Genomic DNA, 56,787 nt, shown 5'->3' on the forward strand with positions numbered 1-56,787 from the left:
GGCAAAGGACCGCCATCATTTCCGGTTCATAATCTCGCCGGAGCACGGCGACCGGATCGCCGACCTCAGGGACTCTGTCCGCGAGATAATGTCCAGGGTCGCCGACGACCTGGGAGAACCGGGACTGAACTGGATCGCAGTCTGCCATTTTGACACGGACCAGCCTCACGCCCATGTGCTCGTCCGGGGGCGGCGCGGCGACGACCGGGACCTGGTCATCCCCCGCGACTATATCGCCTACGGCTTCCGCGCCCGGGCCCAGGAAGTCGCGCAGGAACGCCTTGGGGATCTCAGCCGCCAGGACGCCGAACGACGGGTCTGGCGAGAGACGCAGGCGGACCGCTTCACCGCCTTTGACCGACGCCTGGTGGGCGCCGCCGATGCGAACGGTCTGGTCGAAGACGGGATCGGCGGCACGGATGCATGGACCGCCCTGACACGGGGACGCCTGCGTCACCTCGAAACCCTCGGCCTGGCCGTGCGGACCGGCCGGCGCTTCAGTCTGGCTTTCGACCTCGAGATGAAACTGCGCCGACTGCAGTTGTCGAAGGACGTCATCCGGACACTCAACCAGAGGCGCATGGACGGCGCCCGCTCAGCTGAACAGCTTGGCAAGCAGCCCGTGCGAGGCCGGGTAGTCAAGATCGGCTGTCATGACGAACTCGGCGGGGCGGCCTATGTCGTCGTTCGCTCTACGGACGGTCGGGAACACTATGGGCGGCTCGCCGTCGGCAGATCGCCGCCACAGCTCGGCAGGACCGTCACACTGTCGCTGGACGCGCGCGGCTTCGCCCAGGTCATCACCGGCGCCCAGCGAGATTCCGGCCTCGGCCGCAGCTAGGCGGCTGTGCGCCGCCAAGAGCGGCTTTGCCTTGCCGGTCTTAGAAGCGCCGGAAGCGGACATTCACCAGCGGCCGTAAACACGACATTCAAAGCCTCGAGAGCCGGCTTTAAGGGCAGTCCGCTTTGATCTTCGAATAGCGTTCGTCGATATTTACTGTAGGGGCCTAGAGCGAGGTCTGAGGCCGTGTAGAGTTGCGGTTCAGAGACGGAGTTCCAATGACTGAAGAAACTCAAACCGCCGACATCCTCGACATGACCGTTGGGATCGTCGCGAACTACCTTTCGAATAATCGCCTGGACCCAGATCAAGTGGGCGCGCTGATTACGGCCACTCACGCCGCACTCTCCAACGTTGGCCAGCCAGAACCGCTACTGGTCGAGACCTATGACCGGGTGTCCTCAGCCCAGGTTCGCAAGTCGATGACGGACGACGGTCTGGTCAGCTTCATCGACGGCAAAACATACAAGACCCTCAGGCGTCACCTGACCACGAACGGTCTGACGCCGGACGAATACCGTGATCGCTACGGCCTACCTTCAACGTATCCGATCGTTGCTCCGGCCTACTCGGCGGCACGTTCGGAGATGGCGAAAGCGATCGGTCTGGGCGCGAAAGGGCGGAAGTCCAAATCCGACGCAACGGCTCCAGCAAAGGCGCCGTCGTCCAAAAAATGAGCGAAGTGGAGCCGACCGAACCGGTCGCGGGCCCGGCGGCGATCAAGAATGAGGTTGTGGTCCTGGAGCCGCGCTCGACATGATCGGGGCGATGGTAAACCTGTCGATCTTTGGTGAAGTGATCACTTCCCGAGACACGAATCTCCATTTCAATCACCCTCCATCGGCGGCTCTCTTCAACACCCTTTTGGCGGACTTCCTATCGCAACCGGGCGGGTGGTTTTTCGAGGCCAAAACCAAGATGACGTTCAGCGGACATTTGCACCCAACAAGAAACTTGACGCTGGTGAACTGAATGTAACCACCTGGCTTGACTACACAGCCGCATCAATCCGGTTACAGTCATATGGGTGCGAGCCGGACAACGGCCCAAAGTCAAGCTTCCTTGGATGACGCTTAGGTGCAAAGCACCCTCTCCTCGCGTGACCGGGTAAGTCAGCAAAGCGCCACTTCCGGACATTCAGACGTCTTCGGATAGCTGACCTTCAGAGTTCCCTAGGCATGCTGATGCAGCCTCAGCCGTGCCACCCGCTGCCGGTGACGGTCCGTCAGGAACAGCCGCGACGCTTTGGCACTCCGGCCGATCATGATTCCGACTATTAACCTCGCTATCGATTCACGCCACCCTCGCGGTCATGACGGCTAGACCCCTCAGTAGCGAAGACCTGGGCGAGAAAGGTGAACATCGTTTCGCCGAGCTGTGCTCTGATCTTACCGTCAACCGCGTGACGCGCGACAGGGCCGGGTTCGACTACATCGTCGACTTCCGCCTGCCGACGGACGGCAAGAATCTCGACAGCCGGCCTGCTCCGATTTCGGCGCGAGTTCAGGTCAAAACCCATTGGGCGGACCGGGATGAAGTGCGCCTACGCCTATCGGCTGCGGAACAGCTGATCAAACACCCCGGTCCAAGCTTCATCTGTGCGCTCGCCGCCGAAGCCGACGCCGATGGGGATCATTCGTTCGTGCGCATGCACCTGATCCACTGCCAGGGCGAAATTGTCGAGCGAGTCCTGAAGCGGCTCCGCCAGGCCGAGGCCGACGGAAAAATGCCGAACGCGATCTGGCTGACCGTGAAAACGTCGGACTTCGGACCAGCGCTCGCCGTCCGATCCTCGGCGTTGAAGCGCGGCCTGCAGGAAGCCTGCGCCGCTGACGCACTCACCTATCTCACCGCCAAGGTCCGCGAGTTGAAGACGGTCGGGTTTGGACCGGAGTCCAAGCAGATTAAGGTCAGCTTCACGGGACGGGCAGACGATGTGATCGACGCCTTTCTGGGCCTGCGCCCCCTTGATGTCACGGACATCGTGGAAAACCAGACCCGCTTCGGCATTACCCTGCCGCTGGACACCTTCCCGCCCGGACCGGCCCAGATGCGGATCAGCCCGCAGGCGGAACGCTGGGACGTCGTCGCGACGACACGAGCCCGTCGCTACCGCTTTAAGGGCAAGGCCTTGCGGGTGCCTGCGTTGATTCCCGCCGCTCTCGGTCGCCAGAAGATCCTGGTGCGGGCCGGGCTGATGCAAATCACGCTGACGTTCGACAAGACCACCTTCAACGTCTCGTTCGCTCGGAACCAGGAAGTCGAACTCGAAGCCGTCCGCAAGATCGTCGACTGGCGCGACCTCTACGCGATCCTGGCCGCCATGACCCAAGACGGCGCGTCCTTTTCCCTCCGGCCGGTGAAGGTGACTGACCCCCTTCGCCTTGATGCCCACGACCCCGACGCGGACACCGGCCCGGAATGGCGGACCTTCGCCCGGCTCACAGCGGCGGCGGCTCGCGTTTTCGAAGTTGCCGGTCGGCCGAACGCCAAGGCTTCTTTACAGACCCTTTGGGCGGCGGGCGATGATCTGACGACCTTAGCTGCTCTCATCGATGCACCTGACACCGTCACCGGCCTCAGCTTCACCACAAGCACGACCATCGCCCTGCCCCGTGACAGGCCGATCGACATGCTTCTGGGCCAGGCCTTCGAGGTCGGCGACCGTGTGATCGGTGTGGGCGCAAGCCTGGTTGCCACCGCCGAGGATAAGGGAGACGAAATTGTCTGGAGCGCCCCTTCATTGAAAGTGCTGGGCGTCCAACAGGTTCGCTCCAAATCCGAGTTCGAGAGCTTTTTGGCCAGCCTGCCACGACAATCCTACACGGTGATCACCGGCCTGTATCAAACGCCAAACCCTTCGATCTTCGCGATCGGGGACGCCTGACTAGTCAGGTGGAGGCGACCCAGCCAATCTTTCACCCAGGCGACGAATCGCATCGCCAAAATGCTGAGGGAAGCTGAGGAGCCGTGGCCCAGATCGACGCCAAGATCCGTCTTAGACCGACGCGCATCGGATTCCTGCTCCGACCGAGCGACCGTGCAGCGCTGAGAAAGATCCTGCTGTCGGGTCCGTGCATCTGGGGCGGCGCGCTCAATCCGATTATACCCGTCAATCGAACGACGCCGAAGGCTTGGTCGCACGCACCGCGACCGGAGATTTCTGCGCTGGAGGTCGCGCGGGGCTATGTGGGCTTCTTCGAGCCTGACGTATTCGTACATGCGCAACCGAGCCTTCTCGCGCAGATCGCGCCAACAGAAGACGTAGGACAAACGCGCATACGCAACGCTTCTCCCATGCCGCTCCAAATCACTCCCACCACGCCATGTAGACGGAGTGCACCAGGGCAGACGGGTCAGCCACGGCGTGCCGTTCGGTCTCATCTATTTTTCGTCGGCTGGCCGTCGGTGGTGGGTTTCGGTGACGAAGTCGATGAAGGCGACGGCGGCACCGACCGCCAGACGCGCGTGTCGTGGCTCTAGGCCTCTGTGATGGCCTTCCCGTCCATGACCGCTACCGTAAAGCCCCCGGAGCTCCGCCAGATGGTGAGTGATGGAGGAGAGACTCCGGAGGATGTGTTTGACCGTATCGGAGCCACGGGCTTCGTCCGATATGCCTTCAGGCACAAGCTTCAGCTCCTTGGCTAGAAGTTTCGTAAGATCGGGAAGGCCGGCTGAATTCGTGAAGCCTACACCCCGCTTGGTAAGGATGGATTTGCAGCAGCTCTCGACCAGATCCTTTGCAGTTCCGATCGCGAGTGCTGGGTCGCGCTCGACCGAGTTCTCCAACCGCTCGATCTCCTTTTGCATCCAACCCGCATCGAGTGCGTCGGCAACCGTGCGCGCCCTAGACACGGCGCGGCCGCCCGACACGTCCAGAGCCATAGCGACGTATCGCGGGCGGCCGGCGATCCGCTCCTGCTCGACTAGCATCCATCCATCTTGCCGAAGTTGATCGTTGAAGTGCTGAACCAGTCGCAGCGCCTCATTCCGATCTGGACGGACGACCGGGTTAGCCATCTCGCAGAGAAAACGGAGAAAGGAGTCCGAGGACCCGGCCATAAGGTTGAAACGGTCGTCCGAGTATATCCAATCGTCGGCCCAATCCTCCGGATTGTTGACCCTGTGCTGCCAGATGTCGCCGGCGGCGTTGTCGAAACGGCTGTCGGTCGACGGCAAGCGCTGCAGATCGAAGATGCGCTCCAGAAACTCGACTTCCTCCAGGCCGCCCGCCCAAGCCACATCATCCAGCTTCAATCCGTCGATGATGTTTCGACGCACCGCTTGGGAGACGCTCCCTTTTGTCTCACGCCAATCGGGGCGTTGCGTGACCTTGGGCACAATCGAGACGCTGTACCAGTTGGTCGTGTGCGATTCGACCACGGCCTTCAGGCGTACACCAATCTGTTCCTCCAAAGCGGCGCGCCCTTCGCCGAGCTGTGCGTAGGTGGCCGGATCAACTTCCAGAAAGACGGTGTAGGTCGACGTCCCGCCGTTCCAGTTGTCGTAGCCAGTCTCTCCGGAGCGAAACGTCGCCGTCTTGAGGAGATCGGTCGCGACCATCATGTTTTCGGCAGCCATCATCTCCGCTACCGTCGCAAGAAAGGGTTCAATATCCTCGGCGGGCTCCGGCACTTTCGACGATCTCCTGGCTCTTGTCGGGCTGAGCCGCATAGGGCCTCAGCCGATTGGGACTGCCACGGCTTCCGCGTCAAGGCGTTCGTAGGGTTGGCCGCAAGGGCGGTAGGCACTCCGGGATCGAGTCGAGGTGTGCATCCGCGCAATCGGTCCCGATCGAGATCCTCAAGACGTGACGGCTTTGCGAACCGCCAAGTCGTCACAAGGCGGCTCCTAGGTCATCTTCGATTTCCTGGGCCGGAACTGGGCTAGCGTATCCACAAAGCGGACGGTCCCAAGGTCTCAGATGAGTCAGACCTGCGCATTCGGCAGTTGATCGGCACCATGCTCAGAAGCGGGCGTCGCCAAAGATCGAGACATGTCAGAACCAGCTGACTAGAGACCAAAAGCAAATCGCTCTTAGTCCTCATGTTGGCTCACACCTAACAGGTATTGAGCGAGCTCTATGTGGTCCCGACAACCGAATCGGCCCGCGCACTTCGGGGTGGCACGTTCATCCCGCCCCACCCCCGCAAGGCGGCTCCGCTTGTTGTGGTGGACTGGCGAGACCCCGCATCACTCCCCACGAACGGACGGCAAGGAACCGGTCGACACCAAGCGAAACGTGTCGGGTCGCGTCCCAGTTGTGTCCCAATTTTTCCGAAATCGGACAGCCAGCAGCTTAACCCATTGAAAACATGGCGACCCCGGCAGGACTCCAACCTGCGACCTCGGCTTTAGGAAAGCCTTGCTCTATGCAGCTGAGCTACGGGGCCGTGAGGATTGCACTAGCGGTTCAGGACGCGGGGGGGAAGATGCCCGGCGGCACTTCGTGCAAATCCGCAGGCGAGCGCGGCGACGCGGTGACGGCGGGGCGCCCTCTTGTGGTTAATCCACGTTAAGATACAATATCTTGCAGTGAACAAATCGCGAATCGAACGATGTCAGCGATTCGGTCCTGATTCGTTTCACCCCTGTTCCGCGCGAACGGCCAAGCTGTTAACCGACGCTGGGTTCGTCATCCGGGCTGAACGAGGATCGCCCCTAGAACAGTTCGACGTCGTCGCTGGCGGGCGCGCTTGCCGGGTTCAGACCGACCCCGGCGCCGAGGCGGACGGACAGATTCGCCAGGGGAACGGCCAACAGGGCCTGATCCGGCGCCTCGCCCTGCCCCAGACGTTGCAGCACGCCGGACAGGGCCTCGATCTCCTGCGCCAGGACATCCAGCGACTGGGCCTGGGTCAGGGCCGCCGAACGGTCTTCAGGCGCCGTCTGGCGGATCAGATCGCTGACCATGGCCTCGACCCCGTCGATGCGGCCGCGCGCCTGCAACAGCGCCTCGGCGACGGCGCGCAGCAGGGCGGCGTGATCGGCAGGCAGGCCCATCAGAACAGCTCCAGCGCGCCGGCGTCCGCGAACGGACGGGCGCGGACCGGGATGTCCAGCGCCTGGGTGTCGGTGACGCCGCGTTGGCGGGCGCGACCGGTGACGGGCCAGTAGTGCAGCCGCCGCCCGCCCTCGCCGCGCAGACTGCCGCCGACCACCGTAATCCCCTCGTCGCGCAGGAAGCGTTCGGCGAAGTCGGCGTTGGCGCGGCCCACGTCGCGCAATCCGTCGAACATGCGTCCGCCGCCGAACAGCTTGGCCTCCAGACGCTCGCGCCGCCCGCCCGCCTTGAGCACGTCGTTGATCAGAAGCTCCATCGCATAGGCGCCGTACCGGCGGCCCGCGTCCGTGCCCGCGCCGTCGCCTTCCGGCAGCAGGAAATGGTTCATGCCGCCGACGCCGACCACCGGATCGCGCAGGCACATGGCGACGCAGGAGCCCAGGATGGTGCTGAGCACGACCTCGGGATCAGACGTGACGAAATGCTCGCCCTGGCCGACGTGAATGCGCTTCTCTGCGCCGTCATTCCGGGCGGCGTGGATCATGTCAGGGGGCCGAACACCGCTTCCAGCTTGGCCTTGAGCTGGGCCACGGTGAAGGGCTTCACCAGATAGTTGTTCACGCCGTACTTCACGGCCTGCTGCACCAGTTCGCGGTCGGCGCGGCCCGTCAGCATGATGAAGGCGGTCTTGGCGGTGGGCGGGTGGACCCGCACGGCGCGCAGCAGGCCCAGCCCATCCAGGTTGGGCATGTTGTAGTCGGAGATGATCAGGTGGGCGGGCCGGGTGATGACCTCGCGCAGAGCGATCTCGCCGTCGGCGGCCTCACGGATTTCGCGCACGCCCAGCTGCTGCAGGCTGGTGCGGACCAGCGAGCGCATGGTCATCTGATCATCGACGACCAGGCAGTGGATATTGGCGGCGGCGGGCATGGATACGCTCCCGGAGGTCAAACAGGGGTTCGCGCGGCGGGGGCGGCGCAAAGGTCGAGAATGGCGGGCGACAGGCGGTGCAGCGGCAGCTGCCGCTCCACGGCGCCCAGTTCGTAGGCGGCGCGCGGCATGCCATAGACGACGCAGGTCGCCTCGTCCTGGCCCAGGGTGCGGGCGCCGGCCTGACGCATGGCCACAAGGCCGCGCGCGCCGTCCTTGCCCATGCCGGTCAGGATCACGCCGGTCATCGGCCGCTTCAGCCGGGCGACGGATTCGAACATGACATCGACCGAGGGACGGTGGCCGTTGACCGGATCGGTGGCGACCAGGCGGCAGCGCGGCGACGGACCGGACGACAGCTCCAGATGGGCCACGCCGCCGGGCGCCAGATAGATATGGCCGGGCTTCAGCAGATCGCCTTCCCGCGCCTCGCTGACGGTCGGGGCGCAGAGGCGGTCCAGGCGGGCGGCGAAACTGACGGTGAAGCTGGCGGGCATATGCTGGGTGATGACGGTCGCCGGACAGTCGGCCGGAAAGCCGGACAGCACCGTGACCAGAGCCTCCACGCCGCCGGTCGAGGCGCCGATGGCCAGGACGTGAGACGGATCGACGACATAGCCGCGCGGGGCGGCGGCGGCGGCGGGCGTGTCGCCGCGCGCGCGGACCCGCGACCGGGCGGCGGCCTTGACCTTGACGATCAGTTCGCCGAAGGCGTCGGCGCGGGCGACGGCGGGCTTGGCCACCGCATCCACGGCCCCGATCTCCAGCGCCGCCAGGGTCACGTCCGTGCCCGCCGCCGTCAGGGTCGAGACCATGACCACCGGCATCGGCCGCAGCCGCATGATCTTCTCCAGGAACTCCAGCCCGTTCATATTGGGCATCTCGACATCCAGCGTCAGGACATCGGGGTTCAGGGCCTTGATGGCGGCGCGCGCCTCGATCGGATCGGCGGCGGCGCCGACGACCTCGATGTCCGGATCCTGGCGCAGGGCCGCGGAAATCAGGTTCCGCATCGTCAGACTGTCGTCGACGACCAGCACGCGCACCGCGCTCACGCCCCTGCTCCCAGGCGATAGGTGGTCAGGCCCGAGGTCTGAAGCTGGCTGGCGGCGGGGCCGGTGACCCGTTCGGAATGGCCGATGTACAGGGTCGCGCCGGGCGTCATGACGGGGGTGAAGCGCGTCCACACGCGCTCCTGCGTCCTCTCGTCGAAATAGATGACCACGTTGCGGCAGAAGATGACGTCGAACCGGCCCTTCATGGGCCAGTGGCCGATCAGGTTCAGTTCGCGGAAGGCGACCAGACGCTTCAACTGGGCGCCCGCGCGCCAGCGCCCGCCCTCTGCCCGGTCGAAATAGCGCCGCCACAGGACGGCGGGCGCAGGCTCCAGCGCTTCTTCGGAATAGGCGCCGTCCGCCCCTTGCGCGACCATGTTGGGGTCGATGTCGGTCGCCAGTATCCGCACGTCCAGATCCGCCGCTTCCGGCAGGACCGACAGCACGGTCAGGGCCATCGAATAGGGCTCCTGTCCGTTCGAGCAGGCGGCGGACCACAGACGCACCCGCCCGCCCGCCCGCGCGCGCTCGGCCAGCGCCGGCATGACCCGGTCGCGCAGGTCGTCGAAATGGTGCGGCTCGCGGTAGAAACGGGTGACGTTCGTGGTCAGGGCCGCCGTCATCTTCTGACGCTCGTCCACCCCGTCCACGCCCTCGATCAGGGCGCAGTAGTCCCGGAAGCTGCGCAGGCCCAGCACCCGCAGCCGTTTGGCCAGGCGGGAATAGACCAGGGCGGCCTTGCCCTCGCTGAGGGCGATGCCTGCATGGGCGTGCAGCATCTGGGCGATCTGGCTGAAATCCTCGGCGGTGAAGACGAACTCGCCTTCGACCAGGGAACCTCGGCCGGCGACGGCGGTCATGCGGCTTGGGCCTCGCGTTCCGGCAGGACGTGATCCAGTTCGATCAGGCTGATCATCCGGCCGTCGATGGAGAAGATGCCCTTGACGAAGGACTTCACATGCTCGCTGGCGACGTCGGGCGTCGGCTGCACCGAGGCCTCTGTCATCTGCAGGATGTCGGACACGGCGTCGACCAGCAGCCCCACCGTGCGGCCGCCGATATTGGCCACCATGATGACGTGGCGGGCCGTGGGCTCGGACGTCTCAAGCCCGAAACGCGCGCCCAGGTCGATGATCGGCAGGACCGTGCCGCGCAGGTTGATGACGCCCTTCATGTATCCGGGCGAACGCGGCAGGGGGGTCGCCGGGGTCCAGCCCCGGATCTCCCGCACCGACATGATGTCGACGCAGAACTCCTGACCGCCGATGCGGAAGGCGATCAGTTCACGATTTGCGGTGTCGTTGGCTTCGGTCATGGTTCAGCTCGCCAGCTTGAAGTCGGAACGGACGCCGGAACGGCGGATGGCGACCAGGGTGTCGACATCCAGGATCAGGGCGACCCGGCCGTCGCCCAGAATGGTGGCGGCGGCGACGCCCTCCACCTGTTGGTAGTTGGTCTCAAGGCTCTTGATCACGACCTGGCGCTGCCCCTGGATCGCATCCAGCAGCAGGGCGGCGCGCTGGCCGGATTCGGTCTCGACGATGACGGCGATCCCCTGTGTCGGGTCCATCGGCGCGTCGCGGAAGCCCATGACCAGCGCCACGTCCACCACCGGCACATAGGCGTCGCGGAAGCGGATCACCGGGTCCAGGCCCCCGACATGATGCAGGTCCGCAGCCTGGGGCGTCAGGCTTTCGACAATGGCCGGAAGCGGCGCGATCAGGGTCTGTTCGGCGGCGGTCGTCACCATGCCGTCCAGCACCGCCAGCGTCAGCGGCAGGCTGAGGGTGAAGGTCGAACCCTTGCCGGGCGCCGAACTGATGGAGATGCGGCCGCCCAGGGCGTGGATCGAGCGTTTGACCACATCCATGCCCACGCCCCGGCCCGAAATATCGGACACGGCGTCGGCGGTGGAGAAGCCGGGCAGGAAGATCAGATTGTCGACCTGTTCGTCGCTGAGCACGGCGTCGGCGGCGATCAGATCCTTGTCCACTGCGATCTTCTTGACCCGCTCGCGGTTGATGCCGCGCCCGTCGTCGCTGATCTCGATCACAATGCGGCCCGAACGGTGCAGGGCCGCCAGGCGCACCACGCCCTCAGGCGACTTGCCCGCCGCCAGCCGTTCCGCAGGCGTCTCAAGCCCGTGATCGATGGCGTTTCGCAGCATGTGGGTGATGGGTTCGGCCAGACGTTCGACCACGGTCTTGTCGACCTCGGTGTCCTCGCCCGCCGTGACCAGACGAACCTGTTTGTGCGTCATGTCGGCGACCTCGCGCACCAGACGCGGCATCCGCTGGAACACCGACTTCACCGGCTGGGCGCGGATGGCCATGACGCTGTCCTGGATCTCGCGCGTCAGCAGCTCCAGGTCTTCCAGACCCAGAGCGATGCCGGACGAGCGGGCCAGACCGCTTTCCAGAACCCGTTGCGACAGCATGGCCTGCTGGATGACCAGTTCGCCCACGGCGTTGATCAGCCGGTCCACCCGATCCAGATCGACGCGGATGGTGACGGGCGCAGGCGCCGTCGGCGCACTGGCGACGGCGGGCGCGGGCGTTGACGCAGGCATTGGCGTCGTGACCGGGGCCGCCGGGGCGGCTTCAGGCGCCGACAACGGCGCCAGCGGCTCCGCAGCCGCCTCGCCCTGCACGCGGGCCAGCAGGGCGGCGATGTCCAGGTCGTCGCCGGCAGGCAGGACTGCAGGCCCCTCCTCCTCGAACACGAAATCAGCTTCGGCGGGCGCGCCCAGCGGCGTGAGCGTCAGGTCGCAATCGGCCTCGACGAAGTCGAACACCTCGCGCACCGTCGCCTCATCCACCGCCGCGTGCAGTTCGACGGTCCAGGCCAGCCAGCCCTCCTCGACCGCCAGCGCATCCAGGGCGGGCAGCTGACTGTCGTCCAGAACCACGGTGGTGGGGCCCAGCCGCCCCAGCTCGCGCAGCAGCAGGCCCGTCTCATTGGCGCTGGCGTACATGCGGCCGTGCGGCCTCAGTTCGATGCGCCAGCCGGACGCCGGTTCAGGCAGGGGCGCCAGGGGTTCGTCCAGCGCCATGTCGAAGGCCATGGGGGTGAAGCCGAAATCGTCTTCATCTTCCTCGACCACGGGCGCAGGCGCCTCGCCGCCATGAGTCAGCAGCTCCATCTCCGCGACCAGACCGGCCGAGCGCGCCTCGTCCACCTCTGGAACCAGGCCTTGAGCCGCCTGCACATGGTCAGCCAGCACGTCGGAGGCCCGCAGCAGGGTCTTGATCGTGACCGGATCACAGGGTTTGCGCCCCGCGCGCAGCTCGTCCATCAGCGTCTCGAAGACGTGGGCGAAGCGGACCAGGGCCTCCAGCCCGAACGCCCCCGCCCCGCCCTTGACCGAGTGAACGGCGCGGAAGACGGCGTTGATCGTCTCAAGATCGGTCTGCCCCTGTTCGAGCAGCATCAGCTTCGATTCCAGCTCCGCGAGCAGTTCGTCGCATTCCTGGAAGAAGGTGACCTTGATGGCTTCAAAGGCGTCCATGGCGCTGTGTCAGACCTCTCTGTGGCTAGGCCGCGACGCGGCGCACCGCGTCGACCAGTTTTACAGGGTCGAACGGCTTGACGATCCAGCCCGTGGCTCCGGCGGCGCGGGCGCGGGACTTCTTCTCGGCGTCGCTCTCGGTCGTCAGGACCAGCACCGGCGTGGTGCGGTGGTTCGGATCGGCGCGCATCCCCTCGATGAAGCCGAAGCCGTCCATGCGCGGCATGTTGATGTCGGTGATGACCACATCGGCGCCCTTGGCGGCCAGGGTCTCAAGCCCGTCGACGCCGTCCACGGCCTGGATGACGGTGTAGCCCGCCTCCTCCAGCGCCAGCAGCAGCATGTCGCGCATGGTGCGTGAATCATCGACGGTCAGAACGGTCTTGCTCATGCGAGCGCCCCCTCGGAATCGAACGCAGGCGCGCCGAAGGCGGCCCACTGCTCGGAGAAACTATCGGACGGATATGCTAACCTTAGGTTGATTTCATCCTGCCGCCACAAGCTTAACGCGGACAGCAGGACCTGAAGGCACAGGCCGCCCAGTCGTTCAACGCCCGAGGCATCCACCACCAGAACCCGGCCGCGATGGGCCAGAAGCTCGGCTTTCAGGGGCTCGGCCGCCTTCAGATCCAGCACCGGCGACAGGGTCAGAACAACGGGGGCGGCATCGCTCATCAGAACTCTTCCCATCCATCTTCAATGACTTGAGGTTGCAGGGCCGCCCCGCCGCGACCGATGGTCCGCATGACCTGGACCGTGCGTTCCGACGGACGGGGCGGATAGGCGGGCGCGGGCGCGCGGGCGTGGCTCACGGCGGCGGCGGGCTGGCGCGGGGCCGTCTCGCCGACCTGGAACTGGGCCACCGACGCCTGCAGGGTTTCGGCCTCCTGCTCCAGCGAATGGCTGGCGGCGGTCGATTGTTCGACCATGGCGGCGTTCTGCTGGGTCACCTGATCCATCTGGTTCACGGCGGTGTTGACCTGGCCCAGACCGACGGCCTGTTCCTGGGCCGAGGCCGCGATTTCGGTGACCAGGCTGTCGATCTCGGCGACGCGGTCCACGATGCGGTGCAGGGCCTCGCCCGTTTCGCCGACCAGTTTGACGCCGGCGCCGACCTGTCCGGTCGAGGCAGAGATCAGGACCTTGATCTCCTTGGCGGCTTCGGCCGAACGCTGGGCCAGGGCGCGCACTTCGGAGGCGACGACGGCGAAGCCGCGTCCCGCATCCCCCGCACGCGCGGCTTCGACGCCTGCGTTCAGGGCCAGAAGATTGGTCTGGAAGGCGATCTCGTCGATCACGCCGATGATCTGGCCGATCTGCACCGACGACTTCTGGATGGCGGTCATGGCCGAGACGGCGTCGCGCACGACCACGCCGCTCTTTTCCGCATCGCCGCGCGCGACCTGCACCACGCCGGATGCCTGTTTGGCGCCCGAGGCGGTCTTGTTGACCGTGGCGGTGATCTGATCCAGCGCCGCCGCCGTCTCTTCCAGAGACGCGGCCTGCTGTTCGGTGCGGCGCGACAGATCGTCGGCGGCCTGAGAGATTTCCCCCGCGCCGGAGCGGATGGCCGACACATTGGACACCACCACCGACACGGCCTGCTCCAGCTGGGCGATGGCCGCGTTGAAGTCGTTCTTCAGCCGTTCGGCGCGCGGGGCGACCTCGGCGGTGAAGCGGTGCGTCAGGTCGCCTTCGGCGAGGGCGGTCAGCCCCGCGGCGAGCGCCTTCAGCGCCACCGTGTCCTCGGCGGCCAGACGGGCCTTTTCGGCCTCGTTGGCGGCGCGTTCCTGTTCGGCGGCGGCGCGCTGGGCCACGGCTTCGGCTTCCAGACGGGTCTTTTCGACCGCGGCGTCGCGGAAGGCGGTGATGGCCTGGGCCATCTGACCGAACTCATCCCTGCGGCGCACCCCGGCGACCTCTATGGCCGTCTTGCCCGCCATAAGGCTCTTCATATAGCCGACCATGGTCATGATCGGCTTGACGATGGCGCGGCTGGCGGCCCAGCCGGCGGCGAGCGCGATCAGCAGGGCGGCGATCATGCCGGCGATCACGCCGATCATCACATTGCGGGCGGCGTCGTTCTGGGCCTTGCGGACCACGTCCAGCGCGGCGCTGTTGTCGGCCTTGATCTCGTCGATGGCGTTCAGCATCGGCAGGAAATAGCCGTCGGCTATGCCCTTGCGGCCGACCATCTGCTCGGCTTCTCCGCTCTTGCCGTCGCGCACCAGGACCTGACCGACCTGGACCACGTCCTTGTACCAGGCGGCGTTGGCGCGCTCCGCCGTGTCCACCGAACCGACCCGCTCGGACGGCAGGCTGGTCCTGAGTTCGTCCAGCGCCGTGCGGAACTTGGCGCGATGCCGATCCAGACGTTCGATATAGTAGGGGTCCTGCGACAGCAGGAAGCCGCGATAGGCGTTCTCCTGTTCGATCAACGCGACTTCAGCGACGGCCGCCGTGCGGTTGATCTGATTCTCGGCGCTGCGGGCCGCGCCTGCGTGTTCGGACGACAGGATGTTGACGATGATCACCGCCCCCATGACGCCGATGGCCCCCAGGACCACGGCGAAGGCGAGGAACAGCTTTCTGCTGACGGAGAGGTTTTCCAGGAATTTCAATGCAGACGACCCTGATTAATCAAACACGCGCGAACGGAGACAGCCGTCCGGCCCCGCGCCTCAGCCGGTGAAGAGGTTTTGTCTTTGGAGCTTTGCGAAGGCCGAACGTCGTCATGCCGACCCCAGCCCTGGCGCAGGCCGAAACAGGCCGAACCGGCGGCTGCTGGGGCGACGCGCGCGCAAAGGATAGGAGAGATATTCATGACCGACCTTGGAAGCTTTGCACTATGCCGACCAAGGATGAGTCGATGATTAATACCCACGATATGAGAAGGCTTACTGTCAAAGCTCGACTTATGCTTAACGCACGTTAAGGTTGACGATGCAGCGCGAATGGATTGCGGTCGCTGGCGATTTATCCTGCGGCAAATAGCTTTGCAGTAATTGCTATCTACGTGTTTCCACTTACGAAATCGCCTGCTATCAGGAAACAAGTCGAAAATATGTCGAGCGGATGGCCAGGATGATTTCGCGAGGGCGGGATCCGACATGACGCAGGTGCGGTCAGCACGGCCCGCGGGACCCAGACGCCTCTGGGTCGACCCACTGGTCCGCCAGCCTTGGTGGCATGGGGTGCTGATCGCAACAACCTCCGTCGGCGTCGCCGTTCTTGTCCGACACAGTCTTGAAGCCAGCTGGCATTTCTACTTCCTGCCGCTGCTTCCGGCGGTCATGGCGACCGCCCTGCTGGCGGGCCGATGGTCCGTCGCCCTGGCCATCGGTCTGGCCGTCGTCGCCAATGTGATGCAGGTGCGCGGCGTCAGCGACCAGGACATCGCGGTCAACTCCATCCTGTTCGCCCTGATCTCATGGGGCATCGCCGAGGTCTGTCAGCGCCTGACCCAGGCGCTGCGTCAATCGGGGCGGATCTCCCATGACCTGTTCGTGCGCGAAGCCGTTCTGGACACGATCCTGACCTCCGCCCCCATCGTCACCCTGGACCGTCAGGGCCATATAAGACGCATCACGCCCGTCGCCGCCGAGCTTCTGGCCGTCGCCCCGGACGCCGCCGCCAACCGCCCCTTCTCCGCCTTCGTCAGCGGCTTCGACCCGGCCCTGCTGGACAAGGTCGGCAAAGGCGGGATTCTGGACCCGCCGCCCCCGCGCCGATGGACCGCCGCACGCCCGGACGGCTCGGTCGCCTCGCTGATCATCCGCGCCGACATCCTGCCCGACGACATCGAGCCCGAACATGCGGTCCTGTCCCTGGCGGACCAGACCCAGGCCGAGGCGGTCAAGGATCGAGGCCATGATCTGGCGCTTCACCTGAAACGGACCTGGCGGCTGAACTCCCTGGGCGAAATGGCCGCCACCCTGGCGCACGAACTGAACCAGCCGCTGGGCGCGGCGACGGTCTATCTGCAAGCCGGGCGGAACGCCCTGAAGCAGACCGGCGTCGAGGATGACAACGCCGCCGAGGCCTTTCAGCTGGCCACGTCCCAGCTCCTGCGCGCCGGAGAGATCATCCGGCGGATGCGCGACCAGATCACGACCGGCGCCCATGACCTGGCCGAACAGCGGGTATCCTGCCTGGTTGAGGAGTTGGCGCCCGTCTTCACCATGATCAGCCGCGACGCCGACGTGGCCATCCGCCTCGACATTCAGGACGAAGACGACCACGTCCTGATTGACCGCATCCAGATCCAGCAGGCCCTGTCCAACCTGGTCCGCAACGCCGTAGAGGCTGTCTCAAACCAGCACGAAGGTCTGGTCGCCGTCATCGGCCGCTCCGTGCAGGGCCAGGGCTATGAGCTGACGGTCGAGGACAACGGCCCCGGCATCCCCAAGGACCGACTCGACGTCCTTTTCCAACCGATGATGACCACCAAGGCGGGCGGCATGGGCCTGGGCCTGTCGGTCACCCGCTCCATCATCGAAAGCCACGGCGGCCAGATCATCGTGGGCCGCAGTGCGTCCGGCGGCGCATCCTTTTCATTCCGCCTTCCCCCCATCACGGAGTTCGAGGCCGCATGAAGCCCTATTCCGTATTCATCATCGACGACGACGAGGCCATGCGGCACGCCATGCTGCTGTTGCTGCGCGGCGAAGGGTTCCGCGCCCGCGCCTTCGTCAGCGCGACGGACTTCCTTGAAAACCTGCCGGTTGAGAAATCGGCCTGCATCATCACCGACATCCGCATGCCCCAGACCAGCGGCGTCGAACTGGTCGAACGGTTGAAAGCCCTGCGCGGCCCCGCCTGGCCGATCATCGCCGTGACCGGACATGGCGACGTGTCCCTGGCGGTGCAGCTGATGAAGGCCGGGGTCGTCGACTTCATCGAAAAGCCCTTTGACCCGAACCGGATTCTTGAGGCCGTGCGCAGCTGCATCAACCAGATGAGCGGGGCCGAGGCCGAGCGGAACATGAAGGATGCGACCTGTGCGCGCCTGGCCACCCTGACCCCGCGCGAACGCCAGGTCTTTGACGCCCTGATCGAGGGCAAGTCGAACAAGATGATCGCCCTCGACCTGGAGATCAGCCCGCGCACCGTCGAAATCTTCCGCGCCAAGCTGATGCAGAAAATGCAGGCCCACAGCCTGCCGGAGCTGGTTCGCATGGGAATGCGCGCCGCCTCGGGCCCGATCGGTTAAATCCGGCGGCGGACTTGAGCCGCGACGGAAACGTCGCCACCTTAAGTCGGTTATGAGTGACCGCTCCGCAGGCCAGGCTCCTTCCCGCGTCACTGCGGTGCTGGGGCCCACCAATACTGGCAAGACCCATCTGGCGGTCGAGCGGATGCTGGGTCATGCCTCGGGCATGATCGGCCTGCCGCTGCGCCTGCTGGCGCGCGAGATCTATGAGCGGATCGTCAGGCTGCGCGGGGCCTCAGCCGTCGCCCTGATCACGGGCGAGGAGAAGATCGTCCCGACGCGCCCGCACTATTTCGTCTGCACGGTCGAGGCCATGCCGCTGGAGCGGTCGGTCGAGTTCCTGGCCATCGACGAAATCCAGCTGGTCGCCGACCCCGAGCGTGGCCACGTCTTCACCCAGCGCCTGCTGCACGCGCGCGGCCGGTTCGAGACCATGTTCCTGGGCGCCGGCACGATGGAGCCGCTGATCCGCCGTCTGGTCCCCGACGTGGAGATCGTGACGCGGGACCGCCTGTCCACCCTGTCCTACGCCGGATCAAAGAAGCTGACCCGCCTGCCCCGCCGCAGCGCCATCGTCGCCTTCTCCACCGACCGGGTTTACGCCATCGCCGAACTGATCCGCCGCCAGAGAGGCGGGGCGGCGGTGGTCATGGGCTCGCTCAGCCCGCGCACCCGCAACGCCCAGGTGGCCCTGTATCAGTCGGGCGAGGTCGACTTCCTGGTCGCCACCGACGCCATCGGCATGGGGCTGAACATGGACGTGGACCATGTCGCCTTCGCGGGCCTGCGCAAGTTCGACGGGCGGCGGACCCGCTGGCTGCACGCCCATGAGATCGGCCAGATCGCCGGGCGTGCGGGCCGACATCTGCGCGACGGCACATTCGGCGTCACCGCCGAGGCCGAGGACCTGGACCCCGATCTGGTCGAACAGGTGGTCGAGCACCGCTTCGATCCGGTCGAGGCGGCGGAATGGCGCAACGCCCGTCTGGATTTCGACACCCTGCCCGACCTGCTGCGCTCGCTGACGGTGACGCCGGGACGGGCGGGCCTCAGCCTGACGGCCGAGGCGCTGGACGAGACCCTGCTGCGCCGCCTGATCAAGGACGAGGAGATCGCCCGCATCGGCCGGTCGCGCGGGGCCATCATGCGCCTGTGGGAGGCCTGCCAGCTGCCGGACTTCCAGAAGACGACGCCGGATGAGCACAGCCGTCTGGCCAAGGACGTCTTCACCGCCCTGACCGGAAAGCGGGGACGGCTGACCGACGACTGGATGGCGCCCCGCTTCGCCTTTGTGGACCGCGACGACGGCCAGATCGACCAGCTGTCGGCGCGGCTGTCGGCGGTGCGCACCCTGTCCTACATCGCCAACCGGCCCGACTGGGTGCACGACGCACAGGGCTGGCGCGACAGGACCCGCGCGCTGGAGGACCGGCTGTCCGACGTCCTGCACGAGCGGCTGACGGCCCGGTTCGTGGACCGCCGAACCACCGCCCTGATGCGCGCCCTGAACGTGCGTGACGACACATTCGCTGGCGTCGCCGACGACGGCGAAGTCACGGTCGAGGGTCAGGTGGTGGGCCAGTTGGAAGGCGTGCGCTTCCAGATGGAGAAGGGGTCATCCGCCCTGGAGGACCGCACCCTGCGCCAGGCCGCCGTCCGCGCCGTGACGCCCGAGATCAACCGACGCCTGGGGTGTCTGGCCGCCGAACCCGACGAGGCCTTCGCCGTGACGCCCGACGGGTCGGTGCTGTGGCGCGGCGTCCTGACCGCCCAGATCACCGCCACCCCGCAGGGGGCCGATCCCTTCTCGCCCCAGGTTCGGCTGCTGGGCGACCTTGGCCCTACGCCGGCGCGAGAGCGGGCGCGGCGGCGGCTGGAGGCGTGGCTGGCCTCAGAGGCGGGCCGGGCGCTGCGCGATCTGCGCCGCCTGCGTCAGGCGGTCGAGACCGGCGCCCTGAAGGGCCTGCCGCGCGGCGTCGCCTTCCGCCTGATCGAGGCCGGGGGCCTGATAGACCGGCGCGAGGTGGAGCGTGATCTGGCCGCGCTCAGCCAGGTCGAGCGCCGCACCCTGAAGACCTTCGCCATCCGCGTCGGCGTCCATTCCGTCTGGCTGCCGGGCCTGCAGAAGCCGCGCGCGCGCCATTTCGCGCAAGGCTTCGTCGATGCGCCCCTGATCGCGGCGACGCCCGACCTGATCCCTGCGCCCAGTTTGTCCGAACCGCCCTCCCCGCGCCTGTTGTCCGCCCACGGCCTGCGTCTGGCGGGCCGCTGGCTGGCGCCGGTCGAAACGCTGGAGAAGATGGCCGAACTGCGCGCCGCCAACCACGGGCGCCTGTCCGACGAGGCCCTGACTGATCTGGGCTGGAGCGCCGATCAGGCGAAACAGGTCATCGCCGCCCTGAAGACCGAACGCGCCCGCCAGCCGGACAAGCCGGGTCAGACGCCGCGCCCGGTCAAGGACTCGCCCTTCGCCGCCCTGGCCGCCCTGACCGAAGCGCCCGCCCCCGCCGCCAAGCGGCGCCGCCCCCGGCGAAAGGCGCGCGCTTGAAGGCCGACGCCTGCCGCATCGACGTCTGGCTGTGGCGCGCCCGGTTCGTGAAGACGCGCGGGCTGGCGGCGGATCTGGTGGAGCGCGGGGCGGTGCGGCTGACGCATCAGGGGCGCGAGACGCGGCTGGATAAGGCCAGTCGTCTGGTTCACATCGGCGACGTGATGACCTTCGTCCAGAACGGACGGGTCACCACGCTGAAGGTCGAGGCGCTGGGCGAAAGACGCGGGCCCGCCGAAGAGGCCCGCGCCCTGTATTCGCCAGTTACTTCTTCAGATTGAACTCGCCTTCGAGGTGCAGCTTCACCTCGTCCGACACGGCCGGCAGGGCGTAGTTGATGCCGAAGTCCGAACGCTTGATCGTGGCCACGCCGTCGAAACCGGCCTTGTAGGCGTCGCGCACGGCGCCCGCCTGATTGAAGGTGACCTCGATGGTCACCGGCTTGGTCACGCCATGCAGGGTCAGGTCGCCGACGACGGTCGCCTGATTGGCGGCGCCCGGATGCACCGTCACCGATCGCGAGGCGAAGGTCGCCGTCGGGTGGTTGGCGACATCGAAGAAGTCAGGCGTCAGCAGGTGGGCCTTCAGACGGTCGTCGTTCGGCGCCACGTCGGCCAGCGGCACAGTGGCGGTCAGGGTGCTGGCCGACGGGTTGCGCGGGTCCAGCTTCAGCTCGGCCTTCACGTTCACGAACTGGCCCGTATAGGTCGAGAAGCCCAGGTGGTTCACCGACCAGGTGATCTTGCCGTGACCGGAATCCAGGTCATAGCTCCCGGCCGTCACCTCGGCGGGGTTCTGGGTCAGGGCGGCCTGGGCCACCACCGCGCCGCCCGCCGCAAGGCTGAGTGCCAGGGCGCCGGCAAGGGCGGATTTGATGATGAAGGAGCGCATGGGGTGGGTTTCCAGTAAGGGAAGTTTGATATGCAATCACGACAGTTGCGAATGGGGCCTGCGATTGTCAAGCGACGCTTTCTAAAGCCGTCGCCAGTTTTGCGAACGGCTCTCGGTTTAAGCCCCGCTGTTGACAGTTGGTTGCATGGCCGCCATGTCGCAGGCCTCCCAGCCGCAACCCAGATCCTTTCAGCCGCCCAATGACCTACATCGTCACCGACGCCTGCGTGAAATGTAAGTTCATGGACTGCGTGGAAGTGTGTCCGGTGGACTGCTTCTACGAGGGCGAAAACTTCCTGGTCATCGCCCCGGACGAATGCATCGACTGCGGCGTGTGCGAGCCGGAATGCCCCGTCGACGCCATCGTGCCCGACACCGAGGACGAGCCGGACGGCAAGTGGCTGCAGGTCAACGCCGAATACGCCAAGGTCTGGCCCAACATCACCGTCAAGGGCACGCCGCCCGCGGACCGCGAACAGTTTGAACGCGAGACGGGCAAGTACGAGAAATACTTCAGCCCCAAGCCCGGAAAGGGCTCCTGAAGGCCGCCGTCACACGGGACAAGCCTTGCTGCAATTCCATGACGCCCCTGTGGACGTTTTGAAATTCCGCAAATTTGTGATAGGTTCTGTTTCATTGGATCGGGCGGTCTGCGAAATCTTCGCGCCGCCCGTGTTTGCGACAGTATCCCGCCCATGAAGACGGGATCGGCCAGAGGTTTGGTGATCCGTTTCCGTATCTGACGTCTGACATTCATTTCATCCGTCGGCTCCCACCGCCGGTCGAGATGCTGTTTGCGTTTGCTGCGCCTTCGCTTCGCCTGTCCCTGACCGGGAAAGGACGAATATGACGAGCAAGACTGGTCTGGAGTTCAAGGTTGGCGACGCGGTCGTCTATCCGGCGCACGGCGTTGGCAAGGTCGCCGCGATCGAGACGCAGGAAGTCGCCGGCATGTCGCTGGAAGTCTATGTCGTGACCTTTGACCACGAAAAGATGACCCTGCGCGTTCCGACCAAAAAGGCCGTGACGGCCGGCCTGCGTTCGCTGGCCGCCGACGACGTCGTGACCAAGGCCCTGACCACCCTCAAGGGCCGCGCCCGCATCAAGCGCACCATGTGGTCGCGTCGCGCCCAGGAATATGAAGCCAAGATCAACTCGGGCGACCTGATCTCCATCGCCGAAGTGGTCCGCGACCTGCACCGCGCCGACACCCAGCCGGAACAGTCCTATTCCGAGCGCCAGCTCTATGAATCGGCCCTAGACCGCATGGCCCGCGAAGTCGCCGCCGCCAACAAGATCGACAAGGACGCCGCCGTCGAACTGCTGGCCAAGTCCCTCAGCGCCAAGAAGCCGATCCCGACCGCCGAAGCGGCCTAAGGTTCGACCTCAGACAAACGAAAAGGCCCCGGAGCGATCCGGGGCCTTTTTGCATCGGGCGCCGGCCAGCCGCTGACGCCTCAGAAATACTCGGCGTTGGCCGGGCACTGGGCGCTGATGCGGCGGGCGGTGATGCTGGCGGGGATATAAGGGGTGCCGCGCACGACCTGGGCGCCGCCCCGGAAGCTGAAGCTGGTTTCCGTATAGGTGCCGCTCAGGCGCACATTGATGCGGCGGTTCTTGTGGTCCGAGCAGGTTCCCTCGAACCGCGCATTGCCGTCGCCGACCACGCGGGTCGGATAGGTGCAGCGCCATTTGTTGGTCGAGATGCCGCCGAAGAATCGGTTGATCTCGCTGGGGCGCACGCATTTCTGCAGCGTCTCGCGCTGGCCCACGGCGTTGGTGGTGTATTCCCAATAGCCTGGCAGGACTTCGCTTTGCGCCGCCGTCTGTGCCGTCACCTGGGCGGGCGCCATCGCGGGCGCGGCCAGCATGAAGCCGCCCGCGAGCACGGGGGCCAGGACGGCCAGAGTCTTGCGAGCCAGAGCCTTACGAGACGGGGTCAGACGGGACATGGCGGCCTTCTGTTCAGCTTTCATCTTCATGATATGGTTCATGCAGCACGGGAATTGAATGGCCGCTGAACGCCGGGGTTCCCTGCCGTGCAGACTCGCCAGAGTCGCACCCCCTGCACCAAACAGCCAAGACTCGGCTTGACGCCGAACCGGCTGATCCCTTATACGGCCCCCTCTCGCGCGGGCTATCTCCCGCGCGTACTTGTTTCACGCGTCTGTTCCCCGCTTTGGGACCGGCCGCCGCACCTTAAGGATCTGACGATGTCGCGTCGTTGCGAACTCACCGGTATCGGCCCGATGGTCGGCCACAACGTGAGCCACTCGAACATCAAGACCAAGCGCCGCTTTCTGCCGTCGCTGAAGACGGTCAAGCTCACCTCGGATTCGCTGGGCCAGACCTTCAGCCTGCGCATCTCGAACGCTGCGCTGCGCACCCTGGACTACAAGGGCGGCCTGGACATCTTCATCGTCAAGGCCCGCGACGAGCAGCTCTCGGTCGCCGCCCAGCGCATCAAGCGCCAGGTCAAGGCCAAGCTGGCCGAGCAAGCCGCCGCCTGATCGGCGACTGCTGAACCTATTCTGGAAAAGGCCGGCGGAAACGTCGGCCTTTTTCTTTGCCCTTTTAACCTGACGGCCTATCCCTTGGCCCCAGCATCAACGAGGGCGACGGCCGAATGCCATCCAGCATCCATCGCGCAGCAGCAGCGGCCGCCGCCGCATCGGTCCTGGCCCTGAGCGCAGGCGCCGCATCCGCCCAGACGGAGCAACTGCGCGAATCGACCGCCTTCACCCTGGCCACCGACCAGCCGCGCACGGCCGAACAGCTGGCCATGCAGTTCGACAAGGCCGATCTGTCGATCAAGGTGATTCCCGACGACAGGGCCATCGACGCCGTCGCCGTGCTGGACTTCACCGCCCTGGCGCCGCTGGACCGGCTGGTGGTCGAACTGGACACCCTGCTGACCATCTCATCCGTGCAGGTGGACGGGGTCGAGGTCGCATCCGACCGCTGGACCAATCCGGAAGGCCGACTGACAGTCGACCTGCCCCAGACGCTGCCGACCGGCGGCAAAACGGCCCTGCGCATCGCCTATGCGGGCCAGCCGCGCGTGGCGCCCCGCGCGCCCTGGAACGGCGGCTTCGTCTGGTCGACCGCCCCGTCCGGCGAGCCGTGGATCGCCACGGCGGTCCAGGGCGAGGGCTGCGACCTGTTCTGGCCCTGCATCGACAGCCCGCACGGGGAACCGGGCCGGGTCGATCTGCACATCACCGTGCCCTCCAACTTGTCAGCGCCGTCCAACGGACGGTTCCTGGGCAAACAGGACCAGGGCGACGGCTGGACCACCTGGAACTGGACCGCCAAACAGCCCAACACCTACGCCGTCGCCCTGAACATCGGCCCGTACGAACAGGTCACCGCCGACTACGCCAGCCGGTTCGGCAATAGGATCCCGATGACCTACTGGCATCTGAAGACCGATGACCCGGCCAAGGTTCAGGCCCTGTTCGCCGAGTTCCCCAGGATGCTGGACTTCTTCGAGGCGACGGTCGGCCCCTACCCCTTCGGCGACGAGAAGATGGGCGTGGTCGAGACCCCGCACCTGGGCATGGAGCACCAGACCATCAACGCCTATGGCAATGAGTACAAGCTGGACGGACGCGGCTATGACTGGCTGCTGCAGCACGAGTTCGCCCACGAATGGTTCGGCAACCAGCTGACCAATCAGAACGCCGACGACATGTGGCTGCACGAAGGTCTGGGCAGCTATATGCAGCCCCTCTATGGCCGCTGGCTGCACGGCGACCGCTATATGCAGACCGAACTGGCCGATCAGAGACGCGGCCTGATCAACAAATACCCCGTCGTGTCCGGCAGCCCAAAGACCGAGGACGAGGTCTATAATTCCGAGAACGGCCCCGGCAATGACATCTATTCCAAGGGCTCGCTGATCAGCCATTCTCTGCGGATGCTGATCGGGGACGCCGCCTTCCATCAGGCGGTGACTCGGTTGGTCTATGGACGGCCCGACCCGCGTCCGGGCAATTTCGCGCCGATCTACCGCTCGACCCAGGACTTCCTCGACATCGTCAATGACGTGACCGGCAAGGATTATGGCTGGTTCTTCCGCGGCTATCTCTACAACGCCGCCCTGCCGGTGCTGAGCGAAACGCGCGAGAACGGGCGGCTGAAGCTGGCCTGGACCACCGGCGACGGCGCGGCCTTCCCCATGCCGGTGGAGGTCGAGATCGACGGACGCCTGCGCACAGTGGCCATGACCGGCGGTCAGGGCCAGATCACGGTCCCGGACGGCGCCCATGTCCTGATCGACCCCGACAACAAGCTGCTGCGCCAGTTGGACTTCATCGACGCCTATCAGGCCTATCGGGCGGAGCAGGCGGCGGCGAAATAGGTTCAATCGACATTCAGTCGGTCGAAATCTTAGATCGTCATTCCGGGGCTGAGCGAAGCGAAGAACCCGGAAGCCAGGGCTGCGGCGCCGTTGTTGGGCGTATTCGGCGCCGGATTGCGAGCCTCCTGGGTTCCGGGTTCGTCCTACGGACGCCCCGGAATGACGATTTGGGGTCGAATGTCGATTTCCCCTAGGCCTTACGCCGCCTCCACCGTCACCGACTGGCGCACGAAGGCGCAGCGTTCCTGGGTCGTCAGGAAGGCGATGTCCGCCGCGTCCCGCCCGCAGGCGATCCGCACCAGACCCTCGACCGGCGCCAGCCCCGTCGCGTCCACCAGCCACCAGCCGTTGTCCAGCCAGACCTCGAAGATGGCGTGGAAGTCGGGCGGGCTCAGCTCAAACGCATAGGCGCTGACGGCACGCGCCGGAATGCCCGACGCCCGGCACAGGGTCATGCCCAGATGGGTGAAGTCGCGGCATACGCCCGCCCGGTCGATGAAGGTGCGCGCCGCCGTGGTTTCGGTGTCCGAGACCCCGCGCTCATAGTCGATGTTGGCGGTGATCCAGTTCAGGATCGCCAGCACCCGCGCCCCGCCCGAGGTGTCGCCGAACTCACGCGTCACGAACCGCCCGAACTGGTCCGACGGGCAATACCGGCTGGGCTGGAGATAGGGCAGGACCTCGGCGGGCAGATCGCCCCAGTCATGCTGCGACACGTCGGGCGGCAGGCCTTTCAGCACCCCGTTCTCGACCACCGCCTCATAGGTCAGCCTGACCTCGCCCGAGACATGGCAGCGCAGGGTCCGCGCGCCGAAATCGACGTCCTCATCCTCGTGCGCCTCGACCGGCGGGTCGAAGGTCAGGCTTTCGTGCAGGATGTCCTGACCGGGCCAGTGGGCGACCTGAATCTTGTAGATGGCGTCGGTCGGCGGATCGAAACGGTAAACAAGCTCGGCGCGGACGCGCAATTTCATGAAGTCACCGGACTGGAGGAGAGGGCGAGGGCCGTCGCCCCAACGCCATGCGACTGAGGCCGTTCGATGTCTGAACGCCTGAACCCGATGGCACAGCGGCCCTGTGGCGTCCAGCCGCAGGGACCGCTAGAGCCTGATCGGTTGAGATGGAATCGCTTCGCGATTTCATCGATGCCGTGAATCAGGCTCCAGATTTAAGCGAGAGCATGATTCACGCTTCTGCCGGAACCGCGATGCGGTTCCGCCCGAAACGATCATGCTCTAAGACCCCGCCATGTCCGCCGTCCTGCCGCGCCCCTCCCCCCGCGCGTTCGCCCTGATCGTTCTGGTCTTTTCCGCCTGCGTGCTGGGTCTGGCGCCGATTCTGGTGCGCCTGACCGAGACGGGACCGGCGGCGGCGGGCTTTTGGCGGTTTCTGTTCGCCCTGCCGCTGCTGACCCTGCTGGCGGCGCGCGAACCCAGGGGGCTGGCCGCGCGGCCGTCGAAATGGGCGCTGATCGCGGGCCTGTTCTTCGCTCTGGATCTCAGCTTCTGGCACTACGGCATCGTCATGACCTCGGTCGCCAATGCGACGGTGCTGTGCAACCTGACGCCGGTGGTGGTGACCCTGTTCGGCTGGTTCGTGCTGAAGGAGAAGCCGCATCGGCTGTTTCTGGTCGCCCTGGCCCTGGCCATGGGCGGCGCCTTTGCGATGGCGGCGGGCGCCGACGGCGGGCAGGGCTCGAACCCGGTGCTGGGCGACATCTTCAGCGTGTCGGTCGCCCTTTGGTATTCCGGCTATTTCCTGGCGGTGAAGGCGGCGCGCGCCACGTCCGGCGCCATGCAGATCACATTCTGGGCTACGCTGGTCGGCACGCCGCTGCTGCTGATCGTGGCCCTGTCCCTGGGCGAGACCATCATCCCCGCCAGCCTGGGCGGATGGGCCGCCTGCGTCGCCATGGGCGTGATGCACGTCTTTGGGCAGGGCGGCGTGGCCTGGGCGCTGGGGCGACTGCCCGCCTCCATCACCGCCGTGACCATTCTGGTGCAGCCGGTCGTGGCGGGTCTGCTGGGCTGGTGGATCTTCCACGAAACCCTGACGCCGGTTCAGGCCGTCGGCGGGGTGCTGGTTCTGGGCGCGGTGGTCCTGGCCCAACGCAGCGCCGCGCTGAAAGCCCGCACGACCGGGTAGGTTCAGTCGACAGACCCGCCCCAAAGCAAAACAGGCGCGGAAGCCGTAGCCGCCGCGCCTGCCTCTGAAACTATGTGCTCAGCAACTCTTAGAGAAGCTTGAGGTCGATCGCCGAGGTTTTGCCGCGCTGGTTTTCCAGCTCGTACTCGACCTTTGCGTTCTCATCGAGCCCCTGAAGGCCCGCCTTCTGAACGGCGGTGACGTGTACGAACACGTCGGAGCCGCCGCTATCGGGCTGGATGAAGCCGTAGCCCTTGGTGGGGTTGAACCACTTGACCGTACCGGTCGCCATGTCTGCGTCTCCGTAAACGCGCTTTTCCAGGCAGACCTCCCTGCGGGAGACCCGTCAGTCCATCTGGACAGCTCGTTCACGCGAAGGAGCAAGACATGGGTATGGACCCCATGCAAAATCCGGACTGCAAATATGTTGTCACCCGGCTTTTCGAGACGGTCAACTGCTAAAACGACGGCCGATTTGCATGATTTCTGGTTGATTGAACCTCAACGGCAAACGCCACGCTTGGCGCCGTCCAGGTGCAGATGGTCGGCGTGGGCGGCGTTGTAGTCGGGCGACAGGGTGGTGGAGAAGACCCCGCAGGCCCCGTCGCGCACCCTGTGCAGCAGGCGCGAGCCCGCCATGCCCGCCGGGCCTTCGCCGTCCCAGTCGGCTTGGACGCTGATGCTGCGCCCGTCCGTCAGGGTGACTCCGGCCACGTCCAGGGCGTTGGCCCGCGCATGTTCGCTGGGCCGCGCCGCCTCGTCCTGCGCGCCATAGATGCGGCGGCACGCGTAGCTGCCAAGATTGCGGACCCGCGCGGGGGCGGCGCCCATCTCCTCGCGGGCTGTCGGCTGCAGCACCTGCCGGTCCCACAGGACGTAACGGACGGCCAGCGGACACTGCATGACGACATTCGCAGGCGCCAGCGGCGTGACCGCCCCGCCCGTGATCCGCACCGCCCCGCGCACGACGCAGAAGCCGCCGTCGTCCCGATCCTGCGCGCGCTCGCCCCTGACCCCGCCGTCCCGCAGCAGGCGCAGGCAGGCGTCGGTCGCCTTTCCCACCTGTTCCGGCGAGGCGTCGGGCGACAGATCGAACCGCGCGACCTTGGCCGCCGTCGCCCGCCCCAGCGGCTGGTCCAGATCCAGCGGCCTCCACGGCAGGTCCTGAGGCGGGGCGAAGACGTGCAGCAGGCCGAACGCGGCGCAGGCCAGCATGACGGCCTGCCACACCAGATCCCACAGATCAGCCAGACCCCGCTTCATGCCGCTCCTGTCCGGGCCGACAACGGCCCCGCTGGCAAACGCCGCAGGGTCGCGATCCGTTCATCGTCCTGCCGGTCGTGCGGCGATCAGCCCGCCATCTCAGCCTGCAGCGCCGCCATCAGCGCCGCCGCGGGCAGACTGCGGGCCAGGGGCGCGCCCTGCCCGGCCCACTGGGCGCCGAACCCGCCTTCGCCCCGCGCCTTGGCGGCGGCGTTCAGGGCCTTTCCGGCGTCATAGGCGATGGGATAGGCGGCGGCCTGCGGCACGTCGCCCTGCCCCCAGAGCGTGAAGCGGTTGCGCAGGCTGCGGGCGGGGCGGCCCGAGATGGCGCGGGTCATGGTCGTATGGGCCGCGCCCTCGCCCTGCAACGCCGCGCGATAGGCCTCGTCCGCCGCGCTTTCGGGGCAGGCGATGAAGGCGGTGCCAAGCTGGGCCGCAACGGCGCCGAGGTCCAGAACCGCGCGCACGCCCTGCCCGTCCATGATCCCGCCCGCCGCAATCACCGGCAGGCCCGACTTCTGGACCAGCAGCCGGGTCAGGGCCAGGACGCCCAGCTGGTCATCCGGCGCGTCGGGATCGAACACCCCGCGATGGCCGCCCGCCTCATAGCCCTGGGCCACCACGGCGTCGACGCCCGCCGCCCGCGCCGCCAGGGCTTCGTCCAGGCTGGTGGCGGTGGACAGGAGGATGATCCCCGCCTGTTTCAGCGCCGCGATCCGCGCCGCATCCGGCAGGCCGAAGTGGAAGCTGACCACCGCAGGCGCCGTCTCGACCAGCAGGGCCAGCATGTCGTCGTCATGGGCGAAGCTGCGATAGATGGTGCGCAGCTGCTCTGGCGGCTGGGCGTCGAACCCGGCGAACAGAGGCCGCAGCGCCTCCCGCCACGCCGCCTCGCGCGCCGCGTCCGGCGTCGGGTCTTCATGCACGAACAGATTGACGTTGAAGGCGCGGCTTGTCCGGGCCTGCACGGCCGCGATCATCGCCCGCGCGCCCGCGGCGTCGGTCGCCCCCACGCCGATGGAGCCCAGCCCGCCTGCATTGGACACCGCCGCCGCCATGTCCGGCGTCGACACCCCTGCCATCGGGGCCTGAATGATGGGAACAGTCAGCGACAGGCGTTCAATCAGGGTCATGCGGTGCAGTTAGGGTCCGCCCCGCCCCATCGCCACCGCCCGCGCGCCCTTTATTAGGCGGGCGCCGCGCCCAGCGCCCGCACCAGACCCGGCATCAGGCCGTTCGCCGCCCCCGCCTCCGGCCCCTGATTGCTCAGGCCGATGAAGGCCACGCCGCGCACGGGCGCCACCGCCGCCACTGCGTGCCACAGGGTGTTCGACCCCTCGTGCATCAGCACCGGCCCCGACGCCCAGGGGGCGTGGGGCGGCGCGATCCAGCCCCCGGCATAGGGCGTGTCCGCGCCGGGGCTCGGCGTGCTGAGGGCGGCGATGCTTTCGGGCTTCAGCCAGCCGCCGCCGTCGGTCAGGAAGACCTTCAGCCAGGCCGCATAGTCGGCCAGCGACATATGAACCGTCCCCGCCGGACCCAGGGCCAGCGGATTGTCCGATCCGGGGCTGGCGGGGTCCATGGCGACGCGGTCGGCGCCCTCGCCCTCATGCCCCCAGGCGTTGGCCCCGCCCTGCACATTGCGCGCAGGCGCGCCGAACCCGGCTGAAGTCAGGCCCAGCGGCGTGAAGACCTCGGCCTTCATGGCGTCTTCCCACGATCCGCCGGTGATCTGTTCGATGGCGGCGCCGACCAGGATGTAGTTGACGTTGGCGTATTCGAACGCGCCCCTCGCCCCCGTCGGCGGCTTGGCCAGGGCGGCCTCGGCGATGGCGCGGCGCTGGACCGGCCAGGGGCGCGGGTCGTCGCGCGAAGTCATGAAGAAGACCATGCCCAGGGCGTCTTCATCCTTCAGCCCCGCGCGGTGCTGGATGAAGTCGGTGATGGTCACGCCGCTCCACGCCGGATCAATGGCCGCGCCGGGGAACAGGGTGCTCAGCGGCGCATCCCATGCGGCCCGCCCCTGTTCGACCAGCCGGGCGTAAAGCGCCGCCGTCATCGCCTTGGTGTTGGACCCCAGGTGCCAGCGGTCGTCCGGCGTCACCGCATCGCTTCCGCCCACCTGCCGCACGCCGCGCACCCCCGACCAGATCAGGCCGTCGCGCGTCACCACGCCGCCCGCCAGGGCGACCGGCGCCTTTTCCGCGAACAGTTTGTCCAGCACGGCCTCATAGGCCGAGGCTTCTGCAGCAGACGCCGCCCCGACCGGCAGGGTGCTGGCCAGGCCTGAAATCAGAACGGTTCGGCGGTCCATGATCATGCCCTTCTCCCCTTGCACGCCCGCACCCTAGCGGCGGCGACGCATCGGAACACGTTAGAATCCCGTCATGTTTCAGCGCCGCTTGCCCTGACCGCCTCATCGGGTCAGTCTGAACCCCATGGGAAAGAAATCAGACGCCTACGCGACCGAACTTGAGCAGCTGCAGCTCGCGATTGTCGAGACGCAGTCCTGGACCATCAAGAACAATCTTCGCGTCGTCATCGTGCTGGAAGGCCGCGATACGGCGGGCAAGGACGGGGCCATCAAGCGGCTGACCGAATATATGTCGCCGCGCCAGACGCGCGTCGTCGCCCTGCCCAAGCCCAGCGACCGCGAAACCAGCCAGTGGTATTTCCAGCGCTATGTCCCCCACCTGCCTGCGGCGGGCGAGACGGTCATCTTCAACCGCTCCTGGTACAACCGCGGCGGGGTCGAGCCGGTGATGGGCTATTGCACGCCCGAACAGTACGCCCAGTTCATGACCGACGCCCCGCGTTTCGAGCGGATGCTGACCGACGACGGGATCATCCTGATCAAGATCTGGCTGGACATCTCGCGCAAGGAGCAGGCGAAACGGCTGAAGGAACGCCGCGTCGATCCGCTGAAACAGTTCAAGCTGTCGTCGCTGGACGCCGAGGCAGAGGCCCGGTTCGACGCCTATTCCGACGCCCGCGACCGGATGCTGGACGAAACCGACCGCCCCTTCGCCCCCTGGACCGTCATCGCCACCGACGACAAGAAGACGGCGCGCCTGAACCTGATCCGCTACATCCTGTCGGTGCTGGACCATGTGACCCAGGACGTGAAGAAGCCGGACCCCGACGTCGTCCTGACCGCTGACAGGGCCAAGGGCAAGCTGGCGCGCTAGCGGGCGACGCCCCGCCCACGCATCTGCGCCTGCGAAGATCAATCGATTCAACGGGTAAGATAATTCTCGACGGAATCGACGCGCCTGAGCTTTTATCCGTGTCATCATCACTCCGGGGCGTTCCGCCCCTTGTCCGCGACACAGGCCTGGGCCGGAATTTCAGACTATTCAGACGAATTGGACTCTGTTTTTTCCGCCGGCCGGATCTGAATCCGGTCGGGCAGGTGACGAACCGCCCTCCAACCCCTACCTAGCGTCCATGACCGTTCCCGCCTCCCCGCCGCCCATCCTCGACGCCGCCGGCGTCGACGCCGACGAAGCCCTGTCCATCCTGAAGACGGCCCTGGCCGGGGCCGACGACGGCGAGCTGTTCCTGGAACGCTCCGAGAGCGAGAGCCTGGTGTTCGACGACGGGCGGCTGAAATCCGCCGCCTATGACGCGACCGAGGGTTTCGGCCTGCGGGTCGTGGCGGGCGAAACCGCCGGATACGCCCACGCCAACGAAATCTCCGCCGCCGCTCTGCGCCGCGCCGCCGACAGCGCGGCCCTGGCCAAGGCCGGTCACGCCGCCCTGGTCGCCGAGGGCCCGCGCGCCACCAATCAGAAACTGTATGGCGAGGTCGATCCCCTCGCCTCGCCCGCCTTCTCGGACAAGATCGCGCTTCTGGCGGAAATCGACGCCTGGGCGCGGGCGCGCGACCCGCGCGTGGTCCAGGTGTCCGCCTCTCTGGTCGGAGAGCGCCGCGCCATCGAGATTCTACGCGCCGACGACCGGGCGGTGCGCGACATCCGCCCGCTGGTGCGGCTGAACGTCTCCGTCACGGTCGAACAGAACGGCAAGCGCGAAAGCGCCTCGTCCGGCGCAGGCGGCCGTGCGGGCTTTGAGGAATGGATCGCGCCCGAGCGCTGGCAGGCTCAGGTGGACGAGGCCCTGCGTCAGGCCCTGGTCAATCTGGACGCCATCGACTGCCCGGCGGGCGAGATGGACGTGGTTCTGGGCGCGGGCTGGCCAGGCGTCCTGCTGCATGAAGCCATCGGCCACGGCTTCGAAGGCGACTTCCACAGAAAGGGCTCGTCCGTCTTCAACGGCATGATGGGCAAGCGCGTCGCCGCGCCCGGCGTGACCGTGGTGGACGACGGCTCCATCGCCGACCGCCGCGGCTCATTGTCCGTGGATGACGAAGGCACCCCGACCCAGCGCAACGTCCTGATCGAGGACGGCATCATGGTCGGCCTGATGCACGACCGGCTGTCGGCGCGTCAGATGGGCGTCGCCGCCACCGGCAACGGCCGCCGCCAGTCCTTCGCCCATATGCCCATGCCGCGCATGACCAACACCTTCATGGAGGGCGGCCGGGATTCGAAGGCCGACATGATCGCCAATACGAAGCGCGGCCTCTACGCGGCCAACTTCTCGGGCGGCCAGGTGGATATCACCAACGGCAAGTTCGTCTTCCAGTGCAACGAGGCCTATCTGATCGAGGACGGGGTCATCACCGCCCCGGTGCGCGGCGCCACCCTGATCGGCGACGGCGCCACGGCCCTGACGAAAATCCAGATGATCGGCGACGACTTCGCCTTCGATCCGGGCGTCGGCGTCTGCGGCAAGGCCGGACAGGGCGTGCCGGTCGGCATCGGCCAGCCCAGCCTGAAGATCGGCGGCCTGACGGTGGGCGGCACGGCGGTCTGACCGCCGCCTAGGTCCACGTCCGTCCATCGACATTCAAATAAGCATCGTCATTCCGGGGCTGAGCGGAGCGAAGAACCCGGAACCCAGAACTACAGTTTCGCCGCTGGATGCATTCAACGCCGGATGCCAGCCCCCTGGCTTCCGGGTTCGCCCTTCGGACGCCCCGGAATGACGGTCTGTGCTGACGCCCTATTCGCCGACGGGGCGCCACTCCGGTCCGCGCGGATCAAGACCGGCGGCCTCCAGCCGGTCCAGCACCCCGTCCGGCTCGGCCAGCACCCGCAGAGGGGCCACCGCCAGGGTCACCCCCGGCTGGCCCAGCGCCTGATCCGTGGCCTCCAGCCACTTCTGGCGCAGCATGGGGGCGACCTCGGGATCCCCCGAGGGCCAGCACAGGTTCAGGGCCTGATCCAGCGGGTTGGCCAGCACCGCCGCGACACGCAGATGGCTCCAGTCATCCAGCCGTCTCGCCGCCCCCTCGGGTCCGGCCTGCGCGGCCTCGACCGTCATCGCCAGACAGGCCAGATAGGTCTCTGGCGGGGCCGTCAGAAGCCCGTCGATCAGTTCGTCGCCGCGCACCACGCCCACGGCGTCGCCGGGGATGCGCGCCCGCCGCGCCTTGTCGCTGACCACGCCCACCACGGCCCGGCCCCGGCGCTCCAGCCCCGTGCGGTCCATCAGGTCCAGGCTCTGGATCAGCGGCGGTTCGCGCCGCCAGTTCTGCGACCGCTCGCCCGCGTGCAGGGCCTCCAGCTGCGCCATCAGCTCGGGCGAGGCGTAGTCGGCGATGGTGCGGCCATCCGGCAGGCGGGTGATGGTGCGGATGCGCCAGATCAGGCGCAGCACATCGGCAGGCGAGGCCCGCCCCTCGATCGGGTACAGCACCCGCTGCGAGCGCAGGGTCGCCTGTTCCAGCGCCTCGGGCCGCCACTCATAATTGCGCGGCACGCCGCTGATGGAGCCGACCAGAATCACGGTGCTGTCGCCCCGGTCCACAGTCCAGATCGGCAGCCCCGCCCGGCGCGCCACCACCACGATGTCATCGACAGAGGCCGGCGCCTCGGCGGTGGGCGCAGGCGGCGGCGCAGTCTGGGCGACGGCCGCGCCGCCCAGAGCCGCGCTGAATACCAACGTCAGAAATAGGGACTTCATATTGCTCTCGAACATTACAGGCCCGTATAGTTTCATAGCTGCCAGTATAGGCACGTGAATTGCCTGTAATGATGTCGCCGATTTAATCCACCTTTCCGCCTTGTAACTGGAGATGAACAGCGGCAATCGGCACACCCTGCGTCAACAGATCGAGGGGAAACCGATGACCAAGACCATTCTGCTGGCCACCACCGCCCTGCTTTTCGCAGGCGCCGCCCATGCTGAAACCACGCCCCAGGTCGCTGAAGCGCTCGTGCCGACCAGCCCCAATGGTCAGGCGCCGCTGATCGACTCCGCCCAGCGCGGCGTGCTGGTGTTCACGCCCGACTTCTTCGCCTCGCAACAGCCGAACACGGCGTTGGACATGGTCAACCGCATCCCCGGCTTCTCGGTCGACGACGGCTCCGGTTCGCGCGGCTTCGAAGGCGCGGTCGGCAATATCCTGATCAACAACTCGCGTCCGGCCTCCAAGAACGACACCGGCTCCAACGTGCTGGGCCGCACCCTGGCCAGCCAGGTCGAGCGGATCGAACTGATCCGCGGCGGCGCGTCCGGCATCGACATGCAGGGCTATGCGGTGATCGTGAACGTGATCCTGAAGTCGACCAGCAGCCGCCAGTCGATCCTGACCTGGAACGCCCAGTTGTTCGAAGGCGGCCACGATGTCTTCGGCGGCTCCTATCAGTTCACGGCGAAAAGCGGCGAACGCAGCTGGGGCGTCGTTCTGTCGGATGGCACGGGATCCAGCGATTCCAACGGCGTGGGCCGTTCGATCCGCACCGACGCCGCCGGAAACGTCTTGCGCGACGAACGCTTCGAGAATGACGGCTGGGGCGGCGGCAACTCGATCCGCGGCAACTATTCCGGCCCTCTGCTGGGCGGCAAGCTGGAGAGCACCGCCCGCTATGGCATAAATGATTGGCAGAGCTGGTCGGAGTTCAGCTCGCCCACATCCCTGCGCCGCAACGACTATGCCGAGAAGGGCCATTCCGGCGAACTGGGCCTGACCTGGACCCGGCCGCTGAACCCGCGCTGGCAGCTGGAGACGCGGTTCATCCACGAGTTCAGCGACTTCGACAACGTCTCCACCGGCAACCAGACGCGTAACGGCGTGACGGCCCCGGAAGAGCAGTTCAAATCGAACGGCGATTCATCCGAAACCATCCTGCGCGGCCTTCTGCGCAACGAACGCTCGTCCGCTCTGACCTTCGAGGTCGGCGCCGAGGTCGCCTACAACATGCTGGACGTCCACCAGGGCTTCACCATCGGCGGCGCGCCCATCGAACTGCCCAGCGCCTCGGTCAAGGTCGAGGAGACGCGCGGCGAGGCCTTCGGCAAGACGACCTGGCGCATCAATCCCAAACTGACGCTGGAAGGCGGCGTGCGGCTGGAGGCCTCGACCATCAAACAGTCGGGCGACGCCAACCAGGAGGAAAGCTTCTTCTTCGCCAAGCCGCGCTTCCTGGCCACCTGGACGCCGATGGAGAACAACCAGCTCCGCTTCCGCTTCGAGCGTGAACTGGGGCAGTTGGACTTCAGCGACTTCGCCGCCGCCGCCGAGCTGGACGACGGCACGCTGTTCGGCGGCAATGTCGACCTGCGCCCGGAACAGCGCTGGATCACCGAGGTGAACTACGAGCGCCGCTTCTGGGGCAATGGCATCGTCGCCATCGGCTATCGCCACGACAAGATCATCGACGTGATCGACCGCCTGCCGCTGCCCGGCGACCTGTCGGCGGTCGGCAACATCGGCGACGGCACGCTGGACCAGTTGTCGCTGAACGTCATCGTGCCGCTGGACAAGTTCGGCATTTCGGGCGGACGCTTCACCTTCAAGAACAACTGGAACAAGACCAGCGTCACCGACCCGACCACGGGTGAGGACCGCCCCATCTCAGGCGTTCGCGCCAGCCAGGCCAATGTCGGCTTCCAGCAGGATATCGCCCGCTACAAGACCCAGTGGGGCGTCAACTGGCTGCCCCGCCTGGGCCAGCCCACCTATGACCCGGATCAGACCAACATCTGGCGGGGTTCAGGCTATGTGGAGGCCTTCGCCGAGTACAAGCCGACCGCAACCCTGGCCATCCGCGCCCAGATCAATCTGTGGGACGACTTCACCATCCAGCGCACCGTCTATGCGTCGCGCGATCCCCGCACCGTCGCCTATGTCGAAGACCGCGACGTCGATCCCCGCACCTTCGTGTCGATCCGCGTGCGCAAGACCTTCTGAGGCCAGACCCATCTTCCGGCCAAAGAAAAAGGGCGGCGTCCGCGAGGACGCCGCCCTTATCTTTTGCCTGTTCCTTGAGGATCAGCCCGAGGTCGAAGTCCGGGGGGCGGCGATGTTGCCGTCCTCGTGTCCGCCTTCGGTCAGGACGGGACCGGGATGGTTGTCGCCGTTCGCGCCGTTCGCCCAGCCCTTGATGAAGAAGCTGACGATGATGAACAGCACGCCTGCGGCCAGACCGGCCCAGCCCAGCTTCTCGAACACTTCAAGCGAGGTCTGCAGCGCCAGTTGCGGGTTCAGCACCTGACCGCCGACCGTCTCCGTGCCGGCCAGACCGGCGATCCAGCCGCCGACATACTGGGCGATGGAGGAGGCCAGGAACCAGACGGCCATCATGAAGCTGACCACCTGGGGCATCGACAGTTTGGTGATCTGCGACAGGCCCACCGGCGACAGGAACAACTCACCCGTCGTATGGAACATGTACAGCAGCGCCAGCAGCACGATCGGCATCTGGAAGGCCGAATTGGTCAGGCCAGCGCCCCACACCACGACCATGAAGCCCAGACCGACCTGCAGCAGGCCCAGACCGAACTTGAAGGTCGGGTCCGGGTCACGCTTGGCGCGGCCCAGCTTGACCCACAGGGCCGCAAAGATCGGCGCGAAGATCAGGATGAAGCCGGCGTTGAACGACTGGGTCTGGGACGCGGTCATCGTGGTGTCGATGAACATGCCCTGGCCCACCAGACCGGCGGCGGCGATCTGCGCCGGGGTGCCGAAGGTGAAGGGTCCGAACTGCACCGCTGCGGACAGCAGGTTCAGGTCGACGTTACGGTCCGCAAACAGGTTCAGCGAGGTGCCGGCCTGTTCGAACAGGGTGAAGAAGATGACCGATCCGAAGATCAGCACCACGGCCAGCATCATGCGCTGACGCTCCGCCCAGGTCTTGCAGACCCTCATCATCACATAGCCGATGAAAGCCAACGACAGGATGGTGGCAATGCCCAGCACCGTGCCGACAAGGGCGTTGCGCTGAACCATGAACCAGACCGGGATCACACCCAGCAGGCCCAAAAGATAGATCGAATATTCGCGGTTGATCGGTCCCAGCAGCTTGGCCTTCAGCTTTCCCTCGACCGGCGGCTCGCCCTTGCCCTGCAGCAGGGGCTTGCCCAGCACGAAGACGATCAGGCCCGCCAGCATGCCCAGCCCGGCCAGGCCGAAGCCCGCCCACCAGCCGACCGTCTGACCCAGAAGACCGCACAGCACCGCCGCCCAGAATGAGCCCAGGTTGATGCCGTAGTAGTACAGGGTGAAGCCTGCATCGCGCCGCGGGTCGCCCTGCGGGTACAACTGTCCGACCAGGGTTGAGATGTTGGGCTTCAGGAAGCCGACGCCCATGATGATCAGGGAGATGGCCAGGAAGAAGACGTTCTCGCCCAGCGGATCACGCTTGGCTTCCAGCGTGTAGGAATCCTTGGCCAGTTCGGCGGGCAGCGGCGAGGCCGCGGGCAGGCCTTCGATGGCCAGGCCGCCGTTCTCACCGGCGTCGAAGTGGTAGGACTTGCCGTCGACGATGATGCCGCGCGTGCCCGTGTCGCCGCGTCCTTCGGTCACGACCTGATAGGTCTGGCCCGCATAGGACAGGTTCTGGGTCGTGTCCTTGCCTTCAAAGGCCATCATGCCGTGGCCCGCGACCAGCAGCACGGCGCCGAAGGCGATGGCCTTGCGCGTGCCGATGAAGCGGTCGGCCAGGATGCCGCCCAACAGGGGCACCAGATAGACCAGAGAGGTGTAGGAGCCGTAGATCGAACCCGCCTCGCCGTCCCCGAACAGGAAGTGCTGGGTCAGATAAAAGATCAGAAGGCCGCGCATGCCGTAGTAGGAGAAACGCTCCCACATTTCGGCGAAGAAGCAGATAATCAGCCCGCGCGGGTGGTTTCTGAGAATCTGCAGAAGCACGGGAATCCCCGTGGCGAGGGTGATGACCACCCCCAGAAGAACGACGATGTTCATGCCTACCCTTTGTAATCGGAGCCTTTTCGGCTCTCGGTCGCATTGAGAGAAGACGGACAGGTCCGTCTTCCCGCCCCCGTGGCGAAACGTGGAAAAAACCACCGCGCCCATTCGTTTACAAGCGCTAACCCTGCGTGACCCGTGGTCGCGGGTTTGCACAGGATCAATACAACCTATGCGAGCCGTCATGGCCCGATGTCTGCAATGAAGGAAGGGAGAGCCAGAACGGGTTTCAAAATGGGAGACCGCCATGCCAATCCGACCCATTCGACCATCGGATTTCGACGCGCTGAACCGTCTTCACCGCCAGGTGGGATGGCCAGAGCGCTCGCAGGCCGGCTGGCGTTGGCTGGATGAGAACCCCGCGCGCCTGTTCAGCGGCGCCCCGTCGGGCTGGGTGGTCGCCGATGAAGCGGATGCGCCGGTCGCCATGCTGGGCAATTTCGTGCAGCGCTTCCACCACGGCCCGCGCATCCTGCACGGCGCAACCGGCTTTTCGATCATCGTGCCGCCCGAGCAGAAGGGCGCCAGCCGGGGCCTGATCAACACCTTCGTCAAACAGCAGGGCATGTTCGCCCGTTACACCCTGAACGCCAACGCCCGCTCGGCGCCCCTGTATCCCAAGTTCGGCATGACGCCTTTCCCGGTCGAAACCGCCAGCGTGAAACTGTCGTGGATCGTCGACAAACTGGCCTGCGCCAAGGGTCGGATGCTGCGCAAGCTGTTCGGCGGCCTGTCGGCCTCAGCGGCGACGCGTCTGGGCGAACAGCTGATGAACCGCAGACTGTTCCGCCCCGAACCGCTGAAACTGGCCGCCGACATCGCCCCTCTGCGCGATCTGTCGGATCGGTCCGAATACGCCGACTTCTGGCGCGATCTGGTCGCGGAAGGCCATCTGCTGGCCGACCGAAGCCCGGCCATGATGCGCTGGCGGATGAGCGACCCCGATCAGACCGTGCGTCCGCTGCTGCTGGGCCTGCGCCGCAACGGCCGCATCGTCGGCGTCACCATGGCGTCGATGGGCAAGAACAATCTGATCGAGCCGCCCTGTCTGGACATTCTGGACCTGGCCGCCCTGAAGTCGGCGCCGGACGCCATCGAGACCCTGGCCGCCGCCCTGGTCGCCAACGCCCGCGGGATGGGCGCGGCCAAGGTGCGGCTGCAGGTCGTGACGCCGGAGCTGCTGGAAAGCCTGGGCGCTCTGGCGGCGACGGCCCGTCGCGAGGGCGGCTGGGGCCACGGCCATGCCGTGATCGACGAGCCGGAACTGGCCTCGGCCTGGGCGCCGACCCCGTTCGACGGCGACTACGCCATCTGCAACCGCCCGACGCCCCTGTCGGCCCGCAAGCGCCGCGCGCAGGCCCAGGCCACGCCGCAGGGCCGTCTGTCGAAGGCCTGAGCGCCGCTCAGGCTTTCTGACGGCCCTGGACTTAGGCCTTGCGCTTCAGTTCGTCGCGGATTTCGACCAGCAGCTGTTCCGTGGCGGTCGGGGCGGCGGGCTCCGCCGGGGCTTCCGCCGTCTGACGACGCAGCTTGTTGATCAGCTTGACCATCATGAAGATGACGAAGGCCACGATCACGAACTGGATCAGCACATTGATGAAGGCGCCGTATTCGATCACGGCGGGCGCGCCTTCGGGATTGGTCGGATTGACCGGCAAGGTGATCTTCAGATCCGAGAAGTTGATCCCCCCGATCAGCCAGCCGATGGGGGGCATCACGACCTGATCGACCAGGCTGGTGACGATCTTGCCGAACGCACCGCCGATGATGACGCCGACCGCCAGGTCGACCACATTGCCCTTGACCGCGAACTCGCGGAATTCAGACACCAGACTCATAGTTTCCCCTCGGGTCAGTCGTATTCAGTGCAAGGCCGCAGGCCTTCAGGCGTCACCCGAAGCGTTCAGCCGCTCACGCAGTTCCTTGCCGCTTTTGAAGAAAGGCACGGCCTTGGCCGGCACCTCGACGGTTTCGCCCGTGCGCGGGTTGCGGCCCGAACGCGCCGGACGCGACCGGACGGAAAAGGCGCCGAAACCGCGCAGTTCGACCCGGCCGCCGTCAGACAGCGCCTCGGTCATTTTTCCCAGAATGACATTCACCAGCCGCTCCACCTCCGCATGGGTCAGGTGGGTGTTTTCAGCCGCCAGCTTCTCGATCAGTTCAGACTTGATCATCAAGGCCCCCTGCCGGGTCGCATCGGACGGACCACCGCCGGACAACGATCCACAAGCTGCACCCTAACCTCGCTCAGCGGCGCGAAAAAGCCCTTATCCGCCAATGACACGCGGCTTTAGCAAGAAAATCGCAAGCTTTGCCGCACGACCAGAGGCTGAAAAACAGAAGGGCGGCGGGATTTCTCCCGCCGCCCTCAGCATCTCCCTTGCAGGAAAAGCTTAGTCCTTGGCGCCTGCGCTCTTCAGAGCAGCGCCCAGGATGTCGCCCAGCGAAGCGCCCGAGTCGGACGAGCCGAACTGTTCGATGGCTTCCTGTTCGTCCTTCATTTCCAGCGCCTTGATCGACACCGAGATGCGGCGCGAGGCCTTGTCCACGGCGGTGATCATGGCGTCGACGCGGTCGCCGACGGCGAAGCGTTCCGGACGTTGTTCGTTACGGTCGCGCGACAGGTCCGACTTGCGGACGAAGGCCGTGACCGGCGCATCGTCTTCACCGAACTTGACTTCAATGCCGCCCGACTCGATCGACGAGACGGTGACGGTGATCTGCTGGCCGCGGCGATAGGTGTCGCCTTCGCCGATCGGATCGCCGCCCAGCTGCTTGATGCCCAGCGAGACGCGTTCCTTCTCGACGTCGACGTCCAGGACCTTGGCCTTGACCATTTCGCCCTTGCGGTAACGCTGGATGGCTTCTTCACCCGACACCGACCAGTCGAGGTCGGACAGGTGCACCATGCCGTCGATGTCGTTGTCCAGGCCGATGAACAGGCCGAACTCGGTGGCGTTCTTGACTTCGCCCTCGACGGTCGAACCGATCGGGTGGTTGGCGACGAAGGCGTCCCACGGATTGTCCTGGGCCTGCTTCAGGCCCAGCGAGATGCGGCGCTTGGAGGCGTCGACATCCAGAACCACGACGTCGACTTCCTGCGAGGTCGAGACGATCTTGCCGGGGTGGACGTTCTTCTTGGTCCAGGACATTTCCGAGACGTGCACCAGGCCCTCGACACCGGCTTCCAGCTCCACGAAGGCGCCGTAGTCGGTGATGTTGGTGATGCGGCCCGTGTACTTGGCGCCGACAGGGTACTTGGCTTCCACGCCGTCCCAGGGGTCCGACTGCAGTTGCTTCATGCCCAGCGAGATGCGTTGGGTGTCCGGGTTGATCTTGACGATCTGGACCTTGACGGTGTCGCCGACGGCCAGGACTTGCGACGGATGCGAGACGCGCTTCCACGACATGTCGGTGACGTGCAGCAGGCCGTCGATGCCGCCCAGGTCAACGAACGCACCGTAGTCGGTGATGTTCTTGACGACGCCTTCGCGGATTTCACCCTCTTGCAGCTGGCCGACCAGCTCCGTGCGCTGTTCGGCGCGGGCTTCTTCCAGGATGGCGCGGCGCGAGACGACGATGTTGCCGCGCGGACGGTCCATTTTCAGGATGGCGAAGGGCTGTTCCTTGCCCATCAGCGGACCGACGTCGCGGACCGGACGGATGTCGACTTGCGAGCCAGGCAGGAAGGCCGAGGCGCCGCCCAGGTCGACGGTGAAGCCGCCCTTGACGCGGCCGACGATGGCGCCGTTGACCGGCTGGCCTTCGGCGAACACGACTTCCAGGCGGGTCCAGGCTTCTTCGCGGCGAGCCTTGTCGCGGCTGATGACGGCTTCGCCCAGGGCGTTCTCGACGCGCTCCAGGTAAACCTCGACGTTGTCGCCGACCTTGGGCAGGGCGCCGTCTTCGCCTTGGCCGAACTCGCGCATGGCGATGCGGCCTTCGGTCTTCAGACCGACGTCGATGATGACGATGTCTTTTTCAATGCCGACGACGCGGCCGTGAACGACCTGGCCTTCGCCGAAGTCGCGGCCCGAGAGTTGTTCGTCGAGCAGCGCGGCGAAATCGTCGCGCGAGGGATTGAGGGTGTCAGTCATGGAGCTGAAAAGCATCCTGGGGGCTAAGGGCGCGCGACCACAGGGCCTCACGCGAGTGAACGCTTCTCGAACGGCTGAACGCCGCGCGTGAAACGATGGGAAAAGGATTTAGTCAGGTCGTCAGGATGCGAGGCCGTTCAGAAACGATCAGGACGCCCGCGGAAGCCGAGGTTGGAGCGTTGGATTTGCCAAACCCGCCCTAAAGGCCGTGTTTCGCGCGCGCCGCCTCGACGATACGGCGGGCCGCATCGAAGGCGGCTTCTATACCCATGTCGGTCGTATCCAGCAAGACCGCGTCGTCAGCCTGGACCATAGGCGCCGCGCCCCGCCCGGCGTCGCGTTCGTCCCGGCGCTGAATATCGGCCAGCATGTCCTCGAAACTGATGTCCGATCCGCGTGCAGCCAGCTGTTTCCAGCGGCGGGTCGCGCGCACCTCGGGCGTGGCGGTGACGAACAGCTTGGCCGGGGCGTCAGGGGCGATCACCGTGCCGATGTCGCGCCCGTCCAGAACCGCCCCGCCCGCCTGGGCGGCAAACGCCTGCTGCAGGTCCAGCAGGGCCGAGCGCACGCCGGTGAAGCTGGCGACGCGGCTGGCCGCCTCGCCCGCCTCGCCCGTGGTCAGGCCGGGATCATCGGACAGGCCGGACGCATCAAGACCCCGCGCCGCCTCAGTCGCAGCGGCCTCGTCGTCCAGCGACAGCCCTTGGGCCAACAGACGCGCGCCCACGGCCCGGTACAGCAATCCGGTGTCCAGGTGCGGCAGGCCATAGGTCAGGGCCAGACGGGCGGCGATGGTGCCCTTGCCCGAGGCGGCCGGGCCGTCGACGGCGATGATCAGGGTCACACAGGTCTCCGCAGCGCGTGGCGCAGTCAAACTTCATCCCGAACGCACGAGAGGGCGAACCAGATAGCGAGGATTATGACGGCAATCCAGCCGCCCGGACGAAACCCGCGTCAGGCGCGCCGCCCGAACAAGCCGCGCAGGGCGATGGCCGCCAGCAGAACCGCCATGCCCGCACTGACCACGATGGCCGTCGCATAGAAAACGATCAGGGCCCAGAAGATCACCGGCCGCTCGATCAGATGGACATCCGGCCCCTTGCGGTTGTTCAGCATGCCGATGTCCAGGCCGTGCAGAACCTCGCGCGCGCCGATCACGCAGCCCCAGCCGATCAGCACCGCGATCACCAGGGTCACGAGCGGACTGAGCCAGGCGACGCGCCTGCGCCCGCCCAGGCCGGGGTCCGGCATCAGTCGATCTCTCCGCCCAGGCCGTTGATCATGTCGACGAAGCCGGGGAAGCTGGTGGCGATCATTTCGGGATCCAGCACCGACACCGGCTGTTCGGCGGCCAGACCCAGGATCAGGTGGCTCATGGCGATGCGGTGGTCATGGGCGGTGGCGACGGTGGCGCCGCCCTGCACGGGTCCACCCGTGACCAGGAAGCCTTCCGGCTCTTCCTCGACCTGAACGCCGCAGGCGCGCAAGCCCTCGACCATCAGCGAGATCCGGTCGCTTTCCTTGACCCGCATCTCGCCCACGCCGCGCATGACGGTGACGCCGTCCGCAAAGGCAGCCGTCGCCGCCAGGATCGGATATTCGTCGATCATCGACGCCGCGCGCTCTTCTGGCACCACGACGCCCTTCAGCTGGGAATAGCGGGCGGTGATGTCGCCGACATCCTCGCCGCCGGCTTCGCGCCGGTTATCGATCGTCAGGTCGGCGCCCATCTCGATCCATGTGTCGAACAGGCCCGTGCGCAGGCTGTTCAGCATCACGCCCTCGACTGTCACTTCCGAACCCGGAACAATCAGACCGGCCGCCAGCGGGAAGGCCGCAGACGACGGATCGCCCGGCACCGCCACATGGGTCGCCTTCAACGGCTGGCCGCCCTTCAGCGTGATCTTCCAGCCCTCGCCCTGCTCCTCGACCACGACTTCGGCGCCGAAGGCCCGCAGCATCCGCTCGGTGTGGTCGCGGCTCTTTTCCGGCTCGGTCACCGTGGTGACGCCCTCGGCGTTCAGGCCCGCCAGCAGGATGGCCGACTTGATCTGGGCCGAGGCCACGGTCTGCACATAGTCGATGCCCGTCAGGGTTCCGCCCGTCAGGGCCACCGGCACGCGGTCTTCCGCCGCCAGCCAGCCGAAACGCGCGCCCATGTCGGCCAGGGGCCCAGTCACCCGCTTCATCGGCCGTTTGCGCAAGGAGGCGTCGCCGTCAAAGGTCGCCGTCAGCGGATAGCCGGCAGCGGCCCCCATCAGCAGCCGCACCCCGGTTCCGGCGTTGCCGCAGTCGATCACGGACAGGGGCGTCTTGAAGCCGCCCGCGCCCTCGATCCGCCATTCGCCCTCGCCGGTGCGCTCGACCTTGGCGCCGAAAGCCTCGACGGCGCGGGCGCTCGCCAAAACGTCATCGCCCTCCAGCAGCCCCTCGACCGTGGTCACCCCGACGGCCATGCCGCCAAAGATCATCGAACGGTGCGACATGGACTTATCGCCGGGCGCACGGACCTTTCCGGCCAGTGCGGACGAACGGTGGGCGGTCAGTTGGGAAGGCATTTTCACCCGCTTCAGGCTGCAATGTCGGAAGGGCCGCGCGGGCGGCGCGAAAGATGGCTTTTGACAGCGGGTCCGTGGAGTGGCAAGGGACCGCCCCGAATTCAACCCGTTGAAAGTGTCCGCACGTGGCCAATCCCGAACTGGGCGCCAAGCAGGTCTGCCCCAACTGTCAGGCGAAGTTCTACGACCTGAACCGCCGTCCCGCCCACTGCCCCAAGTGCGGCACGGACTTTGATCCCGAAGAAGCGCTGAAGCTGCGCAGCCGTCGCGTTCGTCCGGGCTATCCGGCCGACGACGAGGACACGGAAGATCAGGTCAAGGACAAGGCCGCCGAATCCGATGAGGACGAGGAGGAAGAAGTCCGGGCGCCGGAAATCGACGAGGAAGGCCACGAGCCGATCCTGACCCCGGACGACGACGATGATTCCCCCGCCGATGCTTCGGAAGAAGCCGGCATGGGCGCCACCGACGGCGACGACGACGATCTGCTGGCCGACGACGATGACGACTCCGTCCCCTTCATCGAGGACGAAGACGACGACTCGCTGGAAGACGAAATCACCAAGCCGACCCGCGACGACGACTGATCCTGATATCCGGGCCTGACGCGCTTCGCGTGTCTCTCGAGGCCGGTTTCCACCGGCTTTTGAGAATGACCCGGATTTCTTGTTGCACCCGCCGCATTTTTCGCTAGAGAAACGCGGCGGGACAGCAGGGCTTTCGGACCTTTCGGTTTGAAAAACCTGCGTATTTTCACCTCCGGGAACGATGTGAAAATAAATCTCGAAACGGGCTTGATCCTAGAAAAAGCCTGACATAGTTTCCGCCGCCTCGCCGGGGGCCATCGCAAGATGAACCGGGCGATCCAGACCGCAAGGTCCGGGGCTTTAGCTCAGTTGGTAGAGCGCTTGCATGGCATGCAAGAGGTCAGCGGTTCGACTCCGCTAAGCTCCACCATCGTCACCTCCAAGCATCGCAGGATGCTTGGAGGGACGGCCACCTTCCCTCACATCACCGCACCGGCGCTTCACCGCCCAGAGCCCGCCTCTGCGCGCTTACAGCCGCATGGTGTTGAGGCGCAGCGCATTGGCGACGACGCTGACGGATGACAGGGCCATGGCCGCCGCCGCGATCATCGGCGACAGCAGAACCCCGAAGACCGGGTAGAGCACGCCCGCCGCGATCGGCACGCCCGCCGCGTTGTAGACAAAGGCGAAGAACAGGTTCTGGCGGATGTTGGACATGGTCATCCGGCTGAGCTCGCGCGCTCGGACAATGCCGTTCAGGTCGCCTTTCAACAGGGTGACGCCCGCGCTTTCCATGGCCACATCCGTGCCCGGCCCCATGGCCACGCCGACATCGGCCGTCGCCAGCGCAGGCGCGTCATTGACCCCGTCGCCCGCCATGGCGACCACGCGGCCCTCCTGTTTCAGCCGCGCCACGACGGCCGCCTTCTGGTCCGGCAGGACATCGGCCTCGACCGCGTCTATGCCCAGTTGGCGCGCGACCGCCAGGGCCGTGGTGCGGTTGTCGCCGGTCAGCATCACCACCCGGACGCCCTCGGCGCGCAAGGCGGCCAGGGCCTGCGGCGTCGTCGGCTTGATCGGGTCGGCGATGGCGAAGACGCCCGCGGCCCTGTCGTCGACGCCGATCAATATGGCCGTCGCCCCATCGGCCCGCAGCTGATCCGCCTGATCCGCCAGAGCCGAGGCGTCGATCCCAGCCTCGGCCAGGAAGGCGGCGGAGCCCGCCATGATTCGCCTGCCCTCGACCACGCCCAGCGCGCCCTTCCCGGTCGGCGAATCGAAGTCCCCGACCGCAGGGATGGTGATGTCGCGTTCGATCGCCGCATTGACGATGGCCAGGGCCAGCGGGTGTTCGGACGCGCGTTCCAGCCCGGCGGCGAGGCGCAGCAGCTCCGCCTCTTCGAATCCGTCCGCCGCCACGATCCTGACGACCGCAGGCCGTCCCTCGGTCAGGGTGCCGGTCTTGTCCACGACCAGGGTGTCCACCTTCTCCATCCGCTCCAGCGCCTCGGCGTTCTTGATCAGGACCCCAAGGCGGGCGCCGCGTCCGACCCCGACCATGATCGACATCGGCGTCGCCAGCCCCAGCGCGCACGGACAGGCGATGATCAGGACCGCCACCGCCGCCAGCAGGCCATGCGCCAGACGCGGCTCGGCGCCCCACACCGCCCAGGCGGCGAAGGCGGTCAAGGCCACCGCCAGCACGGCCGGAACGAACCAGCCCGCGACCCGGTCGGCCATGCGCTGGATCGGGGCGCGCGAACGCTGGGCCTCGGCGACCATCTGCACGATGCGCGACAGCATGGTGTCGCGCCCCACCTTGTCCGCGCGGATCACCAGGGCGCCAGTCTGGTTCATGGTCCCCGCGATCACAGGGTCGGAGACGGCCTTGGCGACCGGCATGGATTCGCCGGTGACCATCGACTCATCGACCGAAGAGCGCCCGTCCTCGACCACCCCGTCGACCGGAACCTTCTCACCCGGACGCACCCGCAGCCGGTCGCCGACGATGATGGCGTCCAGCGAGACTTCTTCTTCATCGCCATTCGCGGCGATGCGACGCGCGGTCTTGGGCGCCAGACGCAGCAGGGCCTTGATCGCGCCGGAGGTCTGTTCGCGCGCCCTCAACTCCAGCACCTGCCCCAGCAGCACCAGGGTGGTGATGACGGCGGCCGCCTCGAAATAGACGGCGACCGAACCATCGCCTGCACGAAAGGCCGCCGGGAATACGCCGGGCGCCAACAGGGCGATGACGCTGTAGCTCCAGGCCACGCCCGTCCCCATGGCGATCAGGGTGAACATATTGAGGTTGCGGGTCTTCAGCGACGCCCAGCCGCGCTCGAAGAAGGGCAGACCGGCCCAAAGCACCACCGGCGTCGCCAGCACGAACTGCACCCAGGCCGAAACCTTCATCGGCACGAGGTGGTGCAGCGCCGGGACCAGGTGCGACCCCATCTCCAGAATGAAGACAGGCAGGCTGAGCGCCAGCGCCAGCCGGAACCGGCGCGTCATGTCGGTCAGTTCTTCACTGGGACCGGCCTCCGCGCTGACCATTTCGGGCTCCAGCGCCATGCCGCAGATGGGACAGGCGCCCGGTCCGTCCTGACGGATTTCCGGGTGCATGGGGCAGGTCCAGGTCGACCCCGCCGGGGCCGTGATCGTCGCCTTTTCAGCAGATCGGTTCAGATAGGCGTCCGGGTCGGCGACGAATTTGGCGCGGCAGCCCGCGCTGCAGAAATGATGCTCATGACCTGCATGGACGGCGTGGTGGGCGGTCGTCTGCGCGTCCACGGACATGCCGCAGACGGGATCCGTGGTCAGGCCCGCACTGTGGTCATGCCCGTGCCCGGAGCCGTGACCGGCATGGGCGGAACAGCACCCCTTGCCCGCCGTCTGGGTGTCCTGTTCCGCCTCAGCCATGTCCCTGTCCTCTCAATCGAAAATCGTCAGAACCAAGCCCTTACGCCGACGACCAGACGCGTATCGTCGGCGGCGCCGCCGTGCGCCCGCGCATAATCCGCCGTGCCGCCGAAGGACCGCCCCCATTCGACGCCGACATAGGGCGCGAAGGCCTTGCGTATTTCGTACCTTAAGCGCAGCCCCGCCTTGACCGAGGTCAAACCCGATCCAAGCTGAAGCTCTGGCGTGTCGCTGGCCGACAGGGCGGCCTCGATCGAGGGCTGCAGAATCCATTTCTGGGTCAGACGCAGGTCGTATTCCGCCTCGACACGGGCGGTCAGGTCGCCCCGGGTCGACAGGAAGGCCGCCGCGCTCACCTCGAACCAGTAGGGGGCGACGCCCTGAACACCTGCGGTCAGATAGGTCGTGTCCTTGCCGTCCGGGCGAAAGTCCTGACGCACGCCCGCCTGAACATCCCAGAAGGGCGCGACGGCGCGGCTGTAGAGGGCCTGAACCTCGGCGTCATGCAGCCGTCCGTTGAAGACGCCCTCGCCTTCGGTCTTCCACCAGAAGCGATTGATGTCGCCGCCGGTCCAGCCCTGAGCCTTCCAGCTGTAGCTGTCCGCCCCGTCGCCGAAGCCCGCCTCCAACGCGTCGATCTTGACCGCCGTAGTGCGGACGTCGCCGTTCTCGGCCAGCAGCTGCCTGCGCGCCGCCGCCATCACGGACGGGTCGAACAGCAGGTCCGCCGCATGGGCTGGCCCGGCCAAGGCGGCGGGCGGCGGCGACGCCTGCACCAGCCGCCCGCCCACCGCATCCGCGCTGGTGGGAATATCGGGAATGGCGGACACGGCGCCGCCCATGTCGTGGCCGGCATGGGGATCAGGCGTCGCCGCACCGTGGTTCATGTGATGACCGGCGTGAAGATCGGGTGCGGGTGTCGGAGCAGAGGCTGCGGTGGGGGCCGTCTGCATCCCGCCCATGTCATGCCCCGCATGGGGATCAGCCGCCGCGCCGTGGCTCATGTGGTGACCGGCGTGGGGATCGGGCGCCGGCGTCTGGGCAGGCGCGGCGGCGGGGGCCGTCTGCATCCCGCTCATGTCGTGGCCGGCGTGCGGGTCCGGCGCCGGGCCCGGGACGGGGGCGGCGTGGGCCGAATGGTCGTGGCTCTGGGCCGCGACCGGGCCAGCCGTCAGGATCAGGGGGGCGAGCGCCAGCGCAAGGGTCTTCACGAAGCGGCTCCTTCCAGCGGGCGGACGGTGACGACGTTGAACATCCCCGCGTGCATGTGCATCAGCAGATGGCAGTGGAAGGCCCAGTCGCCGGGCGCATCGGCGGTCAGATCGAAGGTCACCTTCGACCCCGGCGCCACATTGACCGTGTGCTTCAGCGGCTGATGCCCGTCATGGCCGTTGACCAGTTCGAAGAAGTGGCCGTGCAGGTGGATGGGGTGGGCCATCATGGTGTCGTTGACCAGGGTGACGCGGACCCGCTCGTTCAGCTCGAACCGGATCGGCTCGACCAGCTCCGAGAACTTACGCCCGTCAAAGCCCCACATGAACCGCTCCATATTGCCGGTCAGGTGGATTTCCAGCGATCGGGACGGCGGTCGCGTGTCCCTGTTCGGCGTCAGCGCGCGCAGGTCGGCATAGACCAGCACGCGATGATCGACGTCCTGCAGGCCTTGAGGCCGTTCGGCCAGACGGTTGGCGGGGGCCATGGCGATGGCGTCGACGCCGACGCCGACCGCCATGTTTGCGGGCGCCTTTGACGGATCGCGCATGTTCATGCCGCTGTGATCCATCGGCATGGGGTCTGAGGCTGCGTGCGCCGAATGGTCCATCCCGGCCATGTCGCCATGCCCCATGCTGGCGTGGTCCATCGCGCCGTGCCCCATCGCCGCGTGGTTCATCCCGCCCATCCCCATGTCGGCCATGGTCAGATTGGGCGTCCGGCGCAGGGGCGGAACCTCGGCCGTCATGCCCGGACGGGGCGCCAGGGTCGCCCGCCCCATGCCGGAGCTGTCGATGGCCTCCGACACGATCGTGTAGGCCCGGTCCTCGGTCGGGCGGACGATGACGTCATAGGTTTCGGCGACCGAGATCTGGAACTCGTCCACCTCGACCGGGCGGACGTTCTCGCCGTCGGCCTGCACCACCGTCATCGCCAGGCCGGGGATGCGGACATTGAAGATCGACATGGCCGAGGCGTTGATGATGCGCAGCCGCACCCGCTCGCCCGGACGGAACAGGCCGGTCCAGTTCTCCTGCGGGCCATGGCCGTTGACCAGATAGGTGTAGGTCGCGCCGCTGACGTCCAGGATGTCGCGCGGGTCCATCCGCATGGCGCCCCACATCCGCCGCTCCGACAGGCTCATGCGGTCCGAACCGTCCAGCAGACCCGCCACCGTGGTGCGCTGGCGGTTGAAATAGCCGGGGCTCTTCTTCAGCTTGTCCAGGATCTGGTGCGGATGCAGGAAGCTCCAGTCCGACAGGACCAGCACATGCTCGCGGTCATAGGCGACCGGATCGACGCCCGCCGGGTCGATGACGATGGGGCCGAAATGGCCCATCGCCTCCTGCATCCCCGAATGGCTGTGATACCAGTAGGTGCCCGACTGCTTGATCGGGAACTCATAGACAAAGGTCTCGCGCGGGCGGATGCCGGGGAAGCTGATGCCCGGCACGCCGTCCATCTGGAACGGCAGCAGCAGGCCGTGCCAGTGGATCGAGGTGTCCTCATCCAGCGTATTGGTGACCGACAAGCGCACATTCTGACCCTCGCGCATCCGCAGCAGGGGCGCGGGCAGCAGGCCGTTGACGGTGAAGGCGTGACCGGTGCGCCCGCCCACGGTGAAGGGCGAATGGCCGACCGTCAGGTCGATATTCGGCCCGGTCAGGGTCGGCAGGTCAGACCTCAGCCCCGGCGAAACCGTCTGGGCCCAGGCGGGCGTCAGGCCTTGAAGCCCCAGCAGGCCGCCCCCCGCGACAGCGCCGCGCAAAAGGGTTCGACGGTCAAGGTTCGGGATCGACATCAAGGCGCCTCCAGCAGACTGGCCAGACAGACGGTCTTGAGGCCATGGGTTCAGATACGCGCGCCGACGCCCTTCCCCTCGCGATCAGACACGATTGTCTGCAAACCCTGTCGGATCAGGACGTCTGGTCGGTCTGCGCCGCCGCCAGGCCCTGGGCCAGTTTTCGACGCGCGCGGGCGATGCGCGTCTCCACGGCCTTGGGGGTGATGCGCAGGATGGCGCCGATCTCGGCATGGGAGCGGCCTTCCAAGGCGGCCAAAAGCAGGGGCGCCTTCAGGGCGTCGGGCAGGTCCGCCAGGGCGCGCTGGACGCGCTGGGCCCGGCGCTGGTCGTCCAGACGAACCTCGGCCTCGGGGCTGGCGTCCCCGACCGCCGCCGCCTCTGGCGCATCCAGCCCCATGACGCCGCGCACCACGCGCCGCACCGCGCGGCGACGGCTCCAGTCCCTGCACTTGTTCAGGGCGATGGCGCGCAGCCAGACATCGAACGGCCGCGCCGGATCATAGCGCCGCAGGGCGAACCAGGCGGCGGCGTAGGTGTCCTGCAGCACGTCCTGAGCCTCGGCCTCGTCCCCGACATAGCGGCGGACAAAACGATGCAGGTCCGCCTTGGTGGCGGTCATCAGGGTCGTGAAGGCGGCGCGGTCACCCGCAGCCGCGCGGACCGCAATGCTCTGCCCCTCGTCCACAGGCCGCGCTTAACCGGCGTCGCCGCTCAGGGCGTTTACGACAGCGGCGTCGAACACCTTGGCCTGGGCCGGGGTCAGGACCGCGCGCATTTCGAAGACATGGGCGATGGTCGCCTTCTGCAGGTCGCCCATGGCGGCGTGAAAGTGATCGACCGCGGCCTGGACCTCGGGCGTGTCGCCGCCGCTTGAGGCGATGGCGGCGGCCAGTTCGCGATTGGCGCCGCGAACCTCGGCCTCCAGCACGGGGCGGCGTTCGGCGAAACGGGCCTCGATGACCGCCAGCCGTTGCGCCTGCGCCGCATCAAGGTCCAGCCTGTCATGGATGACGCTGTGAAGGCTGGGGGGCTGGCGCTCTCGCATCACCCAGGTGGCGCTGGCCCAGGTCGCCGCCCCGCTGGCCGCGGCCGCCAGCAGGGCCGTGACGACGATGGATCTCCAGCGCCCGTTCATCCGCGCGCATCCAGACTGGTCAGCGGCGACAGGCCGGAGGCGACCGTGAAGACGCGCATCTCGGACGGTTCCGGCGGGGACGCCAGACGCACGGCCCCGCCGTTCAGCGCGCCCAGGGCGACGGCCGCCGCGACGGCGGCGATCCGCACCCGATCCATCCGCATCCGCTCGCGGCGCTCGCCGATCCGGCGCCAGACCCGGCCTTCCAGACCCGTAAGATCGTCAAAGCCGACCGGCGGGTCCCGGCCGATCATCTTGTCGATGTCATCGCTCATCGCGCACCTGTTTCATTGCCCGTCTGTCATACGCACGCGTCGACAGCTTCCCTCATGCCCGCGACCCTAACAGCAATCCGGGCTGTTGCGCCGAACAGATATGACGTCCTGCCTGCACGACAGGATGTTCCGAAACCGGTTGAAAGCCGTCGGGTTTGTTTGCATCTGGGCCTCAGCTCGGAACCTTGGCCTTTTGCCGCGCGCTTGGAGGTGATGGTCATGCCCGCCAACAGACTGCTGACGATGGATCAGTCGAAGTTCCTGGGATTCAGCGGGTTCCACCTGACGCTGGGCGGCCTGATCAGCGGCGCCGTCATCCTGCTGCTGACCTTCGCCGCCAGCTGGCTGGTGACGCGCGCCCTGCGCCGGGTGCGCGAACGGGCCGAGCGCAGCCGACAGGCGGTCTATCTGCTGGAGCGGCTGGCGGGATACGGCATCATTGTCGTGGGCGTCATGTCGGCCCTGTCGGCGGCGGGCGTGAACCTGTCGTCGCTGGCGGTGTTTGCGGGCGCGCTGGGCATCGGCGTCGGCCTGGGCCTTCAGGGGGTGGTCAAGGAGTTCGTGTCCGGCCTGTTCCTGATCTTCGACCGGATGGTGTCGGTCGGCGACTATATCGAGATCGAGGACATCGGCATTCGCGGCGCCATCATGGAGATCGGCCCGCGCGCCACCCGCGTGCGCACCAATGACAACGTCAATGTGCTGGTGCCCAACTCACGCTTCATCGAACAACCGGTGACCAACTGGACGCTGAAGGGCGACACGCGCCGCATCCATGTGCCCTTCACCGTCGCCTATGGATCGGACCGTGGGCGGGTGCGCGACGCCGTGCTGAAGGCGGCGCAGGCCAGCCCCTTCACCCTGCCGGAGACCGAGGCGCGCAAGAGCCAGGTCTGGCTGGTTGCGTTCGGGGATCGCGGACTGGCTTTCGAACTGGTGGTCTGGCCCACGCGCGATGCGGTCAAACGCCCCGCCGCCATGCACGCCGCCTACACCTGGCTGATCGCCGACGCCCTGGATGCGGCGGGCGTCGAGGTGCCGGTGCCGCAGACGGATGTGCGTCTGCGCCGCGCCTTCGGGCTGGAGGGCGACGAGGCGCTGAAACGCCTGGGCCATGGAGAGGGTCCAACGACGCAGCCCGGCGGTCCCTCACGCGGCGGACACAGCGCCAACGACGCCGCCGCCGACGTCATGGCGGATGAGGAGGAAGAGGCGGACACACACATTAGGCCAGCAGGCTGACGCCCACGCCGCACGCCACTAAGACTCCGTCACCCTCGGGCTTGACCCGAGGGCCGGATGTCCCGCCGCATTGCGCCCAACGGCCTAACACCGCCCGATCCGCGCCCGCCCCCTCGGGTCAAGCCCGAGGGTGACGGATAGGGGGTTAAGCGACCGCCGCCTTCGCCTTCAACCGCCAAGCGTGCAACAGGGGCTCGGTGTAGCCGTTCGGCTGTTCGACGCCTTCGAACACCAGCGCCCGCGCCGCCTGATAGGCCAGGCTGGCGTCCGGGTCGGGGGCCATCGGCTGATACAGCGGGTCGCCCGCGTTCTGGCCGTCCACCTTGGCCGCCATGCGGATGAAGGCGGCGTCCACCTGATCCGCCGTGCAGACCCCGTGCAGCAGCCAGTTGGCGATATGCTGCGAGCTGATCCGCAGGGTGGCGCGGTCCTCCATCAGGCCGATGTCGTGGATGTCCGGCACCTTGGAGCAGCCGACGCCCTGGTCGATCCAGCGCACCACATAGCCCAGAATGCCCTGGGCGTTGTTGTCCAGTTCGGCGGCGACCTCTTCGTCCGACCAGTTGGCGCCATTGGCCAGGGGCGGGGTCAGCAGGGCCTCTAGACCGGGCGTGGGCTGGGCGGCGACCGTCTTCTGAACCGCGAACACATCGACCGCATGATAGTGCAGCGCGTGCAGGGTCGCGGCCGTCGGCGACGGGGTCCAGGCGGTGTTGGCGCCCGTCCTGGGGTGGCCGATCTTCTGCTCCAGCATGTCGGCCATGCGGTCGGGCGCGGCCCACATGCCCTTGCCGATCTGGGCCTTGCCCGACAGGCCGCACTTCAGGCCGATGGCGACGTTTCTGGCCTCATAGGCGGCGATCCAGGCGCTGGACTTGATGTCGGCCTTTCGCACCACCGGCCCGGCCTGCATCGAGGTGTGGATCTCGTCGCCGGTGCGGTCCAGGAAGCCGGTGTTGATGAAGACGATCCGGTCCTTAACCGCGTGGATGCAGGCCGCCAGATTGGCGCTGGTGCGGCGCTCCTCGTCCATCACCCCGACCTTCAGGGTGTGGCGCGGCACGGCCAGCAGGTCCTCGACCGCGTCGAACAGACGGTCGGTGAAGGCCGCCTCTTCCGGCCCGTGCATCTTGGGTTTGACGATATAGACCGAGGCCTCGGCGCTGTTCTGGAACCGACCCAGGCCCTTGATGTCATACAGGGCGATCAGGCTGGTGATGATGGCGTCCATGACGCCTTCGGGCGCGTCCGATCCGTCCGCCAGACGAATGGCGGGCGTGGTCATCAGATGGCCGACGTTGCGCACAAACAGCAGGGAGCGCCCCTTCAGCGTCACGCTCGAACCATCCGGCGCCGTGAACGTGCGATCAGCCTCAAGCGCGCGGGTCAGGGTCTCGCCACCCTTCCTGAAGGTCGCCGAAAGGTCGCCCTTCATCAGGCCCAGCCAGTTGCGATAGGCCTCGGCCTTGTCGGCGGCGTCGACGGCGGCGATGGAATCCTCCAGATCGACGATGGTGGACAGGGCCGATTCCAGCACCACGTCCGCCTGACCCGACGGATCATTGCGTCCGACCGGGTGGGTGCGGTCGATGACCAGTTCGATGTGCAGACCGTTGTGCTTCAGCAGGATCGAGGTCGGCGTCGAGGCCTCGCCCGTAAACCCGACGAACTGGCCTTCATCCTTCAGCGGCGGCGACAGGGTGCCGTCCACCACCGACCATCCCGCGACATCGGCGTGCGAACCCGACGCCAGGGGCGCCGCCTCGTCCAGAAACGCCTTGGCGCGGGCCACGACGCGGGCGCCGCGCTCGACGTCATAGCCGCCGCCTGCAGGCAGATCGCCCAGGGCGTCGGTGCCGTACAGGGCGTCGTACAGGCTGCCCCAACGGGCGTTGGCGGCGTTCAGCAGGAAGCGCGCGTTCAGCACCGGCACTACCAGTTGAGGCCCGGCCATCGTCGCGATCTCAGGATCCGCCGACTTG

At 66.7% G+C, this 56,787-nt stretch carries 52 protein-coding genes and 2 tRNA genes (2 of these 54 cut by a window edge); 20 read left to right on the forward strand and 34 right to left on the reverse strand.

What is annotated here, in order from left to right; translation table 11 throughout:
• The 4 genes from KWG56_RS12060 to KWG56_RS12075 all read left to right on the forward strand — a co-directional run.
• A protein-coding gene (locus KWG56_RS12060; RefSeq protein ID WP_219354946.1) for a DUF3363 domain-containing protein crosses the window boundary here: on the forward strand, nt 1-841 show its 3' portion. It extends 410 nt beyond the left edge of the window; only the last 841 of its 1,251 coding nucleotides appear in the window; the start codon falls outside the window, past its left edge; its stop codon occupies nt 839-841.
• A 218-nt stretch (nt 842-1,059) separates the two neighbouring features.
• Nucleotides 1,060-1,518 carry a Ros/MucR family transcriptional regulator gene (locus KWG56_RS12065; protein WP_219354947.1) on the forward strand — a complete coding sequence of 153 codons (459 nt, stop codon included), beginning with the start codon at nt 1,060-1,062 and terminating at the stop codon, nt 1,516-1,518.
• A gap of 79 nt (nt 1,519-1,597) precedes the next feature.
• Complete coding sequence (locus KWG56_RS12070) at nt 1,598-1,813, forward strand: hypothetical protein (protein WP_219354948.1); 216 nt, start codon at nt 1,598-1,600, stop codon at nt 1,811-1,813.
• A gap of 340 nt (nt 1,814-2,153) precedes the next feature.
• Nucleotides 2,154-3,728, forward strand: a complete 1,575-nt coding sequence (locus tag KWG56_RS12075; protein ID WP_219354949.1) for a hypothetical protein — start codon at nt 2,154-2,156, stop codon at nt 3,726-3,728.
• 497 nt (nt 3,729-4,225) lie between these two features.
• Here KWG56_RS12075 and KWG56_RS12080 read toward each other — a convergent pair whose 3' ends face one another.
• From KWG56_RS12080 to KWG56_RS12135, 12 genes are all read right to left on the reverse strand, one after another.
• The gene (locus tag KWG56_RS12080; protein WP_219354950.1) at nt 4,226-5,476 is read right to left on the reverse strand and encodes an abortive infection family protein; all 1,251 of its coding nucleotides are present in this window, start codon (nt 5,474-5,476) and stop codon (nt 4,226-4,228) included.
• Nucleotides 5,477-6,157: 681 nt separating this feature from the next.
• Nucleotides 6,158-6,234: transfer RNA gene (locus KWG56_RS12085), tRNA-Arg, on the reverse strand.
• A 268-nt stretch (nt 6,235-6,502) separates the two neighbouring features.
• Nucleotides 6,503-6,844 carry a hypothetical protein gene (locus KWG56_RS12090; RefSeq protein ID WP_219354951.1) on the reverse strand — a complete coding sequence of 114 codons (342 nt, stop codon included), beginning with the start codon at nt 6,842-6,844 and terminating at the stop codon, nt 6,503-6,505.
• Nucleotides 6,844-7,389 carry a chemotaxis protein CheD gene (locus tag KWG56_RS12095; RefSeq protein WP_219354952.1) on the reverse strand — a complete coding sequence of 182 codons (546 nt, stop codon included), beginning with the start codon at nt 7,387-7,389 and terminating at the stop codon, nt 6,844-6,846. Before KWG56_RS12095 ends, KWG56_RS12090 begins: the two co-directional genes overlap by 1 nt.
• Nucleotides 7,386-7,775 (reverse strand): response regulator, encoded by a 390-nt coding sequence (locus KWG56_RS12100; RefSeq protein WP_201096356.1) that lies wholly within the window; start codon nt 7,773-7,775, stop codon nt 7,386-7,388. The genes KWG56_RS12095 and KWG56_RS12100 overlap by 4 nt, the downstream gene beginning before the upstream one ends.
• 17 nt (nt 7,776-7,792) lie before the next feature.
• Nucleotides 7,793-8,830: a protein-glutamate methylesterase/protein-glutamine glutaminase gene (locus KWG56_RS12105; RefSeq protein ID WP_219354953.1), complete on the reverse strand. Its 1,038-nt coding sequence runs from the start codon at nt 8,828-8,830 to the stop codon at nt 7,793-7,795.
• Nucleotides 8,827-9,690 carry a CheR family methyltransferase gene (locus tag KWG56_RS12110; protein WP_219354954.1) on the reverse strand — a complete coding sequence of 288 codons (864 nt, stop codon included), beginning with the start codon at nt 9,688-9,690 and terminating at the stop codon, nt 8,827-8,829. The genes KWG56_RS12105 and KWG56_RS12110 overlap by 4 nt, the downstream gene beginning before the upstream one ends.
• A complete protein-coding gene (locus KWG56_RS12115; RefSeq protein ID WP_201096353.1) occupies nt 9,687-10,145 on the reverse strand; it encodes a chemotaxis protein CheW in 459 nt (152 codons plus the stop codon). The genes KWG56_RS12110 and KWG56_RS12115 overlap by 4 nt, the downstream gene beginning before the upstream one ends.
• Nucleotides 10,146-10,148: 3 nt before the next feature.
• A complete protein-coding gene (locus KWG56_RS12120; protein ID WP_219354955.1) occupies nt 10,149-12,338 on the reverse strand; it encodes a chemotaxis protein CheA in 2,190 nt (729 codons plus the stop codon).
• A gap of 25 nt (nt 12,339-12,363) precedes the next feature.
• Entirely contained in the window at nt 12,364-12,729 is a 366-nt protein-coding gene (locus tag KWG56_RS12125) for a response regulator (protein WP_201096350.1), read from the reverse strand.
• A complete protein-coding gene (locus KWG56_RS12130) occupies nt 12,726-13,013 on the reverse strand; it encodes an STAS domain-containing protein (RefSeq protein ID WP_219354956.1) in 288 nt (95 codons plus the stop codon). Before KWG56_RS12130 ends, KWG56_RS12125 begins: the two co-directional genes overlap by 4 nt.
• Complete coding sequence (locus tag KWG56_RS12135; RefSeq protein WP_219355293.1) at nt 13,013-14,881, reverse strand: methyl-accepting chemotaxis protein; 1,869 nt, start codon at nt 14,879-14,881, stop codon at nt 13,013-13,015. Before KWG56_RS12135 ends, KWG56_RS12130 begins: the two co-directional genes overlap by 1 nt.
• A 651-nt stretch (nt 14,882-15,532) precedes the next feature.
• On the opposite strand from KWG56_RS12135, the gene KWG56_RS12140 reads away from it, so the two are divergent.
• The 4 genes from KWG56_RS12140 to KWG56_RS12155 are packed head-to-tail and all read left to right on the forward strand — an operon-like array spanning nt 15,533 to nt 20,379.
• Nucleotides 15,533-16,933, forward strand: a complete 1,401-nt coding sequence (locus KWG56_RS12140) for a two-component system sensor histidine kinase NtrB (RefSeq protein WP_244999499.1) — start codon at nt 15,533-15,535, stop codon at nt 16,931-16,933.
• Nucleotides 16,930-17,550, forward strand: a complete 621-nt coding sequence (gene fixJ / locus KWG56_RS12145) for a response regulator FixJ (RefSeq protein WP_219354958.1) — start codon at nt 16,930-16,932, stop codon at nt 17,548-17,550. The genes KWG56_RS12140 and fixJ overlap by 4 nt, the downstream gene beginning before the upstream one ends.
• 52 nt (nt 17,551-17,602) lie before the next feature.
• A complete protein-coding gene (locus KWG56_RS12150) occupies nt 17,603-20,098 on the forward strand; it encodes a helicase-related protein (RefSeq protein ID WP_219354959.1) in 2,496 nt (831 codons plus the stop codon).
• Nucleotides 20,095-20,379 carry an RNA-binding S4 domain-containing protein gene (locus KWG56_RS12155; RefSeq protein ID WP_219354960.1) on the forward strand — a complete coding sequence of 95 codons (285 nt, stop codon included), beginning with the start codon at nt 20,095-20,097 and terminating at the stop codon, nt 20,377-20,379. Before KWG56_RS12150 ends, KWG56_RS12155 begins: the two co-directional genes overlap by 4 nt.
• Here the strand turns inward: KWG56_RS12155 and KWG56_RS12160 are convergent.
• Complete coding sequence (locus tag KWG56_RS12160) at nt 20,363-20,989, reverse strand: YceI family protein (protein WP_201096345.1); 627 nt, start codon at nt 20,987-20,989, stop codon at nt 20,363-20,365. The genes KWG56_RS12155 and KWG56_RS12160 overlap by 17 nt on opposite strands.
• A 200-nt stretch (nt 20,990-21,189) precedes the next feature.
• Between KWG56_RS12160 and fdxA the strand changes: the two genes are divergently transcribed.
• Together fdxA and KWG56_RS12170 are read left to right on the forward strand one after the other, a co-directional pair.
• Complete coding sequence (fdxA, locus tag KWG56_RS12165; RefSeq protein ID WP_201096343.1) at nt 21,190-21,531, forward strand: ferredoxin FdxA; 342 nt, start codon at nt 21,190-21,192, stop codon at nt 21,529-21,531.
• A gap of 304 nt (nt 21,532-21,835) precedes the next feature.
• Nucleotides 21,836-22,366, forward strand: coding sequence for a CarD family transcriptional regulator (locus KWG56_RS12170; RefSeq protein ID WP_055753908.1), 531 nt, complete (start codon nt 21,836-21,838; stop codon nt 22,364-22,366).
• Between the two features lie 80 nt (nt 22,367-22,446).
• Here the strand turns inward: KWG56_RS12170 and KWG56_RS12175 are convergent, their stop codons facing one another.
• Nucleotides 22,447-22,941, reverse strand: a complete 495-nt coding sequence (locus KWG56_RS12175; RefSeq protein ID WP_244999500.1) for a DUF3617 domain-containing protein — start codon at nt 22,939-22,941, stop codon at nt 22,447-22,449.
• Between the two features lie 261 nt (nt 22,942-23,202).
• On the opposite strand from KWG56_RS12175, the gene rpmB reads away from it, so the two are divergent.
• Nucleotides 23,203-23,499 (forward strand): 50S ribosomal protein L28, encoded by a 297-nt coding sequence (gene rpmB, locus KWG56_RS12180; protein ID WP_201096339.1) that lies wholly within the window; start codon nt 23,203-23,205, stop codon nt 23,497-23,499.
• Nucleotides 23,500-23,615: 116 nt separating this feature from the next.
• The gene (locus KWG56_RS12185) at nt 23,616-25,352 is read left to right on the forward strand and encodes a M1 family metallopeptidase (protein WP_219354962.1); all 1,737 of its coding nucleotides are present in this window, start codon (nt 23,616-23,618) and stop codon (nt 25,350-25,352) included.
• A gap of 197 nt (nt 25,353-25,549) precedes the next feature.
• Here the strand turns inward: KWG56_RS12185 and KWG56_RS12190 are convergent, their stop codons facing one another.
• On the reverse strand, nt 25,550-26,326 hold the full coding sequence (locus tag KWG56_RS12190) for a transglutaminase-like domain-containing protein (RefSeq protein ID WP_201096337.1): 777 nt from the start codon (nt 26,324-26,326) through the stop codon (nt 25,550-25,552).
• Nucleotides 26,327-26,600: 274 nt separating this feature from the next.
• Here KWG56_RS12190 and KWG56_RS12195 point away from each other — a divergent pair, with 274 nt between their 5' ends.
• Nucleotides 26,601-27,497 carry a DMT family transporter gene (locus KWG56_RS12195; protein ID WP_219354963.1) on the forward strand — a complete coding sequence of 299 codons (897 nt, stop codon included), beginning with the start codon at nt 26,601-26,603 and terminating at the stop codon, nt 27,495-27,497.
• 88 nt (nt 27,498-27,585) lie between these two features.
• On the opposite strand, the gene KWG56_RS12200 is transcribed toward KWG56_RS12195, so the two are convergent.
• From KWG56_RS12200 to KWG56_RS12215, 4 genes are all read right to left on the reverse strand, one after another.
• On the reverse strand, nt 27,586-27,789 hold the full coding sequence (locus KWG56_RS12200) for a cold-shock protein (RefSeq protein WP_008264090.1): 204 nt from the start codon (nt 27,787-27,789) through the stop codon (nt 27,586-27,588).
• A gap of 209 nt (nt 27,790-27,998) precedes the next feature.
• Nucleotides 27,999-28,760 carry an extensin-like domain-containing protein gene (locus tag KWG56_RS12205; RefSeq protein ID WP_219354964.1) on the reverse strand — a complete coding sequence of 254 codons (762 nt, stop codon included), beginning with the start codon at nt 28,758-28,760 and terminating at the stop codon, nt 27,999-28,001.
• Nucleotides 28,761-28,846: 86 nt separating this feature from the next.
• Nucleotides 28,847-29,893 (reverse strand): NAD(P)H-dependent flavin oxidoreductase, encoded by a 1,047-nt coding sequence (locus KWG56_RS12210; RefSeq protein WP_219354965.1) that lies wholly within the window; start codon nt 29,891-29,893, stop codon nt 28,847-28,849.
• 53 nt (nt 29,894-29,946) lie between these two features.
• Nucleotides 29,947-31,074, reverse strand: a complete 1,128-nt coding sequence (locus tag KWG56_RS12215; RefSeq protein ID WP_244999501.1) for a serine hydrolase domain-containing protein — start codon at nt 31,072-31,074, stop codon at nt 29,947-29,949.
• 124 nt (nt 31,075-31,198) lie between these two features.
• Here KWG56_RS12215 and ppk2 point away from each other — a divergent pair, with 124 nt between their 5' ends.
• On the forward strand, nt 31,199-31,948 hold the full coding sequence (gene ppk2, locus KWG56_RS12220; protein WP_201096333.1) for a polyphosphate kinase 2: 750 nt from the start codon (nt 31,199-31,201) through the stop codon (nt 31,946-31,948).
• Nucleotides 31,949-32,207: 259 nt separating this feature from the next.
• Nucleotides 32,208-33,638 carry a metalloprotease TldD gene (tldD, locus tag KWG56_RS12225; protein ID WP_219354967.1) on the forward strand — a complete coding sequence of 477 codons (1,431 nt, stop codon included), beginning with the start codon at nt 32,208-32,210 and terminating at the stop codon, nt 33,636-33,638.
• Nucleotides 33,639-33,827: 189 nt separating this feature from the next.
• Here tldD and KWG56_RS12230 read toward each other — a convergent pair whose 3' ends face one another.
• Nucleotides 33,828-34,790, reverse strand: coding sequence for a TraB/GumN family protein (locus tag KWG56_RS12230; RefSeq protein ID WP_219354968.1), 963 nt, complete (start codon nt 34,788-34,790; stop codon nt 33,828-33,830).
• Nucleotides 34,791-34,953: 163 nt separating this feature from the next.
• Between KWG56_RS12230 and KWG56_RS12235 the strand changes: the two genes are divergently transcribed.
• Nucleotides 34,954-37,020, forward strand: coding sequence for a TonB-dependent receptor plug domain-containing protein (locus tag KWG56_RS12235; protein ID WP_219354969.1), 2,067 nt, complete (start codon nt 34,954-34,956; stop codon nt 37,018-37,020).
• Between the two features lie 81 nt (nt 37,021-37,101).
• On the opposite strand, the gene KWG56_RS12240 is transcribed toward KWG56_RS12235, so the two are convergent.
• Nucleotides 37,102-39,033 carry a peptide MFS transporter gene (locus tag KWG56_RS12240; RefSeq protein ID WP_201096326.1) on the reverse strand — a complete coding sequence of 644 codons (1,932 nt, stop codon included), beginning with the start codon at nt 39,031-39,033 and terminating at the stop codon, nt 37,102-37,104.
• Nucleotides 39,034-39,283: 250 nt separating this feature from the next.
• Between KWG56_RS12240 and KWG56_RS12245 the strand changes: the two genes are divergently transcribed.
• A complete protein-coding gene (locus KWG56_RS12245; RefSeq protein ID WP_219354970.1) occupies nt 39,284-40,432 on the forward strand; it encodes an N-acetyltransferase in 1,149 nt (382 codons plus the stop codon).
• Between the two features lie 31 nt (nt 40,433-40,463).
• Here KWG56_RS12245 and mscL read toward each other — a convergent pair whose 3' ends face one another.
• From mscL to aroA, 6 genes are all read right to left on the reverse strand, one after another.
• Nucleotides 40,464-40,874 carry a large-conductance mechanosensitive channel protein MscL gene (gene mscL, locus KWG56_RS12250; protein WP_236260992.1) on the reverse strand — a complete coding sequence of 137 codons (411 nt, stop codon included), beginning with the start codon at nt 40,872-40,874 and terminating at the stop codon, nt 40,464-40,466.
• Between the two features lie 45 nt (nt 40,875-40,919).
• Entirely contained in the window at nt 40,920-41,210 is a 291-nt protein-coding gene (locus tag KWG56_RS12255) for an integration host factor subunit beta (RefSeq protein ID WP_201096324.1), read from the reverse strand.
• A 219-nt stretch (nt 41,211-41,429) separates the two neighbouring features.
• Entirely contained in the window at nt 41,430-43,133 is a 1,704-nt protein-coding gene (rpsA, locus tag KWG56_RS12260) for a 30S ribosomal protein S1 (protein WP_219354971.1), read from the reverse strand.
• Between the two features lie 199 nt (nt 43,134-43,332).
• Nucleotides 43,333-43,977: a (d)CMP kinase gene (gene cmk / locus KWG56_RS12265; RefSeq protein ID WP_219354972.1), complete on the reverse strand. Its 645-nt coding sequence runs from the start codon at nt 43,975-43,977 to the stop codon at nt 43,333-43,335.
• Nucleotides 43,978-44,087: 110 nt separating this feature from the next.
• Nucleotides 44,088-44,384: a hypothetical protein gene (locus tag KWG56_RS12270; RefSeq protein ID WP_219354973.1), complete on the reverse strand. Its 297-nt coding sequence runs from the start codon at nt 44,382-44,384 to the stop codon at nt 44,088-44,090.
• Entirely contained in the window at nt 44,384-45,691 is a 1,308-nt protein-coding gene (gene aroA / locus KWG56_RS12275) for a 3-phosphoshikimate 1-carboxyvinyltransferase (protein ID WP_219354974.1), read from the reverse strand. Before aroA ends, KWG56_RS12270 begins: the two co-directional genes overlap by 1 nt.
• A 125-nt stretch (nt 45,692-45,816) precedes the next feature.
• On the opposite strand from aroA, the gene KWG56_RS12280 reads away from it, so the two are divergent.
• Nucleotides 45,817-46,278 (forward strand): TIGR02300 family protein, encoded by a 462-nt coding sequence (locus KWG56_RS12280; RefSeq protein WP_201096319.1) that lies wholly within the window; start codon nt 45,817-45,819, stop codon nt 46,276-46,278.
• 294 nt (nt 46,279-46,572) lie between these two features.
• A tRNA-Ala gene (locus KWG56_RS12285) sits at nt 46,573-46,648 on the forward strand.
• Nucleotides 46,649-46,746: 98 nt separating this feature from the next.
• Here the strand turns inward: KWG56_RS12285 and KWG56_RS12290 are convergent.
• From KWG56_RS12290 to KWG56_RS12315, 6 genes are all read right to left on the reverse strand, one after another.
• Nucleotides 46,747-49,137 carry a heavy metal translocating P-type ATPase gene (locus KWG56_RS12290; protein ID WP_219354975.1) on the reverse strand — a complete coding sequence of 797 codons (2,391 nt, stop codon included), beginning with the start codon at nt 49,135-49,137 and terminating at the stop codon, nt 46,747-46,749.
• Nucleotides 49,138-49,163: 26 nt separating this feature from the next.
• Nucleotides 49,164-50,348: a copper resistance protein B gene (locus KWG56_RS12295; RefSeq protein ID WP_244999502.1), complete on the reverse strand. Its 1,185-nt coding sequence runs from the start codon at nt 50,346-50,348 to the stop codon at nt 49,164-49,166.
• Entirely contained in the window at nt 50,345-52,150 is a 1,806-nt protein-coding gene (locus KWG56_RS12300) for a copper resistance system multicopper oxidase (RefSeq protein WP_219354976.1), read from the reverse strand. Before KWG56_RS12300 ends, KWG56_RS12295 begins: the two co-directional genes overlap by 4 nt.
• A 115-nt stretch (nt 52,151-52,265) precedes the next feature.
• A complete protein-coding gene (locus KWG56_RS12305; protein WP_201099979.1) occupies nt 52,266-52,838 on the reverse strand; it encodes an RNA polymerase sigma factor in 573 nt (190 codons plus the stop codon).
• A 9-nt stretch (nt 52,839-52,847) separates the two neighbouring features.
• Complete coding sequence (locus KWG56_RS12310; RefSeq protein ID WP_201099978.1) at nt 52,848-53,288, reverse strand: Spy/CpxP family protein refolding chaperone; 441 nt, start codon at nt 53,286-53,288, stop codon at nt 52,848-52,850.
• Entirely contained in the window at nt 53,285-53,563 is a 279-nt protein-coding gene (locus KWG56_RS12315) for a hypothetical protein (protein WP_219354977.1), read from the reverse strand. Before KWG56_RS12315 ends, KWG56_RS12310 begins: the two co-directional genes overlap by 4 nt.
• Nucleotides 53,564-53,782: 219 nt before the next feature.
• Here KWG56_RS12315 and KWG56_RS12320 point away from each other — a divergent pair, with 219 nt between their 5' ends.
• A complete protein-coding gene (locus tag KWG56_RS12320) occupies nt 53,783-54,805 on the forward strand; it encodes a mechanosensitive ion channel family protein (RefSeq protein WP_219354978.1) in 1,023 nt (340 codons plus the stop codon).
• Between the two features lie 145 nt (nt 54,806-54,950).
• Here the strand turns inward: KWG56_RS12320 and KWG56_RS12325 are convergent, their stop codons facing one another.
• Nucleotides 54,951-56,787, reverse strand: partial view of a malate synthase G gene (locus tag KWG56_RS12325; protein ID WP_219354979.1) — the 3' portion only. Its footprint extends 305 nt past the window's final position; only the last 1,837 of its 2,142 coding nucleotides appear in the window; its start codon lies beyond the right edge, outside the window — the gene reads right to left on this strand; its stop codon occupies nt 54,951-54,953.

Source organism: Brevundimonas nasdae, from assembly GCF_019395145.1.
Taxonomy (GTDB): domain Bacteria; phylum Pseudomonadota; class Alphaproteobacteria; order Caulobacterales; family Caulobacteraceae; genus Brevundimonas; species Brevundimonas nasdae.

Excerpts from the sequence above, each read along its gene's own strand:
- KWG56_RS12300 (WP_219354976.1), bottom strand. The coding sequence starts at position 52,150 with ATGTCGATCCCGAACCTTGACCGTCGAACCCTTTTGCGCGGCGCTGTC.
- KWG56_RS12255 (WP_201096324.1), bottom strand. The coding sequence starts at position 41,210 with ATGATCAAGTCTGAACTGATCGAGAAGCTGGCGGCTGAAAACACCCAC.
- mscL (WP_236260992.1), bottom strand. The coding sequence starts at position 40,874 with ATGAGTCTGGTGTCTGAATTCCGCGAGTTCGCGGTCAAGGGCAATGTG.
- KWG56_RS12240 (WP_201096326.1), bottom strand. The coding sequence starts at position 39,033 with ATGAACATCGTCGTTCTTCTGGGGGTGGTCATCACCCTCGCCACGGGG.
- KWG56_RS12120 (WP_219354955.1), bottom strand. The coding sequence starts at position 12,338 with ATGGACGCCTTTGAAGCCATCAAGGTCACCTTCTTCCAGGAATGCGAC.
- KWG56_RS12100 (WP_201096356.1), bottom strand. The coding sequence starts at position 7,775 with ATGCCCGCCGCCGCCAATATCCACTGCCTGGTCGTCGATGATCAGATG.
- KWG56_RS12115 (WP_201096353.1), bottom strand. The coding sequence starts at position 10,145 with ATGACCGAAGCCAACGACACCGCAAATCGTGAACTGATCGCCTTCCGC.
- fixJ (WP_219354958.1), top strand. The coding sequence starts at position 16,930 with ATGAAGCCCTATTCCGTATTCATCATCGACGACGACGAGGCCATGCGG.
- KWG56_RS12095 (WP_219354952.1), bottom strand. The coding sequence starts at position 7,389 with ATGATCCACGCCGCCCGGAATGACGGCGCAGAGAAGCGCATTCACGTC.
- KWG56_RS12245 (WP_219354970.1), top strand. The coding sequence starts at position 39,284 with ATGCCAATCCGACCCATTCGACCATCGGATTTCGACGCGCTGAACCGT.
- KWG56_RS12090 (WP_219354951.1), bottom strand. The coding sequence starts at position 6,844 with ATGGGCCTGCCTGCCGATCACGCCGCCCTGCTGCGCGCCGTCGCCGAG.
- KWG56_RS12170 (WP_055753908.1), top strand. The coding sequence starts at position 21,836 with ATGACGAGCAAGACTGGTCTGGAGTTCAAGGTTGGCGACGCGGTCGTC.
- KWG56_RS12310 (WP_201099978.1), bottom strand. The coding sequence starts at position 53,288 with ATGAACGGGCGCTGGAGATCCATCGTCGTCACGGCCCTGCTGGCGGCC.
- KWG56_RS12215 (WP_244999501.1), bottom strand. The coding sequence starts at position 31,074 with ATGGACCGCCGAACCGTTCTGATTTCAGGCCTGGCCAGCACCCTGCCG.
- KWG56_RS12175 (WP_244999500.1), bottom strand. The coding sequence starts at position 22,941 with ATGTCCCGTCTGACCCCGTCTCGTAAGGCTCTGGCTCGCAAGACTCTG.
- KWG56_RS12125 (WP_201096350.1), bottom strand. The coding sequence starts at position 12,729 with ATGAGCAAGACCGTTCTGACCGTCGATGATTCACGCACCATGCGCGAC.
- KWG56_RS12070 (WP_219354948.1), top strand. The coding sequence starts at position 1,598 with ATGATCGGGGCGATGGTAAACCTGTCGATCTTTGGTGAAGTGATCACT.
- ppk2 (WP_201096333.1), top strand. The coding sequence starts at position 31,199 with ATGGGAAAGAAATCAGACGCCTACGCGACCGAACTTGAGCAGCTGCAG.
- rpsA (WP_219354971.1), bottom strand. The coding sequence starts at position 43,133 with ATGACTGACACCCTCAATCCCTCGCGCGACGATTTCGCCGCGCTGCTC.
- KWG56_RS12200 (WP_008264090.1), bottom strand. The coding sequence starts at position 27,789 with ATGGCGACCGGTACGGTCAAGTGGTTCAACCCCACCAAGGGCTACGGC.
- KWG56_RS12230 (WP_219354968.1), bottom strand. The coding sequence starts at position 34,790 with ATGAAGTCCCTATTTCTGACGTTGGTATTCAGCGCGGCTCTGGGCGGC.
- KWG56_RS12110 (WP_219354954.1), bottom strand. The coding sequence starts at position 9,690 with ATGACCGCCGTCGCCGGCCGAGGTTCCCTGGTCGAAGGCGAGTTCGTC.
- KWG56_RS12320 (WP_219354978.1), top strand. The coding sequence starts at position 53,783 with ATGCCCGCCAACAGACTGCTGACGATGGATCAGTCGAAGTTCCTGGGA.
- KWG56_RS12160 (WP_201096345.1), bottom strand. The coding sequence starts at position 20,989 with ATGCGCTCCTTCATCATCAAATCCGCCCTTGCCGGCGCCCTGGCACTC.
- fdxA (WP_201096343.1), top strand. The coding sequence starts at position 21,190 with ATGACCTACATCGTCACCGACGCCTGCGTGAAATGTAAGTTCATGGAC.
- KWG56_RS12135 (WP_219355293.1), bottom strand. The coding sequence starts at position 14,881 with ATGGGGGCGGTGATCATCGTCAACATCCTGTCGTCCGAACACGCAGGC.
- rpmB (WP_201096339.1), top strand. The coding sequence starts at position 23,203 with ATGTCGCGTCGTTGCGAACTCACCGGTATCGGCCCGATGGTCGGCCAC.
- KWG56_RS12205 (WP_219354964.1), bottom strand. The coding sequence starts at position 28,760 with ATGAAGCGGGGTCTGGCTGATCTGTGGGATCTGGTGTGGCAGGCCGTC.
- KWG56_RS12065 (WP_219354947.1), top strand. The coding sequence starts at position 1,060 with ATGACTGAAGAAACTCAAACCGCCGACATCCTCGACATGACCGTTGGG.
- KWG56_RS12290 (WP_219354975.1), bottom strand. The coding sequence starts at position 49,137 with ATGGCTGAGGCGGAACAGGACACCCAGACGGCGGGCAAGGGGTGCTGT.
- KWG56_RS12315 (WP_219354977.1), bottom strand. The coding sequence starts at position 53,563 with ATGAGCGATGACATCGACAAGATGATCGGCCGGGACCCGCCGGTCGGC.
- KWG56_RS12185 (WP_219354962.1), top strand. The coding sequence starts at position 23,616 with ATGCCATCCAGCATCCATCGCGCAGCAGCAGCGGCCGCCGCCGCATCG.
- tldD (WP_219354967.1), top strand. The coding sequence starts at position 32,208 with ATGACCGTTCCCGCCTCCCCGCCGCCCATCCTCGACGCCGCCGGCGTC.
- KWG56_RS12270 (WP_219354973.1), bottom strand. The coding sequence starts at position 44,384 with ATGCCGGACCCCGGCCTGGGCGGGCGCAGGCGCGTCGCCTGGCTCAGT.
- KWG56_RS12075 (WP_219354949.1), top strand. The coding sequence starts at position 2,154 with ATGACGGCTAGACCCCTCAGTAGCGAAGACCTGGGCGAGAAAGGTGAA.
- KWG56_RS12210 (WP_219354965.1), bottom strand. The coding sequence starts at position 29,893 with ATGACCCTGATTGAACGCCTGTCGCTGACTGTTCCCATCATTCAGGCC.
- KWG56_RS12130 (WP_219354956.1), bottom strand. The coding sequence starts at position 13,013 with ATGAGCGATGCCGCCCCCGTTGTTCTGACCCTGTCGCCGGTGCTGGAT.
- KWG56_RS12235 (WP_219354969.1), top strand. The coding sequence starts at position 34,954 with ATGACCAAGACCATTCTGCTGGCCACCACCGCCCTGCTTTTCGCAGGC.
- KWG56_RS12195 (WP_219354963.1), top strand. The coding sequence starts at position 26,601 with ATGTCCGCCGTCCTGCCGCGCCCCTCCCCCCGCGCGTTCGCCCTGATC.
- KWG56_RS12190 (WP_201096337.1), bottom strand. The coding sequence starts at position 26,326 with ATGAAATTGCGCGTCCGCGCCGAGCTTGTTTACCGTTTCGATCCGCCG.
- aroA (WP_219354974.1), bottom strand. The coding sequence starts at position 45,691 with ATGCCTTCCCAACTGACCGCCCACCGTTCGTCCGCACTGGCCGGAAAG.
- KWG56_RS12150 (WP_219354959.1), top strand. The coding sequence starts at position 17,603 with ATGAGTGACCGCTCCGCAGGCCAGGCTCCTTCCCGCGTCACTGCGGTG.